Below are 57671 nucleotides of genomic sequence, written 5' to 3'. Positions count from 1 at the left end.
CTGCCCGACCAGGGACGACGCGCCGATGCCGTAGATGTCGATGCGGCGGGCGGCGGCGAGCGCCGTGACGGCCGCGCCGAGCTGGGCGGTGTCGAGTCCGGCGGCGGTGTCGGCGAGGGTCTGCTGCTCGTCGTACGCCAGTTTCGCCACCACGTCCGCGATCGGGTCGTCGACCGCGATGTCCGCCGTGACGGACGGGGCGCGGCCCGACTGCTGCTGGGCGGCGAGGCCGGCCAGGGCCAGGCGCAGATCGCGGTAGCCGGGGTAGCCGAGGAGGCGGGCGGTGCGGACCACCGTCGCCTCGCTGGTGCCCGTGAGCTCGGCGAGGCCGGTGACCGTGAGGGCCGCGCAGCCGGCCGGATCGCCGGCGACGGCTTCGGCGACCCGCTGCATCGAGCGGGTCATCGACGGCGCGAGCGTACGTACCTTGGCCGCGAGGGCGGCCGGGGCCGGCGAGGCGCTGCCCGCGCCCGCGAAAATTTCCTTCACATCGCTGGTCACATGTGAAAGATATTTTCGAGGCGGTCGGCGGTCAAGAGTGCGTCAGCCCGGTTTCCACCGGTCTTGACCTCCGGGGGACGTGGGAGCTTGGTGGTATCCGCGAGGGCCCCGCACAATGGGCTCATGGACTCCTCGGACGCACCGCACCACGTCAGCCCGCTGGAGCAGGCCCTGCATGCGGCGCGTGCGCTGGTGCTGGCGGATCTCATCGCGCGTGAGGTGGCCGAGGCCGACGTCGTCTCGATGGTCGAGGAGTCGGTGGCCCAGCGTCGCTGGTGGGTCGAGCAGTGGCCGGAGGGCGTGCACTACGTGGCCGGGCTGGTCGCCCAGGATGTGCAGGACGCCCTCCTGGAACGGTACGGCCGGTGGCCGCTGTGCCCGGTCTGCGGCTCCGGAGACCCCCATGCCCTCGACGTCGAGCCCGAACTCGGGCCCGATCCGCACTGGGTGTGCGGCAAGATCGGCGTGAAGGTGGCGGCGGTCGGCTCGCTCGGGGCGTGCGGCGAGACGACCACGTCGTGACCCTCTACATCGACCCGCCCACCTGGCCCGGCCACGGCCGCATGTGGTCCCACCTGATCAGCGACGTCTCGTACGACGAACTGCACGCCTTCGCCGAGCGGCTGGGCGTCCCGGCCCGGGGTTTCGAACGCGACCACTACGACCTGCCGTCGCACTGGTACGCGGACGCGGTGGCGGCGGGAGCGGTGGAGGTCAGCAGCCGCGAGGTGGTGCGGCTGCTGACGGAGTCGGGGTTGCGCAGGCGTAAGGGGTCGTACGTGTCGAGGGGCTCGGGTTCGTGAGCCCGTCCGGGGTTCTGGGGCGTCCGATGCGTACGCGTCAGGCGCGCAGTTCGTACGTGTAGTTGGTCTCGCGCTCGCCGACCCTGGTGAAGCCCGCGCGTGAAACCACCGCCTGCGACGCGGGTCTGCGGCGCAGGCCTTGGTTCAGTCCGTCAGCAGGCCCAGCTCCGTCGCCAGGTTCCGGCGGGCCCGGTCCTCCCAGTGCTCCCTGCCGTACGGAGTGCGGAACAGGGTCGGCAGGTCGAGGAGGTGGCGCAGGACCGCGGCGCGGCCCTGGCGGAAAGCGTCGTCGGGTACGAAGCCGTACTCCTCGCGGACGGCGGCGGCGTAGGCGGCGTATGTCTCGGGGGGTGAGGCGAGGATCGCCAGGTCCGCGTCGCACAGGACCGCACCGTTGGCGTCGTCCTCCTGCGGGTCGTGGGTGACCGTGAGAAGGACCAGGCGGGCGACCTCGGCCGTGCGGGACTCCTCGATGCCGAGCTCCTGCAGCGCCCGCTCGGCGAGGCGGGCGCTGCGCTCCTCGTTCGTCGAGCGGTCGGGGAGGTAGACCGCGTCGTGGAACCAGGCGGCCAGGCGGACCAGGGCGGGGTCGTCGGCGTACTGCTCCAGTACGTCGATGCGGTCGAGGACAGCTCGCAGGTGGTCGACGGTGTGGTAGCGGCGGTGGGGTTCCGACCAGCGGGCGAGGAGGTCGTCGGCGTACGGGTGCGCGGAGGGCTGGTCCCCGGCAGTATCGCGGGCGGCGTCCCTGTCCATGTCGCGGTCCATGTCGCGGACGGTCGCGACCGTTGAGGACCAGCGGGTGGGCAGGTCTGCGAGGGCGGGCTGGGATGGTGTGGCGGCCATGCCCGCCATTGTCTACGGGAGCGGGGCTTCGGTGCTCGGGGCAGAGTGTTGCGGCCCTCCGGCCCGAGTTTGTCGCCGTTCCGCGCTTGCGCCCCCGCGTGATCGTCTGTCGAGCGAGGCCGTCAGGGCGTAGGCTGGATATTGGACTAGACCTGTTGGGCGTGCAGGTCTGAGGGGCCGGTAGGCCCGTTTGCCCTGTAGCCACCCGACGATTGGGGTCCCATGAGCAAGCGTGCAGTTCTGGAGGTGATCGCCCTCACCCCCGAGGACGCGGTCGCCGCGCAGGCCGGAGGCGCGGACCGGCTGGAGCTGGTCACCGACATGGCCTCCGACGGGCTGACGCCGTCACACGACACCTTCGCCCGGATCCGCGCCGCCGTCGACATCCCGCTGCGCGTGATGCTGCGGCTCTCGGACGGGTTCGCGGCGGGGGACGCCGCCGCGCGCGACAGGCTCGTACGGGAAGCGCGTGTGCTGCGGTCGGAAGGGGCCGGCGAGTTCGTGCTCGGGTTCCTGACCGCGGCCGGGGAGCCGGACATGGGTGCGATCGAGGCCGTGGCCGGCGCGGTCGACGGGTGCCGGTGGACGTTCCACCGGGCCGTCGACCACGCCGCCGACCGCGACGCGCTGCGCAAGCAGCTCGCGGATCTGCCGGGGCTCGACACCTATCTGACCGCCGGGTCGGCGGCCGGTGTCGACGACGGGCTGGACGTCCTCGTCGCCGAGGCGGCCCGGCAGGGCGAGCCGGGCTACACCCAGCAGATCCTGATCGGCGGCGGCCTTCGCCTCGACCATGTGCCGCGGCTGCGGGCCGCGGGCATCGACGGCTTCCACATCGGTGGCGCGGCCCGCCCGGGCGGCTGGGCGGCACCGGTCTCGGCGGATGCCGTGGCGCAGTGGCGCGCGGCACTGGACACCGCCTGAGCGGCCTCCGGCGATCAGGCGCCTGAGGCGCCACGCCACCGCGATCAGGGTCCGAGAGGCCTCTCTCCCCGAGGCGTGTCCCGCATCTGCGGTTGGAGGGCTGGGGCGCGTCCCGCCTCTGTCGTCAGAGGGCCGGCCAGGGCTTGCCGGACTCCGCTGGCAAGCCCTGGAGGCACATCCCGCCTCCCGCGCCACAGCTCCGAGGCGTCTCCCGCCTCCCGCGCCACAGCTCCGAGGCGTCTCCCGCCTCCGCGATCAGCCCTTGAAGCGGCGCCACAACAGCAGTACCCCTCCCACAGCCGCGGTCAGCAGCGCTGCCGCCGCGGCCAGGTACACAGGCACGCTCCCCGAACCTGTGTCCGCGAGCTGCGGAGGACACGTCGGTTTGGGAGTCGGTTCGCGGGGTGGCGCGGTGCCCGGTGGTGTGGCGCCAGGCCGGGTGGTGCTCGGCGTGGCCCCGGGCTGACTGGCGCTCGGTGTGGCCCCGGGCTGACTGGCGCTCGGTGTGGGACCGGGCTGGGTCGCGCTCGGCGTGGGCCCGGGCTGGGTGACCCCAGGGGTGCTGGGCGTCGTCGTGCTCACTCCCGGCTCGGTCGCGGTCGGCGTCGGGCAGGTGGGCGACGGCTCGGGCGTCGGCTCGACCGTACCCGTGACGCACTCCAGGTCCGCGTCGAAGGGGAACTCGTGGATCTCGCCGGCGTTCCCGCCGACGGGCGGACCGGCGGTGAACCGGTTCGCGATCACGTCCCCTTCGATGTTGGACGGGATCAGGTCCGACAGATGCGCACGAGGTGCGTAGATGGTGCCCTCGATCGAGTCCCCGGTGGTGAGGGTGACCGCCGTGGCGTCCGGGTAGTTCCACAGGATGTACGGGGCGTCGCTGCCGGTGACCCCGGCCATGGTGGGGGTGTCCCACGCGAACGAGCCGCCCCCGGCCGTGGTGTCCACGACGATGACCAGCGGCCCCGAGGTCGTCGGGCGGTTCAAGAACGTCAGCGTCGAGATGTTGTTCAGCATCGCCCCGGTCAGACGGAGCACGTTCGTGCGGTCGGTGGCCAGCGAGATCCTGATGTTCGAGCCGGGCGGTACGGTGCTCTAGTCCGCCAGCGGATCGCCGTTCGCATCCAGCAGCTGCACCGTGCTGTTGCACCTCGCCAGGGTCGAGGAGCGCTCGCGGTAGCGGGCGAAGAGGGATGCGAAGTCCAGCAGGCCGGAGACGGGACCGACCGATGCCGCCGGCTGGCGCGTGCTCAGTTCGATGCGCGGCACCGAGTCGTATGCCGCCCCGGTGGCGACGACCCGTGTGTTGACCGAAGCGCCGTTGCTGTCCTCCGTCAGGACGTCGCTTCCCGACAGGTCACCGATCTTGACGTAGCCGTTGTTGAGGACCCTCAGCACGCCCGCAGGATTTCCGTCGGGGTAATCGACCGCTCCCTCGATGAGGAGTGCCGTGGGCTCGGCGTCACCGGGAGCGGTGAACGAGCCCGTGGTGTGCAGCGAGACGTTGTAGTTGGCGCCGTAGCTCAGGTCTCCGCCGACGGCGACGTTGCCCTCCGTCTCGGTGCTGCCCAGCACCATGTCGCCTTCGGAGATCACGCCGAAGCCGTGGTTGCCGTCCACCGGGTTGCCGATGGAGAGGGTCGTCTGCATGATCGTTCCTGCTGCGGCGACTCCGGGGGGCAGTACCGCTGCGCCGGTGAGCGCCAGGACGGCCGCACAGGCGCCGCCCACCGCACTGGCGAAACGCCTTCTGATCTTCTTCATGCGGCCGAGGGTCCTCGTTCCGCCGTCGGCAGCAACGGAACACGCCCGGTGACGCCATGAGGATGACCCCGGGGCTCGTAGCCTCGCGCGCCAGTACGAATGGACGCGCAAGGCCGGGCCCATTTCGATCGGATGTCATCGAAAGCGGTCGGGGGCGGTCAGAAGTGCGGCTCGGCGAGCTGCTTGGGCAGCGGTGCCGCGTGCACCACGGTCAGGCCCGAGACCGCTCGGGTCAGCGCGACGTAGAGACGGCGCAGGCCGGTGCGTTCGTCCGGTTCGGCGTCGACGATGGCGGACGGCTCGTCGAGCACCACGTAGTCGTACTCGAGGCCCTTCGCCAGCGATGCCGGCACCAGGGTGAGGCGGGTGTCCGGGGTTGTCTCCTCGCCGGGGGAGAGATACGGCATCCCGGCCGCCGTCAGCGCCTCGGCCAGCGCGGGGATGCGGGCGTCGGCCGCGATCAGGCCGATCGAGCCCTCGTGGCGCAGCGACTCCGTGCAGGCCTCCAGGGCCGCCGCGTCCAGGCCGGCGGCCTCGCCCAGCCGGCGTACCGTCAGTGAGCCCGGCGTCTCACGCATCGACTCCACCGCCGTGAGCTCCGGAGCGATCGCGGGCAGCAGCCGGGACGCGTACGCGATGACCTCGCGGGGCACACGGAAGCCCGCGGTCAGCTCCTCGACGATCGCGCCCGGATGGCCCAGGTGGCGCAGCGCCACGTCCCAACTCGGGGTCGCCCATGGCGTCGTGCCCTGCGCCAGATCGCCGAGCACGGTCGCCGAGCCCGTCGTGCAGCGGCGGCCCACCGCCCGGTACTGCATGGGGGAGAGGTCCTGCGCCTCGTCGAGTACGACATGCCCGAGGGAGTGCGTGCGCTGGACGAGGTCGGTCACCTCGTCGATCAGGACGGCGTCCGCGGCCGACCACTTCGCCGACTTCACGCTCCGCGGGGCCCTTTTACCGGATCCGGGCTGCGCCCAGATGATCGCCTTCTGCTCTTCCTCGTCGAGGATCCCTTCCGCGTGTGCGGCGAGGAAGTCGGCGTCGGAGAGAAGGCGCAGCACGAGTTTCGCCGGGTCGACGGCCGGCCAGATCGCCTTGACCGCCGCCTTCACCGCGGCGTTGCGCGCCACCGCGTCCTGAACCCGGTCGTCCGGTGCCTCGCCCGACTGCTCCATCCGCACCAGGACGGCGTGCGCGATGCGCTGCGGGAGGGCCTCGCGGGCGGCGCCGTAGCGGATGTCGCGGTCCAGCAACTCCTGGACGAGCTCATCGAGTTCGTACGCCGGGATGCGCCAGCGGCGCGAGCCGCGGACGACGACGACCGGCTCGGTGGGCATGGTGACGTGTGAGCGGACGGCCCGGCGCAGGACCTCCGCCATCCTCGCGTCGCCCTTGACCAGCGCGGCGGCCGGGTCGTCCGTGCCCCGCACCTCCACGTGCGCGACCAGGTCGTCGACCGTCGCCTGCTTGACCTCCAGCTCGCCCAGGGCGGGCAGGACCTGCTCGATGTAGTGCAGGAAGGACGCGTTCGGGCCGATGACGAGGGTGCCCGTGCGGGCGAGCCGCTCGCGGTGCGCGTAGAGCAGATACGCGACCCGGTGCAGGCCGACGGCGGTTTTCCCGGTGCCCGGGCCGCCCTGTACGCAGACGGTGCCGGACAGCCCCGACCGTACGATCTCGTCCTGCTCCGGCTGGATCGTGGCGACGATGTCGCGCATGGGGCCGACGCGCGGGCGCTCGATCTCCTGCTGGAGGAGTTTGCTCGTGCGGGCCGCCTCTGCCGGGTCGGAGAGGTGTTCGTCCTCGTACGCGGTGAGGTCGCCGCCCGTGTACCCGAAGCGGCGGCGCAGCGCGACGTCCATGGGGTCCTTCTTGGACGCCCGGTAGAACGGCTGGGACACCGGGGCGCGCCAGTCGATGACCATCGGGTCGCCCTCGGCGTCGTGGACGTGCCGCCGCCCGATGTAGAAGCGCTCTCCGTCAGCCCCTTCGGCCTGATCGGCGCCCGGTGCGTGCATGTAGTCCAGCCGGCCGAAGAACAGCGGGGTGTGGGCGAGGTCCGCGAGGGACTTGATGCGCTCGTCGATCTGGTGCTCGAGGACTGCCGCGTTCACCCAGTTCGCGGTGACGTCGCTGATGTCGAGGGACTCGACGTCCTCGCGCATGGCCCGCAACGCGGCGCGGGAGGAGGCGAGATGGGAGCGCTCACGGGCGAGCGGGCTGTCTGACGGGCCGTCGGAGGGCCGTTCGGAGGGCCGTTCGGAGGGCCGTTCGGTGGGACCGTCGGTGGGTCGCTCTGACGGGCCTTCGGACGGCGCGGCGGACGGCGCGGACGAGCTGGACACGGGGTTGCCTCCGGAAAGGTGCTGCGTGACAAGGTCCTGCATGCGTAGGGCGTACGACTCGAGGCGCGTCGCTCGTGGTGCCGTACGGGCCGCGGCGTGCGCATGCTGTCGTGCGGGATGCCGACCGGTTTCCGTCCGGCCGACCGCGCTCCTCGCAGGGGAGGCGGGCAAGGTCGGCGATTCTAGGACAGGAGGCCGGGGCGGGGCCAACCAATTTCCGCGGGCGGGTCGTCGCGTGCGCGACGCCGCGCGAAGCCGGGGCCCGCGGCCTGTCCGCGCCGTACCGGAGACTGCGACGCTCGCAGGACCTTAGGGGGACGGCTCCGCCGCGGGTCGTACGCGGTGCCGCCGCAGGTTACATCCGTGGGCCGATGCCCCTGCAGGGCCGGTTTTCCATCATGGAGACATGACCACTGCAGCCTTCTCTCCGGCCTCCCTCCACTCCGGCCCGCCGGGCGCCACCGCCGCCACCGGAAGCCACCACAGCCACCGCATCGGCGACGTGCTGCGCGCCGTCAGGGTCTTTCTGAGCGCCGCGTTCAGGGTGATCGTCCTCGGCGAGTACGCGGAGGAGGCGGGCGTCCGCCGCCGCTGAGCCGACCGCCGGCCTCCATCCACTCGGCACGTCCGCCCCTCTGTGCCGCAAGCGCCCCCGTGAGCGTGACGGCAGGCGCCGCACCCCCTGACGACGGCGTCGATCCACTAGGGTCGCGCCCGTGAAGTACCGGACTGTGATCCTCCGATCGCATAGTGCAGCGGGTCTGCTGCTCGCGCTGTCCCTCGCCGCCCTCCTCGTGCTCTGTGCCGTCCAGCGCATCCCCATGGCCGACGCCCTGGTGTACCGGGCCGAGGGCTCCGCCGTGGTCACCGGCCGCGATCTCTACGGCTTCACGGTCACCGAATGGCGTCTGCCCGCGACCTATCCGCCGTTCGCCGCGATCCTGTTCGTACCCACCACCTGGCTCCCCCTGGGAATCCTCAAGGCCGTCTTCGTCGCCGGGAACGCCGCGCTGCTCACGCTGCTCGTGTGGCTCTCGTGCCGGTTCGCCGGGCTGCGCGCGACGTTCCCCGCCGTCTGCGCCGCGTCGGCGGCCGCGCTCTGGCTCGAACCCGTCTTCCAGACGCTGCTCTTCGGGCAGATCAACCTCGCCCTGGCCTGTCTGGTCCTCTGGGACCTGACCAGGGCGCCCGGTGCCGTCGGCAAGGGCTTCGCGCTCGGCATCGCCGCCGGAGTCAAGCTCACGCCCGCGGCGTTCATCCTCTATCTGCTGGTCACACGGCGGGTGCGCGAGGGCCTCACCGGACTGGCCGCCTTCGCCGGCACCGTACTGCTGGGCGCGCTCGCCCTCCCGGCCGCCAGCGTCGAGTTCTGGACCCGCCGGATGTTCGAGACCGGCCGGGTCGGCAAGGCGTGGATCGTCGACAACCAGTCGCTTCAGGGGCTCGTCGCGCGAACCCTCGGCGACCCGTCGCCGGGGCTCGCCTGGGCGGTGCCCGCGGCCGCCGTGGCGGTGGCCGGCCTGTGGCTGGCCCGCCGGGTCCCCGACGACCGGTGGGGCATCCTCGTCACCGCCGTCACCGCGCTCCTCGTCTCGCCCATCAGCTGGTCGCACCACTGGGTGTGGTGCGTCCCGCTGATCGGGGTGCTGGTCGCGGAGGGCCGACTTCGCCTGGCCGCGGGGGTGGCGGTCCTGTTCACCGCGCGCACGATGTGGCTGGTGCCGCACCAGGGCGACCTGGACCTGCGACTGCCCTGGTGGCAGCAGCCGTTGGCGTCGCCGTATCCGCTGGTGGGGCTGGTGCTGCTGTCCCTGGTACCGGAACTGCGCGGTACGGTCTCGGCCTGGCTCCCGGACCAGCGGGCCGTCCGATCAGTCCTCGGCCAGCAGAATGTCCGTGTCGTCAAAGATCCGCAGGACGACGAGGAGCAGACGGCCACGCGAGATCATGTACTCCGCGACAATCTGTGACGTCAGTCGGATCTCGCGGTCTTGCTCACCCGGCCCTATGGGCCGGGACAGCTCCGTGCGCCTGACGCGACCGTCAGGCGCCCCCCGCCAGCAACTCGTCCGCGTCCACGATGCGGTACGCGTACCCCTGCTCCGCCAGGAACCGCTGGCGGTGTGCCGCGAAGTCCTGGTCGATCGTGTCGCGGGCGACCACCGAGTAGAAGATCGCCGGATGGCCGTCGGCCTTCGGGCGCAGCACGCGGCCGAGGCGCTGGGCCTCCTCCTGGCGCGAGCCGAACGTGCCCGATACCTGGATGGCGACCGTCGCCTCCGGAAGGTCGATGGAGAAGTTCGCGACCTTCGACACGACCAGGACGGAGATCTCGCCCTGCCGGAACGCGTCGAACAGCTTCTCGCGCTGCGCGTTCGACGTCTCGCCCTTGATGACCGGCGCGTCCAGGTGCTCGCCCAGCTCGTCGAGCTGGTCGATGTACTGGCCGATGACGAGGGTCTGCTGACCCTTGTGCTTGCGCACCAGCGCCTCGGTGACGTGGCGCTTGGTGTCCGTCGTCGCGCAGTAGCGGTACTTCTCCTCGGTCTCCGCCGTGGCGTACGCGAGCCGCTCCGAGTCGGTGAGGTTGACACGGACCTCGACGCAGTCCGCGGGCGCGATGTAGCCCTGCGCCTCGATCTCCTTCCACGGCGCGTCGAAACGCTTCGGCCCGATCAGCGAGAACACGTCCGACTCGCGGCCGTCCTCGCGTACGAGCGTCGCGGTCAGACCCAGGCGGCGGCGCGCCTGCAGATCGGCCGTGAACTTGAAGACCGGCGCGGGCAGCAGGTGCACCTCGTCGTAGACGATGAGGCCCCAGTCGCGGGAGTCGAACAGCTCGAGGTGCGGGTAGATGCCCTTCCGCTTCGTCGTCAGGACCTGGTACGTGGCGATGGTGACCGGGCGGATCTCCTTGCGCGTACCGCTGTACTCGCCGATCTCCTCCTCGGTCAGCGACGTCCGCTTCACCAGCTCGTGCTTCCACTGGCGGGCCGAGACCGTGTTCGTGACGAGGATCAGCGTCGTCGCCTTCGCCTGCGCCATCGACCCCGCGCCGACCAGCGTCTTCCCGGCCCCGCAGGGCAGGACGACGACACCGGATCCGCCGTGCCAGAAGCTCTCCACGGCCTGCTTCTGGTACGGGCGCAGCGCCCAGCCGTTCTCGGCCAGCTCGATCGGGTGGGCCTCGCCGTCGACGTATCCGGCGAGGTCCTCGGCGGGCCAGCCCAGCTTCAGCAGCGTCTGCTTGACCTGGCCGCGCTCGGACGGGTGCACGGCCACCGTGTCGGGGTCGATACGGGCGCCCACCAGCGGCTTGATCCGCTTCGAGCGCAGAATCTCCTCGAGTACGGGACGGTCGGTGGTCGTCAGGACCAGGCCGTGCGCGGGGTCCTTGGAGAGCGTGAGGCGGCCGTACCGGTCCATCGTCTCGGCGATGTCGACGAGCAGCGCGTGCGGCACGGGATAGCGGCTGTACTGCACGAGGGCGTCCACGACCTGCTCGGCGTCGTGGCCCGCGGCGCGCGCGTTCCACAGGCCGAGCGGCGTCACACGGTAGGTGTGGATGTGCTCGGGGGCCCGCTCCAGCTCCGCGAAGGGCGCGATGGCACGACGGCAGGCGTCGGCCTGGTCGTGGTCCACTTCGAGGAGCAGGGTCTTGTCCGACTGGACGATGAGGGGTCCGTTCACTCGCGTCCGTCCCTTTCTGCACGGTCTGTGCGGTGTGCACAGCCAAACGTCCAGTGTGCCCCACCACGGAAATCGGTGGGGCGGTCATGTGGTGCCGGTCACATTCTCGGGCGCCCGGTGATGGTCAGATCTGGCCCTCGGCCAGCTCCGCGACGCCCGTGATGCGGTGCAGCGGATATGTGCGGACCTCGTCCGCCGTGTGGTCGTAGGCCGTGACGAAGCCGCCCTCCACACGGACCGGCGCGATCACGCGCTGGCTGGCGGCGCCCTCGGCGTTGACGTACCCGATCCACACCGCCTGGCCCGTGAGCACGGCGGCCTGCATCGTGGCGAGGGTTTCGGCCGGCGTGGTGCGCGGCAGCTCGCCGGTGTGCTCCGGCGACGTCCTGCGGGGGGCCGTCGACGCACGGTCCCCGGCGCGGATGGCGCGCACCGCGGCGCCCAGCAGCGTGGTGTCGGGCACCGGCGGGCCCTCCGGCACGGGCTCGGGTGCGGTGCGCGGCGGGGTGCGGTGAGCGTGCGCCCTCGTGATCAGCACGTCACCCTCCGGGCCCTCCGCCGCGGGCGCGAACCCCATGCCGCGCAGCCCGTCGAGCAGCGCCGCCGGGTCGGCCTGCGCCGCCAGCACTGTCGGCGCGAGCCGGCGCAGCCGCAGCGCCGCCGACCGCTTGTCGGCGAGGATCTCGTTCAGCACCGCGTCGTCGTCACACCGGACGTACGCGGATGCCGCGCCGATGCGCAGATGCCCGTGCTTGCGGGCCACGTCGTCGATCAGATACGCGAGCGGCTGCGGGACGGGGGTCCGCGAGTGCGCGGCCAGGAACGCGTGCAGATCGGACGCCGACCGGCCGGCGTCCAGGGCCCGGCGCACGGACCCCGGCGTGAACCGGTACACGGTCGCCCCGCCCTTCGACTCCACATCGGCGAGCACGTCGAGCATGTCGGCGAGCGGCCGCTGCAACGGCCCCGGAGCGACGGCCGTGAGGTCGGCCTGAAGGAGGACGTGGTCGAGGGGTTCGGGGAGGAGGGGGGCGAGGAGGCGCGCGGCGCGGGCGGCGTTGACGGCGGCTTCGGCGGGGGTGGGGGGCGTGGCGGGGGCGACCGTGGCGGCCGCCGCGGGGCCCGTCGCCGGTGCCCCGGCAGGCGCCTCCGCCGGTCCACGGCGGACGCCCGGGCCGACTGGACCGGTGTCGCCGACGGTCGGCGTCTCGTCGGCGATGTGCGCCTTGCGGGCGGGCAGCTTCGCACCGGCGCCGGCGCCCGGCCGGTCGCCCGCATCCGGGCCGGCGGCTGTTTCCCGCTCGGCCGCAGTGTCGGGCCCGGTGCCTGCCGACGGGGCGGCGCGCCGTGTGCCGGCATCGGACGGCGTGCGTCCCCCGGACTCGTCCGCCTCGGCGTCTCCCGCGGTGGTGACGCGGTCCTCGGCGACGGGAGTTACGGCGTCCCGCCCGGTGGTCCCCGCCACGGTGGCGCCCGCCACGCGGTCGCCGGACGTCCCGGCCGGGGCGTGCCGCCCGCGGGCCGGGGACTCCGCGCCGCCACCCATGCCCGGCCCGGTCTCCGTTGCGGCGGGGGCCGGCGCGGCACCCAGCAGTGCCCGGCCGTGCGACGACAGGGCGCCCCGGCCCGTGACCCCCAGGAGCTCCGCCTCCGTCAGCGTCCATCGGGCGAGGCGGGTACGGAGATCGTCCTGAGCGGTCGACGGCTGGGCGGCGCCCGCGCGAAGGGGGCGTTCCCAGCGGAGGCGGGCGAGCAGGGACTCGGCGGTCGGGGCCGAGCCCTCGGGGAGCGTGGCGAGGAGCGTGAGGACGCGGTGGCGTACCTCGGGCGCGGCCGAGCGGTCCAGGCCCGGGCCCAGCGCCGACAGGGTGCGGTCCTTGGCGTCACGCCCGCCGACCAGGCCCGCCGTGCGGGTGGCAGTCAGCCAGGCGGAGGCCAGTCGGGCCCAGCGCTCGGCGACAGGCAGCTCCAGCCATTCGTCGTACGCGGGCGTCGCCGCGTACCGCTCGTCGGCCTCCCCGTCCGACGCCAGCAACCCCGCCGCGTAAGCGAGTTCGACCCAGAAGGCGGCGAGGGGTTCCGAGACGTCGAGTGCCACGGCCGTCCGCTTCAGGTCACGGACGCTGAGGCCGCCCGCGCGCAGTACTGCCGGGCCGCCCTCGTCCCAGTCCTTCAGCAGCTCGTCGACGGTCGCGAGCGCTGTGTACGCCTGGCCCGCGGCCGTCGCGTCCACAACCTGTGGACGGTGCTCGGTCGCCGGCTCCAGCGCGGGCGGCACCGGCTCCGGCTGCCGGTGTGCGCGGCCGCCGCGCAGATGCAGCGTGGCCTCGCGCGGCAGCACCACGGTGCCCGGAGCCGTCGGCAGCAGCAGACCGCGGTCAAGGAGCCAGCGCAGATGTGGCGCCGGATCGGCGGTCACCTGCCCGTACGGAGGGCCCCATACGAGCCGCGACAGCACCGCCACCGACTCCGCCGGCGCGTCGTCCAGGAGGGCCGACATACGGCTGCGGTCCGTGAAGAGCTCCGTCAGCGCGGCGACCGCCGACACCGCGTCATGCGTCGTCGGCAGCCCGGCCGCCGCCACGATCTCCTGGATCCGGCCGGGCGACATGCCCGCCGTGGTCTCGGCGACCGTCGGGCCGAGCCCCGTCGGTGACGGGTGCTGCGGTGATGGCGTGAGCAGTTCGCGGGCGGTGCGGACAAGGCGCAGACGGTCGTCCGGGCCCCAGACCAGGGCTTGTTCGCGCAGCGTTGCGAGGGCTCGGGGGAGGGCGTGCTCGATCGTGGCCACGGCTGGGTCCGCTGTGCCTACGGTTCGGTCATGGGCTGGGGTGGCTTCTGGGGCCGCCTCGGTGCGGTCGCCGGTGAGCAGGGAGAGCAGCCTCTCGTACGGCGCCGGGTCCGAGGCCACGGCCAGGGCCTCCGCCGTCTGCAGGGCGAACCGGTCGAGGCGTTCCAGGGCGCGGACGACCGAGGCGCGGGTGCCGGCGCGGGTCGCCAGCTGGGTGAGGTCGCCGGGGACGGGGCTGAGCAGGTCGGGACGGGCGCGCAGGAGGGCGGCCAGCGACTCGTCGTCGCGGGCGCGGAGCGCTTCCGCGAGGGAGCGCGGGGGTGCCGCCGCTTCCGGAGCCGGCCGCGCCGGCGTCGCGGCGGGCTCCTGGGTCTGCTCGGTGCTCATCCGGTCAACGGTACCGGGTGCCTCCGGCGGGGGGCGGGTTCTGGTGTACGGGGTTGGGGTTGTGCGTGGGGGTGCTGTGCGTTGTGGGCGCCTTCCGTTGCACGGGGCTGGGCTTATACGCGATGTGCTGTGCGTCGTGGGCTGTGCCCACCCTCCCCCACTGCCTTAAGGGCGTGGGAGGTGCCCCCAGCCCAGCGGAACGACTGCCCACAGCTACGTGGCGGCGCGGCCGGGGTCGTGGTGGCGGGGTGGGGTGTCGTGGGCGGGGTAACGTCGTCGGTGCGGGCAGTTCAAGGTGCTTGTCCCGGAGGGGACTTCGTGGGGATTGAGAGCGATCAGCTCGTCTTCGACTATCTGAGCCGGGTCGGCGACCTGGCCCAGCAGCGGCAGTTGCCGTCCGCCACGCGGATGCGGCTGGTCTCGGAGCTGCGGAGGGAGATCGAGCGGTGCAGGTCGAACGCGACGGTCGACAGTCCGGCAGCGGTCCGCCGCATCCTGGCCCGGCTCGGTACCCCCGACGAGGTGGTCGCCGCGGCGGGTGGCACCGGCCGCGGCCATGTGTCGCGGACGGAGCAGGCGCGGAGACCGGGGCAGACGGAGCAGGCCGGGCGGGCGGAGGACGCGGAGCCAGCGGAGCCGGGGGCCGCGCCGAGCGCGCGGCCCGCCCGTTCCGCCGTGCCGCAGCAGCGTGGGGGCGAGGCCGCGCCGCCGGAGCGGCCGAAGGGGCTGCGTCGCATGGTGCCGCGGCCGCGTCGCGAGCAGGAGCCGCCGCGCCCCCGGACCGCCGCGTCGCCGCCGCATCTCGCGGGCGAGGACGAGCTGGGCCCCAGCGGTTCCGAACCGGATTGGATGGGGGTCCCCCCGGTCGAGCGAATTCGAGACTGGGGGAGGGTGGACGACAGCCCGTTCGGCGTTGCGGACACCGTGCCGGGCTTCGTCGGCGGCATCGAGATCCCCGAGATACTGCAGCCGCCGGAGGAGAACGACCCGGAGGAGATCGACCAGGGGGAGGACGGCCAGTACGAGGGCACGGACAAGGGAGCCGCGGCAGCTCCGTCCGATGACCTGGTTGCCGAGGCCGACCCCGCCGCCCCTGAACGCCGCCGCCTGCCCCGACTCCGTACGACCGGACTCGGCAGTCCCTTGCTGCTGCTCGCCGCCGCACTCCTCGTCATCGGCGCCGTCCTCGACGAGTGGCTCGCCCTCGCCTTCGGCTGGGTCCTCGCCTACGCCTCAAGCCGGCTCAGCACCGCCGAGACGAAGTGGGCGGTGCTGGGTATGCCCGGGTTGGTGGCCGCAGGCGCGGTCGTCTGGCTGTGGGGCCGGAACGAGGGACGCTGGGGCGAGCCGATCCCGCAGGGACACATGAGCGATGCGCTGACGGAGACCTGGCCCTGGGTGGTACGAGGCGCGGCCGTCGCCTCCGCCCTCTTCCTGGTGTGGCGGGCCCGCCGGCACCGTCAGTGACGAGCGCACCGGCACCGGTGGTGAGCAGCGTGGCGGGAACGGCTGTGAGCAGCGTGGAGGGAACGGCCGTAGGTACGGCGGGGGAAGGCCGCGCTCGTGGTGTGGGCACAATGGCCTGCATGACCTCGCGCCCTCTGACGGTCGGCTTCGACCTCGACATGACCCTGATCGACTCCCGGCCGGGCATCCGCGCGGCGTACCTGGCGCTTTCGGCGCGTACGGACACGTATATCGACGCCGATCTCGCCATCACCCGGCTCGGCCCGCCGCTCGAGGTGGAGCTGGCGCACTGGTTCCCGGAGGACCACATTCCGGAGATGGCCGATCTCTACCGTGAGATGTATCCGACACACGCGATCACCGGGACGCTGGCGATGCCCGGCGCACGGGAGGCGGTGCACGCCGTGCAGGCGGCGGGCGGCCGCGCCATCGTCGTCACCGCGAAGTACGAGCCCAACGCGAAGCTGCACCTGACGCATCTGCGCATCGACGCCGACGAGCTCATCGGGGACCTGTGGGCCGAGCGGAAGGCGCACGCGCTGCGCGAGCACGGCGCGAGCGTCTACGTCGGCGACCACACCGGTGACGTACTGGGCGCCCGCACCGCGGCTGCGCTGTCCGTCGCGGTCCCGACCGGTCCCTGCGACGCGGAGGAACTGCGCGCGGCGGGCGCCGACGTGGTGCTCCGTGACCTGACGGAGTTCCCGGCCTGGCTGGCGGACCACTACCGCAGCACCAGCGCCTGATCCCTGCGACCGCACCGCCGGTCCGGTCCACGGGCGCACCCCGACCGCACAGCGAGCCGGCGGGCGCATGGGCCCGGCCCCTGTGGACGCACGGGCACCTTGGGGCCTGGCGCGCCGACCGGCCTGGCGCGCCGACCGGCCTGGCGCGCCGAGGGCCTACCGCGCCAAGGGCCTACCGCGCCGACACCGACCTGGCCTGGCGGCGCTGTGCCGCGATGGAGCGCAGCACCCCCGCGCCCGCGATCGCGAAGCCCACGCCCATGAGCATGCTCAGGCCGAACATGTACGTCGGAAACGGCTTGGTGCCGAGAAACAGCGGTGCCACTGTGATCAGGGTGGCCACGGCCCCGGCGAAGAAGACGATCGCGCCGGCACGGACCAGCCGGTCACCGGCCCCGGCGGAATTCGGTTGGGTTTTGTCACGCACCGCACCAGGGTAGTTCCCAGCGCATAGGAACAGTCCGGCGACGTCTTGTCACGGACCCCCGGACCGTTAGCCTTGGTGCCGGCGGGTCTCCACGACCCGCTGTACTGCTATCCAGAGCCGTTTTCCCCTGCCGCCTTCATCCGAAGAAGGCGGCGCAGACGAGTACGAGGACGAGGACTTCAGGTGCCTACCGGCAAGGTCAAGTGGTTCAACAGCGAGAAGGGCTTCGGCTTCCTCTCCCGCGACGACGGCGGTGACGTCTTCGTTCACTCCTCCGTACTGCCCGCAGGCATCGACTCACTCAAGCCGGGCCAGCGCGTGGAGTTCGGTGTCGTCGCAGGTCAGCGTGGCGACCAGGCCCTGTCGGTGACGCTGCTCGAGCCGACCCCCTCGGTGGCCGCCGCGCAGCGCCGCAAGCCGGACGAACTGGCGTCGATCGTCCAGGACCTGACCACACTGCTCGAGAACATCACGCCGATGCTGGAGAAGGGCCGCTACCCCGACAAGGCCTCCGGCAAGAAGATCGCGGGCCTCCTGCGGGCGGTCGCCGACCAGCTGGACGTATAGCTCGGGGTAGAGGCAGACACCCGGCGTTCCCGTACCGGCGAATCGAACGAATGGGATTACGGGAACGCGAGCGCATCCGGGCCGAGGGGCGGTACGAGCCCCTCGGCCGCTGCGCGTGTGAGGAGCCCGCGCACGGCGGCGTAGCCGTCCTCGCCGAGATCGGCGGGCTCCTTCTTTCTGCCGCGCTCGCACTGCTTCGCAGGCTTCGGGCGGCTGCGCCGGACTCCGTCCGTCGGACCTGTGTCAGGGGAACGACAGGGCGTCAGGGCCGAGGGGCGGTACGAGCCCTTCGGCCGCTGCGCGTGTGAGGAGCCCGCGCACTGCGGCATAGCCGTCCTCGCCGAGATCTGCGGTGAACTCGTTGACGTACAGCCCGATGTGCTGGTCCGCGACGGCCGGGTCCATCTCCTGGGCGTGCTCCAGGACGTACGGACGCGAGGCCTCCGGGTCGTCCCACGCCATACGGACCGACGTGCGCGCCGACTCGGCGAGCAGCCGCAGCGTCCTGGTGCCGAGCGAGCGCTTGGCGATGATGGCGCCCAGCGGGATCGGCAGGCCGGTCGTGAGCTCCCAGTGCTCGCCCATGTCGGCGAGGGAGTGCAGACCGTAGTTCTGGTAGGTGAAACGGGCCTCGTGGATCACAAGACCCGCGTCGACTTTGCCGTCGCGCACCGCGGGCATGATCTCGTGGAACGGCATCACCACGACGTCCCCGACCCCGCCCGGCACGGTGTCCGCGGCCCACAGCCGGAACAGCAGATACGCCGTGGACCTCTCGCTCGGCACGGCGACCGTCTTCCCGCGCAGGTCCGTCCCCGGCTCACGGGTGAGGACGAGGGGCCCGCAGCCGCGGCCGAGCGCGCCGCCGCAGGGCAGCAGAGCGTACTCCTCGAGCACCCAGGGCAGCACGGCGTACGACACCTTCAGCACGTCGAACTCGCCGCGCTCCGCCATGCCGTTGGTGATGTCGATGTCGGCGAAGGTGACGTCGAGGGCCGGAGCGCCAGGGACACGGCCGTGCGCCCAGGCGTCGAAGACGAAGGTGTCGTTGGGGCAGGGGGAGTACGCGATCTTCAGAGGCGCTTCAGAGGAAGCGGCGGGCGACTCCGGCCGTCCGCGCCCCGGCTCCGTCGCCGTCGCCTCGCCGGGACCCGTAACCGTCCCTGTCTCCGTCTGCGGCTGCTCAGTCATGCTTCTTCCAACTCTCCACTACATGCACGGTCTTCCCGAACGCCTCGGTGAGCGTGGCGAGCGCCTCCGGGATGCGCCAGGCGGCGCGGTCGCGCGGACCGACGGGGTTGGAGACCGTGCGGATCTCCAGCACCGGACAGCCGTGTGCGGCCGCTGCCTCGGCGACACCGAACCCCTCCATGGCCTCCGCGACGGCGCCCGGGTGGCGGGCACGCAGCTCGGCGGCGCGCGCGGCCGAGCCGGTCACCGTGGAGACGGTCAGGACGGTGCCCGTCACACCACCGGTGGCCGCGGCCACATCTCGTACGAGTGATCGGGGCGGATAGTGGGTGACGGTGCCGAAACCGAGCCCGGTCACGGACACGAAGCCGTCGGCGGTCTCCGCGCCGAGGTCCGCGACGGTGATCTCGTCGGCGACGACGACCGAGCCGACGGGGGCGTCGGGCGGGAACCCGCCGCCGATACCTGCGGAAACGACGAGGTCATAGGGCTGCCCGGCGAGCGCGGCAGCGGTGAGGGCCGCCCCGGTGGCGGCGGCCGCGGCGGCAGGGCCCACGCCGGCGGCGAGCAGGTCGTATCGGCTCCCGGCGTCGGCGACAGGGACAGCAGTCGCGGGCGCCGAGGCGGGAGTGGCGGCGGGTGCGTCGACGAGAGGGGCGACGGCTGCCTCGGCCGGCGGGGCCGGGTGCTCGACCCTGTGCAGGGTCGTCCCGGGGAGCGGCACCTCCCGCGGCGGGGAGGCGAAGGCCCGCGCCACCGCGTCCCGTTCGACGGGGACCGCGGTGGCCACGAGAACCCGCACGGAGGCCGTGGTCAGGCGTCCTTCTTGAGCTTGAACGACCACAGGCCCGTGGCCTTCGAGCTGTCGCCCTCGAGGATGCTTACCGTCGTGGTGGTGCCGCTGGCCCCGTACTGCTGGTTGAAGAACACGCTGCCCGGGATGGTGCGGTACGTCTTCTTGCTGGCGTCGGTCAGTGCCTGGCCGTTCATGAGAATCGTCCAGCCCTTGTCCGCGATCTCCGGGTCCACACCGAAGCGCACGGTCTCGTCGGGGTCGACCTTGATGGTCTCGATGTCCTTGTCCTTCAGGCACTCCTGCAGCTGCGAGGCCTTCAGCGCCTCACCGCCCTCGTAGCAGGAGGCTTCCGAGTGCACCGAGTCGCCGCCGACCGTGATGGTGGCGATCGGCGTCGGCTTGTCGCATGCCGACAGGACGAGAAGTCCGGCGGAGACGGCGCCGATGGCAGCGACGGCGCGACGGCGGTTCGCCGGGCGGTGTTCACTTGCGGCACTGCCGCGGGGCAGGGAGGTCATGGCCGAAGGCTATCCGGGCGCTGTGTGGCCATGCCATGTGGGGGGCGGCGCGCCGCGGGGTCGTGCCACTCGGGGGTGTGGCGGGCCGGAAGACTCCAGCCGTCCGGGCGCGTGCGGGGCCGGACGACTCCGGCCGCCAGGGCGCGTGCGGGCGGCCTCCAGGGCCGGTCCGGGTCGTCTCGGTCAGGCCACCCGGGCCCGTGCCGTGCTGCCGTGCCGGGCCGCCGCCAGCAGGCCGCGTACCGTCGACAGCCAGCCGACGGCGAGGATGCCGGCACCGACGGACAGGCCCAGTACGCCGTTGAGCGGAAGGGCGATGCCGATCGCGCCGCCCACCACCCAGGACATCTGGAGCAGCGTCTCGGAGCGCGCGAACGCCGACGTACGCACCTGCTCAGGCACGTCCCGCTGGATCAGCGCGTCCAGGGACAACTTGGCCAGCGCCTGCGCGAACCCGGCGAACGCGCCGAGGCAGGCGACGAGGAACGCTCCGAAGAACACGGCCGTCATGATCGCCACGCCCAGCACGAGCGCGACGACCGTCACGATGATCACCTCCGGCGCCCGGGCCTTCAGCCACGCCCCGACGGCCGTGCCCAGCGCGTTGCCCGTGCCCGCCGCCACGCCCACGATGCCCAGCGACACCGCGGCGCTCTGCCCGGCCATCGGATCCTCACGCAGCAGGAACGCGAGGAAGAAGATGAGGAAGCCGGACAGGCAGCGCAGTGTCGCGTTGGCGGCGAGCGCGTGCGTCACGGCCGGGCCGACGGTACGCAGCCCCGGGCGCCGGCCCGTCGTCTTCAGGTGCGGACCGTGCAGATGCTCCTCGTCCGCGGCCAGCAGCGCCTTGTCCTCGCCCTTCGCCGAGTCGACCTTGGGCGGCAGCGAGAACGACAGGAACATCCCCGCGACGAAGATCACGAACGCGCCGTACAGCGGCCAGCGCGGGCCGATCAGCTGGAGCCCCGCACCGATCGGCGCGGCCACGCCGGTGGCGAGCAGCCCGCCGAGCGTGACGCGCGAGTTCGCCTTGACGAGGGAGAAGCCGGGCGGGAGGAGCCGGGGGACGACGGCGCTGCGCACCACGCCGTACGCCTTGGAGGCGACGAGGACGCCGAGGGCCGCCGGGTACAGCTCCAGGCTTCCCGTCACGACCGCGCCCGAGAGCGTGAGCGCCAGCAGTGCCCGCGCCAGCATGGCGCCGGCCATCGCGGCGCGGCGGCCGTGCGGGACGCGGTCGAGGAGGGGGCCGATGACGGGGGCGAGGAGTGTGAAGGGCGCCATGGTGATGGCGAGGTAGAGCGCGACGCGGCCACGGGCCTCGTCGGTCGGTACGGAGAAGAAGACCGTCGAGGCGAGGGCGACGGTGATCATCACGTCGCCCGCTCCGTTCACACCGTGCAGCTCGATGAGTTTGCCGAGGCCCGATTCGCCCGCTCCATGCGCGTGTGTCGCCTTTCTGATGCCGCGCGCAGTTCCCGTGAACGGCAGATGCAGGGCACGCCCGACCGTGCGGGCGACCCTGCCGACCGGATTCGCCTCGCTCCCCGAGGCGGACGATTTTGCGGCTGCCACCCCGTCATAGTGCCCCGAGGAGCGGGCGGGTAGTGCGGTTACCGCGCGTATGGGTATGGCGCGCAGGGCGGGCCTGCCTTTGCCCGGGTCCCGTTGCGGGCAGCCGTAGCGCAGGCGGCGGAGCCGCAGGGTCCGTACGTCGGTGTGGGCCCAGGGGCCCGGAGAGGGTAGCGTGCGTAGCGCGCAATACAACGGCAGTCCACGGCCGCGCACCCCTCGGTCATCCCGCAGAATGGGTGACGTAGGTGCGCCCGAGGACCACCGGGCGCGGACGTCGACGCGGTCCCCTGGTCCGCTCCGTCCGCATACCGGTGCATCCGCTGCCGTACGGCGCACTCGTGAGACGGCGTAGGAGAGAAGCGATACCTGTGAGCGCAGCGACAACGCGAAGCCGCACCCCTGACCGCCTGTGCGCTGAGGCGGTCGAGCTCGCCCGCGCCGCGGCAGAGGAGACAGCCGCGCCCGGCGTCGTCGGCGAGCATGCCGGGATCGTCGTCGAGGGCGACCGCGTCGTCACACACCTCTTCGAGTGCAAGGAGCCCGGGTACCGGGGCTGGCGCTGGGCCGTCACCGTGGCGCGGGCCTCGCGCGCCAAGATCGTGACGCTGGAAGAGACGGTGCTGCTGCCCGGTCCCGACGCGCTGCTGGCCCCGGAGTGGGTGCCGTGGAGCGAGCGGCTGAGGCCCGGGGATCTGGGGCCGGGCGATCTGCTGCCGACCGAGGCGGAGGATCTGCGGCTCGAGCCCGGGTACAGCGGCGAGGACGCGCCGCCGCCGAACTCCGCCGTGTCGGAGGAGATGGCCGACCTCGTCGAGGCCGAGGACGCCGAGGTCACGGCCGGGGCGCCGGCGAACCTGCCGGTCGCGCCGTCACGCGGCTCGATCGCGGCGGTCGCCGAGGAGCTCGGCATGCGGCGGGCGCGGGTGCTCTCGCGGTACGGGCTGCACACGGCGGCCGACCGCTGGGAGGAGTCGTACGGACCGAAGACGCAGATGGCGCAGGCCGCGCCGGCGTCGTGTGTGTCCTGTGGGTTCCTGGTGCCGCTCGCCGGGTCGTTGCGGCAGGCGTTCGGGGTGTGTTCGAACGAGTTCTCGCCGGCCGATGGCCGGGTGGTGTCCCTTGCGTACGGGTGTGGGGCGCACTCCGAGGCCGCGGTCATGCCGAAGCCGCCGCAGCCGGCTCCGCCGGTGCTGGATGAGACGCGGGTGGATGAGATGCCGTTGCGGCCCGTGGCGGATTCCGGGTCCGTCGAGACGGAGGGGCCGGCCGAGGAGTTCGGCCACAGTTAGCCTCCGGCGGCCGCAGTTTCGGGGTGCCCCCGTTTTTTGGGTGCCCCAGCCAGGGCTGGACCACAGTTCCACGGCGCCCGCCGTCGTGGGTTGTGCCCACCCGTTCCGCCCCAGGCGGAACGCATGCCCACAACGGTCAGTGGCGCGGCTGCCACCTGTCCCGTCGCAACGGCGGAACCGGCCACCGGCGGATCGCCGCGTACGTGCCGAAGGGGACGTGGCGGGATGTGCGCCCGCTGGGGGTACCTCCCAGGCCCTTAAGGCACTGGGGGAGGCTGGCGCAAGCGTACGGTTCCCTCCGACGACAACGGTTCGGCGCCAGACCTGGGGGCACCTCCCAGGCCCTTAAGGCACTGGGGGAGTACATCCCGGCGCGGCCCCGACCCGGCCACCGGCAGGTGGCGCACCAACCGACCACCGGCTGAAAGCCGCCCATGCCACCCAGCCCACACCGGCAGGTGGCGCACCAGAGCGGACCCGCAGACGCGCACGCGCCGATCCAGCCACCGCCCGGTGGCGAACCACCCACCGGCCGGAGGCCCGCGGTGGCGAACCGCCCACCCGGCCGGACGCCGCCGCGCGGTACCTTCGGGCGGCGGCGAACGCGTAACCGCGCCGACGCCGGGAACAGCAATGCCGGAGGCAAGGAGTGACCACCGTGAGCAAGTTCGTGCGGCCGGCCCCGGAGGGGGCGGATCCGTTCGGGACGGCGCGTCTGCGGCGCGGGGTACTCGACGCATGGGCGGCGAGCCCGGCCCGGTTCCGCGAGGACGCCAACGCCGAGGAGGACCTCGCGCTCGGCGGCTACCGCGACCGCCTCGTCGTGGAGCTGGCGCAGAACGCCGCCGACGCGGCGGCACGCGCGGGCGTGCCCGGGCGGCTCCGCCTCATCCTCCGCGACGGCGTCCTCGCCGCCGCCAACACCGGCGCCCCCCTCGACGCGGCAGGCGCCGAGTCGCTGTCCACGCTGCGCGCCTCCGCGAAGCGGGAGGGGCACGGCGAGGGCAGGACCGCGGCCGTCGGCCGCTTCGGCGTCGGCTTCGCCGCCGTGCTCGCCGTGACCGACGAGCCCGCGGTGGTCGGCCGCCACGGCGGCGTACGGTGGTCGCTCGCCGAGGCCCGGGAGCTGGCCGCTGAGACCGCGCGCCACAGCCCCGGGCTGGGCGACGAGCTGCGCCGCCGCGAGGGCCACGTGCCGCTCCTCCGCCTGCCGCTGCCCGCCGAGGGCACCGCCCCGGAGGGATACGACACCGTCGTCATCCTGCCGCTGCGCGACGCGGCAGCCGGAGACCTCGTCGAACGGCTGCTCGAGGGCATCGACGACGCCCTCCTGCTGAGCCTCCCGGGGCTCGAGGAGGTCGTCGTCGAGACGCAGGGCGCGGTGGACGGCGTCCGGACGCTGCGGCGGCGCCCGCACCCCGGGGCCGCATCCGACATCGTCATCGACGACAGCCGCGACGGTACGAGCCGGTGGCGCACCGTCAGCCGCCACGGCTCCCTCGACCACGAACTGCTCGCCGACCGCCCGGTCGAGGAGCGGCTTCGCCCCTACTGGTCCGTGACCTGGGCCGTCCCCGTGGACGACGAGGGCGCCCCGCGACGCCCCCGTACCGCCCCGGTCGTGCACGCACCGACGGCCAGCGACGAACCCCTCGGCGTACCGGCGCTGCTCATCGCGTCGCTGCCGCTGGACACGATGCGCCGGCACGCCGCGCCGGGCCCGCTGACCGACTTCCTCGTGCAGCGCGCGGCGGACGCGTACGCCGAACTGCTCGCTTCCTGGCGCCCCTTGAGCACCAGCCTGATCGATCTTGTGCCGGGTCCGCTCGGCAAGGGCGTCCTGGACGGGGCGCTGCGCCAGGCCATCCTCGACCGGCTGCCGCGTACGGCGTTCCTGCCGCCCGCGGTGGAGCGCGAGGGGGCAGAGGCCGCTCCGGCCTGGCCCCTGGAGGGAGCCGAGGCGGCGCCGGCCTGGGCCCGAGGCTCCGAGGCCGCACCGGCCTGGGCCCCGGAGGGCGAGGCCATGATGCCGGGCGGTACGGCGGCCGCCGGCCCCGTGGCGTTGCGGCCGCGCGAGGCCGAGGTCGTCGAGGGCGCGGGCGCCGACACGGTGCGGGTGCTGGCCGAGGTGCTGCCGAGCCTGCTGCCCGCCGGGCTCGAACGCCGTGTGGAGCTGCGCACGCTGGGCGTCGCCCGCGTTCCGCTGACCGAGGCGATCGACCGGCTCGCCGGTCTGGAACGGGAGCCCGCCTGGTGGCGGCGGCTGTACGACAGCCTGGCCGGCGTCGACCCGGACCGGCTCTCAGGTCTGCCGGTGCCCCTCGCCGACGGCCGTACGACGATCGGGCCCCGGCAGGTGCTGCTGCCGGTGCCGCCGTCCGGCAGGGGCACGGAAACGGGCGAGCCCGCGGAAGAGCCTGCCGCCCCGGCCTCCCTCGCCCGTCTCGGCCTCAAGGTCGCGCACCCCGACGCCGCGCACCCCCTCCTCGAGAAGCTCGGTGCCCTGCCCGCCACACCGCGTGCCGTCCTGACGACACCCCAGGTGCGGGCCGCCGTCGCGGGCTCACTGGAGGACGACTCCTGGGACGAGGACGCGCTGGACGCGGAGGAGCTCGCGGACCTCGTCCTCGCGCTCGTCCGGGATGCCGGTCTCGACCCGGGCGACGAGCCCTGGCTCGGGGCGCTCGCGCTGCCCGACGACGAAGGGGAGCTCGCCCCGGCTGGCGAGCTCGTGCTGCCCGGCAGCCGTTTCGCGGGGGTCGTGCGCGAGGGCGAACTGGCCGAGGTGGACGCCGAACTGGCCGAGCGCTGGGGCGAACAGCCGCTCGCCGCCTGCGGGGTCCTCGCGAACTTCGCGCTGGTCCGCGCCACGGACGTGGTCCTCGACCCGGACGAAGTGGAGCCGCGCAGCGGCGACTTCCCCGAGCCCGACGACGCGGGGCTGCTCGACGCCGTCGACGTCTGGTGCGAGGACATCCTCGACCGGCTGCCCGACACTCCCGTACCGCCGGTCGCCACCGAGATCATCGCCGTACGCGATCTCGACCTCGTCGACGACGACCGCTGGCCGCAGGCGCTCGCGCTGCTGTCGCAGCCGCCGCTGCGGGACGCCCTCACGCAGCCGGTGCGCATCCTGCTGCCGGACGGCACCACGGAAACGGTCCGCCCGTACACGGCCTGGTGGCTGCGCGGCCACCCGGTGCTCGACGGCCGCCGCCCGGCCGGTCTGCGGGCCGCGGGCGGGGACCCGCTGCTGGCCGGGCTGTACGACTCGGCGGACGCGACGGGCTTCGACGACGAGCAGGTACTGCGGGCGCTCGGCGTCCGAACCTCCGTCGCCGTGCTCCTCTCCGAACCCGGCGGCGCGGCCGAGCTCCTCGACCGCCTCGCCGACCCGGAGCGCGACGTCACGTCGGCCCAACTCCACGCGATCTACGGCCTGTTGGCGGACCTCGACCCGGAGCAGGTGACGCTCCCGGACGACCTGCGGGCCGTCGTGGACGGCCGCGTCACGGTCGTCGACGCGGCGGACGCGGTGGTGGCGGACGCCCCCGACCTGCTGCCGCTCACCGCCGGGCTGCCCCTGCTCCCCGTACGCCCGTCGCGCGCCGCCGACCTGGCCGAACTGTTCCAGGTACGGCGCCTCAGCGAGACGGTGACCGCGGAGGTGGCGGGCGAGGGAGTGGTGCATCCGGTCCCGGAGTCGGTCCGGGTGCTGCTGGGACCGTCGACCCCGGCGACGTACACCGAGTACGAGGAACTCGTCGTGGCCGGCACGGAACTGGACTGGCGGCAGGCGCCCGACGGCACGGTCCACGCGGCGACGCTGGAGGGCGTCGCGGCGGGTCTGGCCTGGGCGGCGGGCCAGTGGCCGCGCCGCTTCGAGGTCGCGGCCCTCCTCGAGGACCCGTCGCGCACGGAGGAACTGGCCCGGGACCGCTGGTTCGACTGAGGGCGGACGCACCAGCCCGTCCGGCGTTTGAGGACGAGGCCGTTCAGGCCGATAGGGGGTCCGGGGGCGGAGCCCCCGGGGGACGGGACGGGTAGGGGCGGCGGGGGCGAAACCCCACCCCGGCGGGGGCCGGCCGTGTCCCCGGCGGGGCCGGACCGTGGCGAGCGAAGCGATGCCCGGCCGGGCCCCGCCGACCACTCCTACGCCGGGAACCGCCGCCCTACCCACCGCCACAAAAACTCCAGCACGACCCCCGCCACCCCCGCGATCGCCACCGCGCCCCACGGCATCGTCGTCCCCACCAGCTTCAACGCAAAGAAGTGCTGCAGCCAGGGCACGACGAGGACCAGCAGGAACCCGGTGCACATCGCGGCGACGAGGCCGATCCGCCACCACGTGTAGGGGCGCGCGATGATCGCCAGGACCCACATGGCGATCAGGAAGAGCGTGAGAGTCGCCGCGCTCGTCTCGGCGTCCAGCTCGTCGGGCCCGGTGTAGTGGTGCCGTGCCAGCAGGTACGTCGCGAAGGTGGCGGTGGCCGCGAGGATCCCGCCCGGGATCGCGTACCGCATGACGCGTCGTACGAAGTGGGGCTGGGCGCGTTCCTTGTTGGGGGCCAGGGCGAGGAAGAACGCCGGGACGCCGATGGTCAGCGTCGACAGCAGGGTCAGGTGGCGCGGCAGGAACGGGTATTCGACCTGGGCGCAGACCACCATGATGGCGAGGAGCACCGAGTAGACGGTCTTCACGAGGAAGAGCGTCGCGACGCGCGTGATGTTGCCGATGACCCGGCGGCCCTCCGCGACGACCGAGGGCAGCGTCGCGAAGCTGTTGTTCAGCAGCACGATCTGGGCGACGGCCCGGCTGGCCTCGGAGCCGGAGCCCATGGCGACACCGATGTCGGCGTCCTTCAGTGCGAGGACGTCGTTGACGCCGTCGCCGGTCATCGCGACCGTGTGCCCGCGCGATTGCAGCGCGCCGACCATGTCCCGTTTCTGCTGAGGGGTCACCCGGCCGAAGACCGTGTGGTCGTCGAGGACCTGGGCCATCTCCGGTCGCGCCTGCGGGAGCGCCCGCGCGTCGAGGGTGTTCTCGGCGCCGGGCACGCCCAGTTTCGCGGCGACCGCGCCGACCGACACGGCGTTGTCACCGGAGATCACCTTGGCGCGCACGTCCTGGTCCGCGAAGTAGCGCAGGGTGTCGGCGGCATCCGGCCGCAGCCGCTGTTCCAGTACGACGAGCGCGGTGGGGCGCGCGCCGTGCGTGAGCTCGGGGTCGTCCAGCTCCCTGACCGCGCGGGTCAGGAGCAGCACGCGCAGCCCCTGTTCGTTGAGCTGCTCGGTCTCGGCCAGTGTCGGGTGCCCGGCGGGCAGCAGGACGTCCGGGGCTCCGAGAAGCCATGAGCTGGACTCGCCGTTGCCCTCGCTGAAGCTTGCTCCGCTGTACTTGCGGGCCGAAGAGAAGGGCAGCGACTCCGTGCAGCGCCACTCGTCGCTGTCCGGATACGCGTCGATGATGGCCTGCAGGCTGGCGTTCGGCCGCGGGTCGGACTCGCCGAGGGCGCCGAGGACCTTGCGTATGTACGTGCCGTCCGCGCCGTCCAGCGCGCGTACCTCGGTGACGTCCATGCCGCCCTCGGTCAGCGTGCCCGTCTTGTCCAGGCAGACGGTGTCGACGCGGGCGAGCCCCTCGATCGCCGGAAGCTCCTGCACGAGGCACTGTTTTCGGCCAAGCCGGATCACACCGATCGCGAAGGCGACCGAGGTCAGCAGCACCAGTCCCTCGGGCACCATCGGCACGATGCCGCCGACGGTGCGCGCGAGCGCGTCCTTGAAGCCGGAGTCGTGGGTCTCGTCGGCGAGCTGGCTGATGATCAGGCCGAGCGCGGTCGGGATCATCATCCACGTCACGTACTTGAGGATCGTGGAGATACCGGTCCGCAGCTCGGAGTGGACGAGCGTGAAGCGGGACGCCTCTTCCGCGAGCTGCGCGGCGTACGCCTCGCGGCCCACCTTGACCGCGGTGAACGCGCCGCCGCCCGCCACCACGAAGCTGCCCGACATCACCTGGTCGCCGGGGTTCTTGACGACGGGGTCGGCCTCGCCGGTGAGCAGCGACTCGTCGATCTCCAGCCCGTCGGCCTCCGCGACGGCACCGTCCACGACGATCTTGTCACCGGGCCCGATCTCGATCAGGTCCCCGAGGACGATCTCGGAGGTGCTGATCTCGGCGGTGACGCCGTCCCGCCGCACCGTCGGCCGCGCTTCGCCGATCAACGCGAGCGAGTCCAGCGTCTTCTTGGCGCGCAGCTCCTGGATGATGCCGATGCCGGTGTTGGCGAGGATCACATAGCCGAACAGGCTGTCCTGGAACGGCGCGACGAACAGCATGATCAGCCACAGCACACCGATGATCGCGTTGAAGCGGGTGAAGACGTTGGCCCGGATGATGTCGACCGTCGAGCGGCTGCTGCGCACCGGAACGTCGTTGACCTCGCCGCGCGCCACCCGCCGGGCGACCTCCGCGGCGGTCAGCCCGGGCGAGGGTTTCCCGCGGGGTATCGGCACGGGGTGCACAGGATCGAGTTCAGCACCCGCATCGATGTGCGTCATGAAAACGACGGTAAGGGCGGACCCGCGGCTTCACCCCCCGAACACCTGGCCGCCTTTGCTGCGGGCGGCCAGAGGCGAGAAAGGGCGCCCTACTCGGCGGCGTCGCCGGCCTTCAGCGCCGCGTCCCGCTTCATCGCCGCATCCCGCTTCCGCACGTACCAGATGCCGATCAGCCCCAGCCCCCCGCCGGCCAGGCACGTCCACAGCCACCACGTGTGCCCGTGATCGTCGAACCACCCGTAGAACGGCAGCTGCACCAGGAACAGCAGGAACCACAGGACCGTGCCGCCGGTGATGGTGGCGACCACGGGCCCCTCAAGGGGCTCGGGCGCCTCGTGCTTGGGGGTCCATTTCGCCATGCGCACAGCTTACGAGGGCCCCGGGGGCGGGTCGGACGCCCCCGCACCGAGGCCCCCGCAGGAGGGCGGGGCCCTTGTGCCGCAAGGGGTCTACGCGCGGAGATGGCGATATGTGGCTCATATGTTCATACTGAAACGGTCCGAGTCTGGCTACTTCTAGTCGTATGAAGCTCCAACAGTGACTGCTGAGTGACCGCAGAGGCGCAAAGAAAAATCTGTTGTTGACCGTCGACGGCCGGACCCGATCAATTCCGTGAATCACCCGCACCCCTGAGGTTCCCGCATGCCCACCTCGGCCACCGCCAAGGCCGCCACTCCGGAGCAGCCGCAGCAGCAGCCTCCGCACAGTGCGCTCGACCGTTACTTCAAGATCTCCGAGCGAGGTTCGAGCATTCCGCGGGAGATCCGCGGCGGGTTCGCCACCTTCTTCGCGATGGCCTACATCATCGTGCTGAACCCGATCATCCTGGGCAGCGCGAAGGACATGTACGGCAATCAGCTGGACAACGCCCAGCTGGTCACGGCGACCGCGGTGACCGCCGCGTTCACGACCCTCCTGATGGGCGTCATCGGCAACGTGCCGATCGCGCTGGCCGCCGGACTCGGCGTCAACACCGTCGTGGCCCTCCAGCTCGCGCCGCGCATGAGCTGGCCGGACGCGATGGGCATGGTGGTCCTCGCCGGCTTCGTCGTGATGCTGCTCGTGGCCACGGGCCTGCGGGAGCGCGTGATGAACGCCGTGCCGTTCGGCCTGCGCAAGGCCATCGCGATCGGTATCGGCCTGTTCATCCTGCTGATCGGCCTCGTGGACGCCGGTTTCGTCACGCGCATGCCGGACGCCGCCCACACCACCGTGCCGCTGCAGCTCGGCGGCGACGGGCACCTGGGCGGCTGGCCGGTTCTCGTCTTCATCGTCGGCGTGCTGCTCACGTTCGCGCTGATCGTGCGCAAGGTGCCGGGCGCGATCCTGATCTCGATCGTCGTGATGACGGTGGCCGCCGCGGTGATCCACGCCGTCGCGAACGTGCCCTCCTGGGGTCTGACCACTCCGGCGTGGCCCGGCAACCCGATCGCGACGCCGGACTTCGGCCTCATCGGCCAGGTCAGCCTCTTCGGCGGCTTCGAGAAGGTCGGCATCCTGACGGGCCTGCTGTTCGTCTTCACCGTGCTGCTGTCGTGCTTCTTCGACGCGATGGGCACGATCATGGGCATCGGTGACGAGGCCAAGCTGACCGACGCCAACGGCAACATGCCGGGCATCAACAAGGTCCTGTTCGTGGACGGCATCGCCGTCGCCGCGGGCGGCGCCAGCTCCTCCTCGGCCACCACCTGCTTCGTCGAGTCCACGGCGGGCGTCGGCGAAGGCGCACGGACCGGCTTCGCGAACGTCGTCACCGGCGCGCTATTCGCCGTCTCGCTCTTCCTGACCCCGCTTGCCACCATGGTGCCGTCCCAGGCGGCCACCCCCGCGCTGGTCGCGGTGGGCTTCATGATCATGGCCGGCTCCATCCGGGAGATCGACTGGAGCGATCACACGATCGCGATCGCGGCCTTCGTGACGATGCTGATGATGCCGTTCACGTACTCGATCACGAACGGCATCGGCATGGGCTTCATCACCTTCACGGTTCTCCGCCTGGCCGCGGGCCGCGGCCGTGAGGTGCCCGCCGCGATGTACGTGGTGTCGGCGGTGTTCGCCTTCTACTACCTGATGCCCGCGCTGGGCCTTACGTGACGCAGGCGTAGGAAGTCATTCGGCGGGGCTGCGGGGCCGCCGCGACGCCGGGGTTCCGTAGAACCCCTCGGCGGCCCCGTAGAACCTCTCCGTCTCCTCGACCGCGGACTGGAACCGCTCGTCGAAGTCACTGCGAATGAGCGTCTGGACGACATAGTCCTGGACGCTCATTCCTCTTTTCGCGGCATGCCGGCGGAGCCGCTCGAGCAGCTCACGGTCCAAGCGCAGGCTGAGCACGTCGGTCCCCATGGGGACGAGGGTTGCCCGACCTGACCGGCCCACGCGTCACTTTCGGGAATTGGATCACTCATTTGGGTGATGTCCCGCATATGGAGTTTCCGCCGGGCGGGCCATGTGCGGCACCGGCACCCGTGGGCGCGGCCGGGGGTCGCTCTGCTCCGGTGAGCACGGTCACGCGCGTCGCTGCCCCGATCCGCGAGAATTTAGGGAGAGTAATGAGTTATCCTAAAGACATGCCGGACCTCACGCATGGCGACGACGCTGCCGCCGTGAACGCACTGCGCTCCTCCGTGATGCGGTTGTCGCGCAGAATCAAGCACCAGCGGGTCGACGAGTCGCTGAGCCCCACCGAGATGTCGGTGCTCGGCACCCTGGCCCGCTGCGGCTCCGCCACGCCGGGCGAGCTCGCCCGCAAGGAGCACGTACAGCCGCCGTCGATGACTCGCATCGTCGCCCTGCTGGAGGCCAAGGGACTGGTCCGTCTGGAGCCGCATCCCGAGGACCGCCGCCAGAAGGTCGTGACGCAGACCGAGCAGGCCGAGGCCATGCTCGAGGAGAGCCGCCGCCGGCGGAACGCGTGGCTGGCGGAGCTGGTGGCGGGCCTCGACGAGGACGAGTGGGCGAAGCTGCGCGTCGCCGCCCCGGTCCTGGAGAAGCTGGCCCATCTCTGACGCACCGCGACGGGGGGCCGGGCGGCTTCCGGCAGTACAGACCGGCTTCCGGCATCACACACCGCGCCAGCACACGAGCCGCGCGTACGAAGTGACCGCGACCGCCACGCGTACGAAGTGACCGCGACCGCCAAAGGAGGCGAAACCTTGAGTACGGGAACCGGAGCAGATTCCGCACCCGGACCAACCACCCACGACTCCCAGCCCGCCACCACCAAGACCAATATGTTCAGCTCGCTGAAGATCCGGAACTACCGGCTCTTCTTCACCGGGCAGGTCATCTCCAACACCGGCACCTGGATGCAGCGCATCGCCCAGGACTGGCTGGTGCTCAGCCTCACCGGCTCGGCCGCCGCCGTCGGTATCACCACGGCGCTGCAGTTCCTTCCGATGCTGCTCTTCGGCCTCTACGGCGGCGTCCTCGTCGACCGCCTGCCCAAGCGGCCGGTCCTGCTGTTCACGCAGAGCGCGATGGGCCTGACGGGCCTCGCTCTCGCGGCCCTCACCCTGAGCGGGCACGTCCAGGTCTGGCACGTGTATCTCACGGCATTCGTCCTCGGCCTCGTCACGGTCGTCGACAATCCGGCCCGTCAGTCGTTCGTGTCCGAGATGGTCGGGCCCGGCCAGCTGCAGAACGCGGTCAGCCTCAACTCGGCGAACTTCCAGTCCGCCCGCCTCATCGGGCCGGCCGTCGCGGGCGTCCTCATCACCGGTGTCGGTACCGGCTGGGCGTTCCTGCTCAACGGCGTGTCCTTCGTCGCTCCCATCGCCGGTCTTCTCCTGATGCGCGCCCGTGAACTGCATCAGGTCGAGCGTGCGCCGCGCGGCAAGGGTCAGTTGCGGGAGGGCCTGCGCTATGTCGCCGGCCGGCCGGAGCTGATCTGGCCGATCGTCCTCGTCGGGTTCATCGGCACGTTCGGCTTCAACTTCCCGGTGTGGCTGTCGGCCTTCGCCGACGACGTGTTCCAGGGCGGGGCGGGCGCGTACAGCATGTTCAACATCCTGGTGGCCGCCGGTTCGCTGGCGGGCGCTCTGCTCGCCGCCCGGCGCGGTACGTCGCGGCTGCGGCTGCTGGTCGTCGCGGCGCTGCTCTTCGGTGTCCTGGAGGTGGCGGCCGCCGTGGCGCCGTCCCTGTGGATCTTCTCGGCACTGCTCGTCCTCATCGGCATGGTCGGCCTGACGGTCAACGTCACGGCCAACTCGTCCGTGCAGATGGCCACCGATCCCGCGATGCGCGGCCGGGTGATGAGCCTGTTCATGATGGTCTTCATGGGTGGTACGCCGCTGGGTGCGCCGGTTGTCGGCTGGGTCACGGACACGTACGGGGCGAGGGTCGGCTTCGCCGCCGGCGGCCTCGTCTCGGCCGCGGCCGCCGTCGCCGTCGGCCTGATCCTGGCGCGGGTGGGCGGGCTGCGCCTCTCGGTGGGCTGGCACCGGGGCCATCCGCATGTGCGGTTCGTACCGCGGGAGCGGCTGGCCACGGCGGCGTGAGATGCCGGGCGAGCGCCGAGGGGTGCGGCCCTCGGGGGCCCGCCTGGGCCCCGCCCGGCTGTGCCGCCTGCCGGACCGGGCCTGCCGGGTGAAGTACGGGGTGGGGCCCGGTGTGCTGTCGCCTGCGCCGGACGTGCGGTGGCGCAGGCGTGGGACAGACTCTGACCATGAGACTCTTCGCCGCCGTGCTGCCCCCGGACCACGCGTGCCGTGAACTCGCCTCTGCCGTCGACAGGGTGAGGAGCCTGCCCGGCGCCGACGCGCTGCGCTGGACCCCCCGTCCCGGCTGGCACTTCACGCTGGCGTTCTACGGCGAGGTGGCGGAGGAGACGGTCCCCGAGCTGTCTGAGCGGCTGGCCAGGGCCGCTCGTCGCACCGACTCCTTCCCGCTGGCCCTGCGCGGCGGCGGCCACTTCGGGGACCGGGCGCTGTGGGCCGGAGCCGAGGGCGACGTGGGCACCATGCGGCTGCTGGCCGAACGGACGGAGGCGGCGGGCCGCAAGGCAGGCATCGAGATGGGCGAGCACCGCCGCTACCATCCGCACCTGTCCATCGCCCGCACCCGCCGACCGCACGACCTGCGGCCGTACGTGGCCGAGCTGCGCCACTTCGCGGGCAGCGAGTGGACCGTGGACGAGCTGCGTCTGGTGCGGAGCCGGCTGCCCGTTTCAGGGGTGCGGGGTGAGCAGCCGCGCTACGAGACGGTCGCCCGCTGGCCACTCGGAGGGGCCGGTTAACCTCGAGTACGTGGACCCTAAGACCAGGAACCGGATCATGGCCGGTGTGCTCGTGTTGATGTTCGTCGTGGTGGCGCTGTCGGCGGCGGTGGGGAAGTAGACCGGCCGCGGCAAGGCACGCCGCCCCTGGCCTCCCGGCCAGGGGCGACTGTTGTGCTACGAGGCGAACGCTTCCGGCGACGGTCCCGGCCCCGGGCTGTGTTGTCCCGGGGGAGTTACCAGGCGAACGCCTCCGGCGACGGCCCCGGCCTCGGGCTGTGCTGTCCCGGGGGCAACCCCCGGACCCCGGCCGAGCGGGGGTCCGGCCGGATGTGACGGTTACCAGGCGAACGCCTCCGGCGACGGCCCAGGCCCCGGGAAGATCTCGTCCAGGGACGTGAGCACCTCGTCCGACAGTTCCAGTTCGACGGCGCGTAGTGCCGAGGCAAGCTGGGCCGCCGTGCGCGGGCCGACGATCGGGCCGGTCACGCCGGGGCGGGTGAGCAGCCAGGCGAGTGCCGCCTCGCCGGGCTCGAGGCCGTGCTTGTCGAGCAGGTCCTCGTACGCCTGGACCTTCTCGCGTACGGCGGAGTTGGCGAGGGCGTCGGCGGAGCGACCGGACGCACGCCGACCGCCTTCCGTCTCCTTCTTGATGACGCCGCCGAGCAGCCCGCCGTGCAGCGGGGACCAGGGGATGACACCGAGGCCGTAGTCCTGCGCGGCCGGGATGACCTCCATCTCGGCGCGGCGCTCGGCGAGGTTGTACAGGCACTGCTCGCTGACGAGCCCGAAGCTGCCGCGCCGGGCCGCGGTCTCGTTGGCCTGGGCGATCTTGTACCCGGGGAAGTTGGAGGACCCCGCGTAGAGGATCTTGCCCTGCTGGACCAGTACGTCGATGGCCTGCCAGATCTCCTCGAAGGGGGTCTGACGGTCGATGTGGTGGAACTGGTAGACGTCGATGTAGTCCGTCTGGAGCCGCTTCAGGCTGGCGTCGACGGCCCGCCGGATGTTGAGGGCGGAGAGCTTGTCGTGGTTGGGCCACACGTGGTCGCCGTCGGGCGCCATGTTCCCGTACACCTTGGTGGCGAGGACGACCTTGTCGCGCCGCTCACCGCCCTGGGCGAACCAGTTGCCGATGATCGACTCCGTACGGCCCTTGTTCTCGCCCCAGCCGTACACGTTGGCGGTGTCGAAGAAGTTGATACCTGCGTCCAGCGCCGCGTCCATGATGGCGTGGCTGTCGGCCTCATCGGTCTGGGGCCCGAAATTCATCGTCCCGAGAACGAGCCGGCTGACCTTGAGACCCGTGCGTCCGAGCTGCGTGTACTTCATGAGGCTTTAGCCAACGCCGTGGAGTGCGCTCTAGGCAAGGGGAGTTTGCAGCCAGGGCGGGGCGCGTGGTCAGTCGCGGGGGAACTCGTCGGTCTTGAGGCTGAGGCCGAGGGGGGTGGTGGTCATGTCGACGTCCACGCCGTAGCTGATGGACGTGTCGCTCATGTACTCGCCGTCCTTGGGCTGGGTGAACAGGCGGCATTTCCCGACGTACGGGTCGACGATCAGATAGACGGCAACCTCCGCCAGCGCGTACGCGGTCTTCTTGGGGCCGTAGTCGTTGGGAGCCGTGCCCTCGGAGATGACCTCCGCGATGAACTCGACGTCCTGGTAGCGCCAGCGACCCTCGTCGTCCTTCTTCGCGGAGTCGCTGAGCTTGGCAACGTCCGGACAGAAGCCGTTCTCGTGACCCGGGAAGTCGATCCGGACGTCAGAGAACACTCTGACTTCCCTCCCGAACCTGTCTTCGAGGGCCCGTACGATCCGGCGGATGATTTCCCAATGGGTGTCGCGCTGCGGCGTCATGTGGACGTTGCCCCCGACGATCTCAACCCTGAATCCTTCGGGGACGGGCATACGCTCAAGGCGCTCGAACCACTCGTCCAGACGCTTGGTGTTGGCGTCGGCCATCTCGATCCTGTCTTCCAGGACGGTCATCGTGGCGCTCCTCCCCGGCCGCCTCTCGGACAAGTGCAGCCGCGCAGTACAACGATACGCACGGTGACCGGGCCACGCCGGGCCCTGGAGGGCGTGCCCTACGCCCCGATCTCGTAGGGGGAACCCAAGTCCCACGCCTGATACATCGCGTCCGCCAACGCCCCCGCCAGCTTGTGCTCCCCGCTCGCGTTCGGGTGCGTCCCGTCGTACGTGTCGAAGTGGATGTCGTACGACTCGGGGACCGAGGCCAGGAGGAGGGGGGAGGACGGCTCGTCCAGGTCGGCGACGGCCTTCGCCAGGAGTTCGTTGAAGCGGGCGACCTCCGTCGCGAACTCCGCGTCCGATTCTGCGCGTACGTTCGGGATCACCGGCAGCACGACCATGCGTACCCGCGGGTTGGCCAGCCTCGCCTCGGTGACGAAGCGGCGCATGTTCTCCGCCGTCTGCTCGGCGTCCGTGTAGAAGCCGAGGTCTATCAGGCCCAGGGAGACCAGCAGCACGTCCGCCCGTTCGCGCTTCACCGTCTCGCGGATCAGCGGAGCCATGTGCAGCCAGCCCTCGCCCCAGCCGGCGAGGTGGCGGCGGGCGTGCGGCGGGAAGTCAGGGTCCGCGTACTCGTACGAGAGGGGCGCGTCCGCGGCCTTGTCGTGCAGCGTCTCGCGCGGCCCGACGATCGCGAACGGGCCGCCGTACGCCCTGCACAGGTGCTGCCACATCCGGTACCGCCAGGTGTGTTCGCCGGCGCTTCCGATCGTCATGGAGTCCCCGACGGGCATGAACCTGAGCATCCGCTCATCATCGTCGATCAACGCCGGGCCGGTGGCGGCCGGGGGTGTGAGGCTGGACACGCCCGGTGAAGGGCCGGGCGGGGTGGCAGGCTTGAGGGCATGCGATCCCTGCCGCCCCTCGCCGGAGCCGTCCTCCTCGTCGCACTGTCGACGCCTGCCGCCTTCGCCGACGGCGGCGCCGAGGGGTTCACGATCAAGGATCCGCGGATCACCGAGTCCAGCGGCCTCGCCGCCTCGCACCTCCACCCCGGTGTCTACTGGACGCACAACGACAGCGACGACGGCGCGTATCTCTACGCGGTCGACTCGAAGACCGGGCGGACCGTCGCGACCGTCACCATGACGGGCGTCGGCCGGGCGCGTGACATGGAGGCCATCTCGATAGGGCCCGACAACAACCTCTACGTCGGCGACATAGGCGACAACCTCGGCGGCACCTGGCCGTACGTCTGGATCTACAAGCTTCCCGAGCCCAGGGAACTGCGCGATCAGACGGTCCGCGCCACGCAGTACGTCGTGAAGTACGAGGACGGGCCGCGAGACGCAGAGGCGCTGATGGTCCATCCCAAGACCGGCCGGGTGTACATCGCCGACAAGAAGGAGGACGGCGGCTCCCTCTACGAAGGCCCGGCCCGGCTCTCCGCCTCTGGCACGAACGTCTTCAAGCGCGTGGCCGGCACGGATCTCTGGGTGACCGACGGCGCGTTCTCGCCCGACGGCAAGCACCTTGCGCTGCGCGGCTACTTCGGCGGGGTGCTCTACGCGTGGCGCGACGGGAAGCCGGAGCGGGAGGGGCGGCTGAGCGTGCCGCTGCAGGGGCAGGGCGAGTCCATGACCTATACGGCGGACGGCTCCGCCCTGATGTACGGCAGCGAGGGCGCGCAGAGCCCGGTCGAGCCCGTCGAGGTGAAGGAAGAGGGCGGCGCGGCGTCCAAGACGCCGTCCACAGGTGGTGGATCGGACAGCGCGGCCACGGACAGCGGGCCCGGTTTCGACGCCGACTTCAGGACCGGCGCCATCGCTCTCGCCGCCACCCTGGCCGTCGTCTTCGGCCTGAAGCGGCTGCTGCGGCGGGGCTGAGACGTCCCGGACGCTGTCGAGCGGGTGCTTGCAGGTCCCGGTAGTGAACCTGAGCCTGCGACTGAAGAGGGCGCCCGACGTTTCGCCGGGCGCCCTTCAGTGTCGTACCGCAGTGATCAGAGCTTCTCGATCACGTAGTCGATGCACTTCGTCAGCGCCTCGATGTCCGACGGCTCGATCGCCGGGAACATCGCGACGCGCAGCTGGTTACGGCCCAGCTTGCGGTACGGCTCCGTGTCCACGATGCCGTTGGCGCGGAGCACCTTGGCGACCGCGGCGGCGTCGACGTCGTCCGAGAAGTCGATCGTGCCGATGACCTGCGAGCGCTTCGCCGGGTCGGCGACGAACGGGTTGGCGTACTTGACGTCCTCGGCCCAGCCGTAGAGCGTCCGCGCGGAGGTCGCGGTGCGCCGCACCGCCCAGTCCAGGCCGCCCTGGCCGTTGATCCACTCCAGCTGCTCGTTGAGCAGGAACAGCGTGGCGAGGGCCGGGGTGTTGTACGTCTGGTTCTTGCGGGAGTTGTCGATCGCCGTGGGGAGGCTGAAGAACTCCGGGACGTGGCGGCCCGACGCGTGGATGCGCTCGGCACGCTCGATCGCGGCGGGGGAGAAGACGGCGATCCACAGGCCGCCGTCGGCGGCGAAGGACTTCTGCGGCGCGAAGTAGTAGACGTCGGTCTCGGCGATGTCGACCGGCAGACCGCCCGCGCCGGAGGTGGCGTCCACGAGGACGAGCGAGCCCGCGTCGGCGCCCTCGACCCGCTTGAGGGGCATGGCCACACCGGTCGAGGTCTCGTTGTGCGTGAACGCGTAGACGTCGACGCCCGCCTCGGCGGCGGCCTCGGGGTGCGTACCCGGGTCGGTGGAGATGACGGTCGGCTCGGCGAGCCACGGGGCCAGTTTCGCGGCCTTGGCGAACTTGGAGCTGAACTCGCCGAAGCTGAGGTGCTGCGACTTGTTCTCGATCAGGCCGTGGGTCGCGATGTCCCAGAACGCGGTCGAGCCGCCGTTGCCGAGGATCACCTCGTAGCCCTCGGGGAGCTGGAAGAGGTCGCGTACGCCCTCGCGGACCTTGCCGACCAGGTTCTTGACCGGGGCCTGGCGGTGAGAGGTGCCCATGAGGGACGTGCCGGTGGCGGCCAGGGCGTCCAGCGCCTCCGTGCGCACCTTGGAGGGGCCCGCGCCGAAACGTCCGTCGGCGGGCTTGATGTCAGCGGGAATCTGGATCTCAGCCACGTGGGGAGCCTAGTCGCTCGGTGAAACCTGGCGGAAACGTGTCCGTCGGATGAGACGGGCGAGCCGGATCATGAGAACGGGGCAGCCGGATCATGAGGAGTGCGGGCGGGGGCATCCTGGGGGCATGGCTGATCTCGAAGGGGTACCGGGCGAGCTGCGGGTTGACGGGGGCGATGACCGGCGTGTCGGCCGGAGGACTGAGCCTGGCGGTGACCCGGGCGCTGATCTGCGCGCTCAGCTGCGGAGCCGGCTTCGGGCGGCCGTCGGCGGGGACGTCGACTTCGGGGTGACCGCGAGGGCGCTGACCACCATGGACGCGTCCAACTACCGGCGTGTGCCGCTCGGTGTGGTGGCCCCGCGGGACGCCGACGACGTGGCCGCGGTGCTCGCCGTGTGCCGCGAGCACGGTGTGCCGCTCGTGGCGCGCGGCGGCGGCACGTCCATCGCCGGCCAGGCGACCGGCGCCGGTGTCGTCCTGGACTTCACTCGGCACATGAACAAGATCGTTTCCCTGGAACCGGAGGAGCGTACGGCGGTCGTCCAGCCGGGCGTCGTCCTGGACCGGCTCCAGGAGGCCGCGGCCCCGCACGGCCTGCGGTTCGGGCCCGACCCGTCCACGCACAGCCGCTGCACCCTCGGCGGGATGATCGGCAACAACTCGTGCGGGTCGCACTCGGTGGCGTGGGGGACGACCGCGGACAACGTCGGCGAGTTGTCGGTGATCAGTGGCCGGGGCGAGCGCCTGCGGCTGGGCCGCGGATGGGCCGGTGCCCCTGACGGCCTGCGCGCTCTCGTGGACGGCGAGTTGGCGCTGCTGCGCACCGGCTTTCCCGAGCTGCCGCGCCGTATCTCCGGCTACGCACTGGACGCGCTGCTGCCCGAGAAGGGCGCGGACGTCGCGCGTGCGTTCTGCGGCAGCGAAGGCACGCTCGGCGTGCTCACGGAGGCGGTCGTCCGGCTCGTCGAGGCGCCACGCGCGCGTGCGCTCGGCGTTCTCGGGTACGCAGACGAGGGCGCCGCCGCGGACGCGGCCGCAGGACTGCTGCCGTTCGGGCCGCTGACCGTGGAGGGCATGGCCGCCGACCTCGTGCCCCCAGGCACTGCCGCGCTGCCCAAGGGCGGTGCCTGGCTGTTCGTCGAGACGGGCGGCGGCTCGGAGGCGGAGGCACGCGCGCGTGCCGAGGCGATCGTGCGCGCCGCCGACGTCGTGGACGCCGTCGTCGTCACCGACCCGGCCGGGCAGCGCACCCTGTGGCGGATCCGCGAGGACGCGAGCGGTACGGCGACGCGGATGCCGGACGGCACGGAGGCCTGGCCGGGCTGGGAGGACTGTGCGGTGCCGCCGGCCCGGCTGGGCGGTTACCTGCGGGACTTCCGGGGGCTGCTGGCCCAGCACGGCCTGCTCGGCACGCCGTACGGGCACTTCGGCGACGGCTGCATCCACGTCCGCATCGACTTCGACCTGCTGACGCCCGAGGGCATCGGCCGCTTCCGCCGCTTCTCGGAGGAGCTCGCGGACGTGGTCGTCGCCCACGGCGGCTCGCTCTCGGGCGAGCACGGCGACGGCCAGGCACGCGCCGAGCTGCTGCCGAAGATGTACGGCACGGAGATGGTGCGGCTCTTCGAACGGGTGAAGGGCGCCTGGGACCCGGACGACCTGCTCAACCCGGGGATGCTGGTACGCCCGGCCCGGCTCGACGAGAACCTGCGGTTCGCCGTCCTGCCGCGGAAACCGGTCGACGTGGCCTTCGGCTACCCCCACGACGGCGGGGACTTCTCGGCGGCGGTCCGCCGGTGCGTGGGCGTCGCGAAGTGCCGTACGGGGACGGCGGCGGGGCCTGCGGTGATGTGCCCGTCCTTCCGGGCCACAGGCGAGGAGGAGCATTCCACGCGCGGGCGCGCGCGCCTGCTGCACGAAATGCTGGCGGGCGAGGTGGTGACGGACGGCTGGCGGTCCACGGAGGTCCGCGACGCGCTCGACCTGTGCCTGTCGTGCAAAGGCTGCCGGTCGGACTGCCCGGTCGGCGTCGACATGGCCACGTACAAGGCGGAGTTCCTGCACCACCACTACGCGGGGCGGCGGCGACCGGCCGCGCACTACGCGATGGGGTGGCTGCCGCGCTGGCTCCGGCTCGCCGCGCCCTTCGCGGGCGCCGTGAACTTCGCGACCGCCGTGAACGCGGCGCTGCGGCTGCGCCCGCTGGCCACGCTCGCCAAGCGGCTCGGCGGCATCGCACCGGAGCGGGAGCTTCCGCGGCTGCCGCGCGAGACGTTCCGGCGGTGGTTCGACCGCCGCGCACGACGGCTCGGCGGAGGCCGCACGGACATCCTCTCGTCGAACCAGGCCGCCGTGCTGTGGCCGGACACCTTCACCGATCATCTGTCGCCCGAGGTGGGCAAGGCGGCAGTGAAGGTCCTGGAGGACGCCGGACGCCGGGTCGTCCTGCCGCCGTCGGGCGTGTGCTGTGGCCTGACGTACGTCTCGACCGGCCAGCTCGACCGCGCCCGCGCCGTCATGCGCCGCACCCTCGACCGGATGGAGCCGGTCATGGGCGGCCCCTTGGTCGTACTGGAGCCCAGCTGCGCGGCCGCACTCAGGACCGACCTGCCGGAACTCCTCCACGACGACCCACGCGCGCGTGAACTCGCCGACTCGGTCCGCACGCTCGCCCAGTACCTGGAGGAGCAGGCTCCCGACTGGCAGCCGCCGCGCCTCGACCGACCCGTCGCCGGCCAGACCCACTGCCACCAGCACGCGGTCCTCGGCGACGCGGCCGAACGCCGCCTGCGCGAGAAGGCGGGCCTGACCGGCGACCTCAGCGGCGGCTGCTGCGGCCTCGCAGGCAACTTCGGCTTCGAGAAGGGCCATTACGAGGTCTCGACCGCCTGCGCCGAGGAGCAGCTGCTTCCGTCGGTACGGGCGGCGTCGGACGACACGGTGCTGCTGGCCGACGGCTTCTCCTGCCGCACCCAGCTGGAGCAGCTCGCGGGGCGGCGGGGGAGGCATGTGGCGGAGGTGCTGGCCGAAGCGCTCGGGGACTCCGGCGACCGGGCCGACCGGCCGCCGACGTAAGCTGCAAAAGGGTTTCACAGTGCTGGACGGGTGCACTATTTTGAATACGCGAGTCCAGGTGAATGGACTTGTGGCTTGGATTGGACCTCGGGAAGGCTGAGAGCCGTGTCGGACGTGTCGGAAGCAGGCGTCGCACAAGGTGCGCAGGGCACTCCTGGTGGCGTCGGCGATACGGCGCCCGCCGTGGCGGCGGCAGCGCCAGGTGCCGTGCCGGCTGCGCAGGCCGCAGCCGACGTGCCGGGCGCACCCGGAAGGCGCCGCAGTTTCCGCTTCGGTCTCGGCTCCCTCGGTCCCGTCGGCCTCGTCCTCGCCGGCGGTGTCTCCGTGCAGTTCGGCGGCGCGCTCGCGGTGAGTCTGATGCCGAGGGCGGGGGCTCTCGGTGTCGTGACGCTGCGGCTCATCGTCGCCGCGGTCGTGCTGCTCGCCGTCTGCCGTCCGCGGCTGCGCGGTCACTCGCGCGCCGACTGGGGCACCGTCCTCGCCTTCGGTGTCGCCATGGGCGCCATGAACGGGCTCTTCTACCAGGCCGTCGCCCGTATCCCGCTGGGACCGGCCGTCACCCTCGAGGTCCTGGGCCCGCTCGCGCTCTCCGTGCTCGCGTCCCGCCGGGCGGTGAACGTGATCTGGGCAGGCCTCGCCCTCGCCGGCGTCTTCCTGCTCGGCGGCGGAGGCTTCGAGAGCCTCGACCCCCTGGGTGTCGCCTTCGCGCTGGGCGCCGGCGCCATGTGGGCGGCGTACATCGTGTTCAGCGCCCGTACGGGACGCCGCTTCCCGCAGGCCGACGGCCTGGCGCTGGCCATGGCCGTGGCGGCCCTGCTCTTCCTGCCGTTGGGCATCGCGGAGTCGGGGACGAAGCTCATCGACCCGGTCACGCTGGGCCTCGGCGCGGGCGTCGCGATGCTCTCGTCCGTCCTGCCGTACACCCTCGAACTGATCGCCCTGCGACGCCTGCCCGCGTCCACCTTCGCCGTCCTCATGAGCCTGGAACCGGCCCTCGCGGCGTTTGCCGGCTTCCTGGTCCTGCACCAGGCCCTGTCTGCCACCCAGGCGCTGGCGATCGCGCTGGTCATCGGTGCGAGCATGGGGGCGGTGCGGACGCAGGTGGGGCGGGGGAAGGCGAAGGGGCTGGACGACGCGGCCCAGGGCGGCACCGCCCTCTGACGCGACGCGTTTCCTTACGTCTGGCCGTCCTCGTCGGCCTGGTCCTCCCGGGAGTCCACCGGCTGCCGCTCCGTAACGAACGGCCCGAAATCAATGCAAGCACGCTTGCTTGTTTTTCTGGCGGCTGCCATGCTCCGGGGGCACACCGCCGTGCCGGTCCCGAGGGGAGCGCACCGTGTCCGAACCCGCTGTCGTACTGGACGACTTGCGTGCCGAAGGTGATGAACTCGACGAGATCGTCGGTGGACTGAGCCGTCAGAAGTGGGCCTGGATGACCTCCGCGCCCCGCTGGACCATCGCCCACCAGATCGCTCATCTCGAGTGGACCGACCGCATGGCGCTGCTGTCCGTCACCGACCCGGACGGCTTCGCCGCAGAGGCCGCGAAGGCTCTGGCCGCGCCGGAGACCTTCGTCGACCAGGCGGCCGAGGCGGGCGCGGCACTGCCGCACACCGACTTGCTCGCCCGCTGGCGCACCGGGCGTGACCTGCTGCAGAAGGCGCTGCGGGCGGCTCCGACCGGGACCCGGTTTCCCTGGTACGGGCCGCCGATGAGCGCGGCCTCCATGGCGACCGGCCGTCTGATGGAGACCTGGGCGCATGGTCAGGACATCGTGGACGCCCTCGGCACGACCCGTCGGGCCACCGCGCGGCTGCGTCACGTGGCGCGTATCGGCGTACGCGCGCGTGACTTCTCCTTCGCGGTGCGGGGACTGGCCGCCCCGGGCGAGGAGTTCCGCGTCGAGCTCACCCCGCCCGACGGGTCGGGTTCGGGTGAGGTGTGGACGTACGGGCCCGAGGACGCCGCGCAGAGGGTCACCGGGCCCGCGCTCGACTTCTGCCTCCTGGTCACCCAGCGCGCCCACCGCGCCGACCTCGCCGTACGGGCCGAGGGGCCCGACGCCGACCGGTGGCTGGACATCGCGCAGGCCTTCGCGGGCCCGCCGGGGGCCGGGCGTGCGCCGAAGGGGGGCGGCCGATGACGGGCCCGCTGCGCATCGCGCAGGCCTTCGCCGGTCCGCCCGGCGCCGGACGCACGCCGAAGGGCGCCGCCCGATGACCGGCCCGCTGCGCATCGGCAACGCCTCCGGGTTCTACGGCGATCGCTTCGACGCGATGCGCGAGATGCTGACGGGCGGCCCGCTCGACGTCCTGACCGGCGACTATCTCGCCGAGCTGACCATGCTCATCCTGGGGCGGGACCGCCTCAAGAACCCGGACGGCGGCTACGCGCGCACCTTTCTGCGGCAGTTGGAGGAGTGCCTCGGGCTCGCGTATGAGCGAGGCGTGCGGATCGTGGCCAACGCGGGCGGGCTGAACCCGGCCGGACTCGCCGACGCCGTACGCGCGTTGGCCGACCGGCTCGGCATCCCCGTCCGCGTCGCCCACGTCGAGGGTGACGAGCTCAGCGGCTGTTTCCCGGGGGTGCTCGCCGCGCACGCCTACCTCGGCGGCGGCGGAATCGGCGTCTGCCTGCGGGAGGGCGCGGACGTCGTCGTCACCGGCCGGGTCACGGACGCGGCGCTGGTCAGCGGGCCCGCCGCGGCCCACTTCGGCTGGGGGCCAGGGGCGTACGACGAGCTGGCGGGTGCCGTCGTCGCCGGGCATGTCCTGGAGTGCGGCACCCAGGCCACGGGCGGCAATTACGCGTTCTTCGCCGAGCACGACGGGCGTCGCCTGCGGCATCCGGGGTTTCCGGTCGCCGAGATCCACGAGGACGGCTCGTCCGTCATCACCAAGCACGACGGGACGGGCGGTGTCGTGGACATCGGCACGGTCACGGCGCAGCTCCTGTACGAGACGTCCGGTGCGCGGTACGCGGGGCCGGACGTCACCGCCCGCCTCGACTCCGTACGCCTCACGCAGGACGGACCCGACCGCGTGGGCATCAGCGGCGTGCGCGGCGAGGCCCCGCCCCCGACCCTCAAGGTCGGGCTGAACCGGCTCGGCGGGTTCCGCAACGAGGTCGTCTTCGTCCTCACGGGGCTCGATGTCGAGGCGAAGGCGGCGCTTGTGCGCGAGCAGATGGAGGCCGCGCTCGATGCCGCCAAGTCCCGTCCGAGCGAGGTGCGATGGGAGCTGGCCCGCACCGACCGGCCGGACGCGGACACCGAGGAGACCGCGAGTGCGCTGCTCCGGCTCGTCGTCCGCGACGCCGACGAGCAGTCCGTGGGACGGCGCCTCAGCGGGGCCGCCGTCGAGCTGGGGCTCGGCAGCTACCCGGGGTTCCATCTGACGGCGCCGCCGGGCAGGGGCGCGCCGTACGGGGTGTTCGATGCGGCCTACGTCGAGCAGGGCGCCGTGGACCATGTGGCGGTGCTCCACGACGGACGGCGGATCCCGGTGCCTCCGCCCGCCGCCACCCGCGTACTGGAAGCCGCGGACGAGCCACCGCTGACCGAGCCGCTGCCGCCAGGCCGGACCTGTCGCGCGCCGCTCGGCCTGGTCGCCGGGGCCCGCAGCGGCGACAAGGGCGGCGACGCGAACATCGGCGTGTGGGCGCGCACCGACGACGCCTGGCGCTGGCTCGCGCACACCCTGACCGCCGACCGCCTGCGGGAGCTTCTCCCGGAGTGCTCCGGCCTCCCCGTCGTACGCCATGTGCTGCCGAACCTGCGGGCGTTGAACTTCGTCGTCGAGGGCCTGCTCGGCGAGGGCGTCGCCGCGCAGGCCCGCTTCGATCCGCAGGCCAAGGCGCTGGGGGAGTGGCTGCGGTCGCGGCACTTGGAGATACCGGAGGTACTGCTGTGACGGAGGCCTGGCGCCATGTCTTTTCCTCGCCGGAGGTGACCCCGTGACCGTCCTCGCGTCCGCGCTGGACACCACCGCCCCTGACCACGCCGCCCACCGCGAAGCCATGCTCGGCAAGCTCGCCGAGCTCGACGCCGAGCACGCCAGGGCGCTCGCGGGCGGCGGCGAGAAGTACGTCGCCCGGCATCGCGCGCGCGGGAAGCTGCTCGCCCGCGAGCGCATCGAGCTGCTGCTCGATCCGGACACCCCGTTCCTGGAGCTGTCGCCGCTTGCGGCCTGGGGCAGCGACTACGCGGTGGGGGCCTCACTCGTCACCGGGATCGGCGTCGTAGAGGGCGTCGAATGCCTGATCACGGCCAATGACCCGACCGTACGCGGCGGGGCCAGCAATCCGTGGTCGCTGAAGAAGGCGCTGCGCGCCAACGAGATCGCCTACGCCAACCGGCTGCCCTGCATCAGTCTCGTCGAGTCGGGCGGCGCCGATCTGCCGTCGCAGAAGGAGATCTTCATCCCCGGCGGGGCGATCTTCCGCGACCTGACGCGGCTGTCGGCGGCCGGCATCCCGACCGTCGCCGTGGTCTTCGGGAACTCCACGGCCGGAGGCGCGTACATCCCCGGTATGTCGGACCACGTGATCATGGTCAAGGAGCGCGCGAAGGTCTTCCTCGGCGGGCCACCGCTCGTGAAGATGGCCACCGGCGAGGAGAGCGACGACGAGTCGCTCGGCGGAGCCGAGATGCACGCGCGCGTGTCCGGTCTCGCCGACTACTTCGCGCTCGACGAGCAGGACGCCCTGCGCCAGGCCCGCCGCGTCGTGGCCCGCCTCAACCACCGCAAGGCGCACCCCGATCCGGGCCCGGCCGAACCGCCCAAGTACGACGAGGACGAGCTCCTGGGCATCGTGCCGGGCGATCTGAAGATCCCCTTCGATCCGCGCGAGGTCATCGCCCGGATCGTCGACGCCTCCGACTTCGACGAGTTCAAGCCGCTGTACGGGACGAGCCTGTGCACCGGGTGGGCGACCCTGCACGGCTATCCGATCGGGATCCTCGCCAACGCGCAGGGCGTGCTGTTCAGCGAGGAGTCGCAGAAGGCGGCCCAGTTCATCCAGCTCGCCAACCAGCGCGACATCCCCCTCCTCTTCCTGCACAACACCACCGGCTACATGGTCGGCAAGGAGTACGAGCAGGGCGGCATCATCAAGCACGGCGCGATGATGATCAACGCGGTGTCCAACTCGCGCGTACCGCACCTCAGCGTGCTGATGGGCGCCTCGTACGGCGCCGGCCACTACGGCATGTGCGGGCGGGCCTACGACCCGCGGTTCCTCTTCGCCTGGCCCAGCGCCAAGTCCGCCGTCATGGGCCCGCAGCAGCTCGCGGGGGTGCTCTCCATCGTCGCCCGCCAGTCGGCCGCCGCGAAGGGGCAGCCCTACGACGAGGACGCAGACGCCGCCCTGCGCGCCATGGTGGAGCAGCAGATCGAGTCCGAGTCCCTGCCGATGTTCCTGTCCGGGCGGCTGTACGACGACGGGGTCATCGACCCGCGCGACACCCGCACGGTGCTCGGCCTGTGCCTGTCCGCGATCCACACGGCGCCCGTCGAGGGTGCGCGCGGCGGCTTCGGCGTCTTCCGGATGTGACGGATATGAGGTCCTCTCCAGTGATCACTTCTGTGCTCGTGGCCAACCGCGGCGAGATCGCCTGCCGTGTCTTCCGTACGTGCCGTGACCTGGGTATCCGGACGGTCGCCGTGCACTCGGACGCCGACGAGAACGCCCTCCACGCGCGCGTGGCCGACACCTCCGTACGCCTGCCGGGAGCGGCGTCCGCCGAGACGTATCTGCGCGGCGACCTGATCGTGAAGGCGGCGCTGGCCGCGGGCGCCGACGCCGTGCACCCCGGCTACGGCTTCCTCTCCGAGAACGCCGACTTCGCGCGTGCCGTGCTCGACGCGGGTCTCGTCTGGATCGGACCGCCGCCCGAGGCGATCGAGGCGATGGCGTCGAAGACGCGCGCCAAGAAGCTCATCGGCATCGCGCCTCTGGAGGAGGTGACGGAGGACGACCTTCCGGTGCTGGTCAAGGCGGCCGCGGGCGGTGGCGGGCGCGGCATGCGGGTCGTACGGGAACTCTCCGAGCTGGACGGCGCCCTGGAGGCGGCACGGGCCGAGGCCCTGAGCGCCTTCGGGGACGGTGAGGTGTTCGTCGAGCCGTACATCCAGGGCGGGCGGCACGTCGAGGTCCAGATCATGGCCGACGCGCACGGCACGGTGTGGGCGCTCGGCACCCGGGACTGCTCCCTCCAGCGCCGCCACCAGAAGGTGATCGAGGAGGCACCCGCCCCGGGACTCTCGCGGGAACTCACCGATCACCTCCACCTGTTGGCGGTCCGTGCCGCGCATGCGACCGGCTACCGCGGCGCCGGAACCGTCGAGTTCCTGGTCGCTGACGGCCACGCGCACTTCCTGGAGATGAACACCCGCCTCCAGGTCGAACACCCCGTGACGGAAGCCGTGTTCGGTATCGATCTCGTCGCGCTGCAGATCCGGATCGCCGAGGGCGGGGCGCTGGACGCCGAGCCGCCACGCGCGCGTGGGCACGCGATCGAGGCCCGCCTGTACGCGGAGGACCCGGCCCGCGACTGGGCACCGCAGACCGGCACCCTGCACCGCCTCAGCGTGCCCGGCGTCCGCCTGGACACCGGCTACGAGGACGGCGACCCGATCGGCGTCCACTACGACCCGATGCTCGCCAAGGCCGTCGCCCACGCCCCCACGCGCGCGGAGGCCATCCGGAAGCTCGCGGGCGCCCTGGAACGGGCGGTCGTGCACGGCCCTGTCACCAACCGGGATCTGCTCGTCCGCTCCCTGCGGCACGAGGAGTTCACCACCGGCCGCAGGGACACCGGGTTCTACGGCCGTCATCTGCCGGAGCTGACAGGGCCGGACCCCGACCCGTACGCCCCGCTGGCCGCGGCCCTCGCCGACGCCCACGGCCGTTCCCGGTTCGGCGGCTGGCGGAATCTGCCGTCGCAGCCGCAGGTCAAGCGGTACGCCATGGCGGGCGAGGAGCACGAGGTCCGCTACCGGCACACCCGCGCGGGCCTGGCCGCCGACGGGGTGCGGGTCATGCAGGCAGACGCCCGGCTCGTCGTCCTCGAAGTGGCCGGCATACGCCGGAAGTTCGAGGTGACGCGATACGGCGACCAAGTGTACGTGAACGCCACCGCCCTCGCCGTCCTGCCCCGCTTCCCCGACCCGGCCGCGCAACACGTCCCCGGGTCCCTGCTCGCACCCATGCCCGGCACCGTCGTCCGCGTCGCCGACGGGCTGGCCGTGGGAGCCGCCGTACGGACCGGGGAGCCCCTGTTGTGGCTGGAGGCGATGAAGATGGAGCACAAGATCGCCGCTCCCACCTCCGGCACGCTCACCGCCCTGCACGCCGCCCCCGGCCGCCAGGTCGAGGTCGGCGCGCTGCTCGCCGTCGTCGAGCCGTCGCAGAAGCCGTCGTCGAGTCCGTCGTCGAGTCCGTCGTAGAGCCCGTCGCCGAGTCCGTCGTCGAAGCCGTCGCCGAATCCGTCGTCGAGGCCGTCGCCGATTCCGTCGCCGAATCCGCCGTACAGGAGGACCAGGACCAGTGAGCGCCACCTTGGAAACCGACGAGCACAAAGCCCTGCGCGCCGCCGTCGCCCAGCTCGGCAGGCGCTACGGGCGCGAGTACCTCACCAAGGCCGTCGCCGAGGGCCGCCACCCCGGGGAACTGTGGGCCGAGGCCGCCAAACTCGGCTACCTCGGTGTGAACCTCCCCGAGGAGTACGGCGGCGGAGGCGGCGGCATCACCGAACTCGCCATCGTCCTCGAGGAGCTGGGCGCCGCCGGATGCCCGCTGCTGATGATGGTCGTCTCGCCCGCGATCTGCGGCACCGTCATCGCCCGCTTCGGCACCGAGGAGCAGAAGCGCACCTGGCTGCCGGGCATCGCCGACGGCAGCCGCACCATGGCCTTCGGCATCACCGAACCGGACGCGGGCTCCAACTCGCACCGCATCACCACCACGGCCCGCAGGGACGGCACGGACTGGGTGCTGAGCGGCCGCAAGGTGTTCATCTCCGGCGTCGACATCGCAGACGCGACGCTCGTAGTCGCCCGCACCGAGACTGTGTCCGACAAAGAGGGCCGCACCGGCCGCCTCAAGCCCTGCCTCTTCGTCGTACCGCGTGACGCCGAGGGCTTCCAGCGGCACGGTATCGACATGGAACTCCAGGCCCCGGAGAAGCAGTTCGAGCTCGTCCTCGACGACGTCCGGCTGCCCGCGGACGCGCTCGTGGGCGACGAGGACGCGGGCCTGCTGCAACTGTTCGCGGGCCTCAACCCCGAGCGCATCATGACCGCCGCCTTCGCGATCGGCATGGGCCGTTACGCGCTTGCCCGTGCCGTCGGCTACGCAAAGGACCGCACCGTCTGGCAGGCCCCGATCGGCGCGCACCAGGCCATCGCCCACCCCCTCGCGCAGTCCCACATCGAACTCGAACTCGCCCGCCTGATGACGCAGAAGGCCGCCCACCTCTACGACACGGGCGACGACATCGGTGCGGGTGAGGCCGCCAACATGGCCAAGTACGCGGCCGCCGAGGCCTGCGTGAAGGCCGTCGACCAGGCCGTGCACACCCTGGGCGGCAACGGCCTCACCCGCGAGTACGGTCTCGCCTCGCTCATCACCGCGTCGCGCGTGGCCCGTATCGCCCCTGTGAGCCGCGAAATGATCCTCAATTTTGTGTCCCACCAGACACTCGGGCTGCCCAAGTCGTACTAGACGCGCCCCGCGGCGGTGATCGCGGGCCTCACGTTCAAGGAGCCGACATGGCGTCCCAAGGAGACGGCCTCGCGGGTGCCGACATGGTGCCCCAAGGAACCGGTCCGGTCACCCGGCACCACGAGGATGGCATCACCACCCTCACGCTGGACGCGCCCGCGCGGCGCAACGCGCTCTCGGCCGGGCTCGTCGCCGCCCTGGCCGTCGCGCTCGCGGAGTGCGGCAAGGACGAGGACGTACGCGCGGTCGTCCTCACCCACACCGGGAACACCTTCAGCGCGGGCGCCGACCTGCGCGAACCGCCCGACCCCGCCGCCCTGGTGGCGCTGCTGCGGCAGATCGTCGACCTGCCCAAGCCGGTGGTGGCCCGGGTGACCGGGCACGCGCGCGCAGGCGGCCTCGGCCTCATCGGCGCGTGCGACATCGCGGCCGCGGGCCCCGAAGCGACCTTCGCCTTCACGGAGGTACGCATCGGGGTCGCGCCCGCCGTCATCTCGCTTCCGCTGCTGCCCCGCCTCGACGCGCGCGCCGCCGCCCGCTACTACCTCACCGGTGAGCGCTTCGACGCGGCCGAGGCGGCCCGCGTCGGGCTGCTCACCATGGCGGCCCGGCACGATGTCGACGCGGCGCTCGCTCCCGTACTCGACGGGCTGCGGGGGGCCGCCCCCGGAGCCCTGGCGGAGACAAAGCGGCTGGTCACGGCTAAGGTGCTGGAAACCTTCGACCGGGAGGCGGCGGCCCTGACCGCTCTCTCCGCTCGGCTCTTCGCCTCCGCGGAGGCCCGCGAAGGGATGACGGCCTTCCTTGAACGACGGGATCCCGTATGGGTGTTGTGACTCCGGCCGGACGCGCGGCACCGGCCGACGGCACGGCCCCCGCCGACCTTACGGTCCCCTCCGGCGGCACCCCCAGCGCGACCAGCGCCGACCGCGTCCCCCGACAGGACCGGCTGCCGAAGCAGGACCGGTCTCCGAAACAGGACCGCAGCCGTGCCACCCGGCGGCGCCTCCTGGAAGCCGCCGTCGCCTGCCTCGCCGAGCACGGGTGGGCCGGCTCCACGGTGTCGGTCGTCGCCGAGCGCGCAGGCGTCTCGCGGGGCGCGGCCCAGCACCACTTCCCGACCCGCGAGGACCTGTTCACGGCAGCCGTCGCCTACGTCGCAGAGGAGCGCTCGACCGCGCTGCGGGCGCTGTTCCCGGGGGCCCCCACGGAAGGCCCGGCGGACCGCCGCGCCGTGGTGGCCGCTCTCGTCGACCTCTACACAGGACCGCTGTTCCGCGCCGCCCTCCACCTGTGGGTCGCGGCCTCCAACGAGGAGCAACTGCGCCCCCAGGTCACCGAGCTGGAGGCCCGGGTCGGCCGTGAGACCCACCGCATCGCGGTCGAACTCCTGTCCGCGGACGAGTCCCGTCCCGGCGTCCGCGAAACCGTCCAGGGCCTCCTCGACATGGCCCGCGGGCTGGGCCTGGCCAACCTGCTCACGGACGACGGGGCACGACGGGAGCGGGTGGTGACCCAGTGGGCAGCGCTGCTGGAGGAGGCGCTGGACTGAAGGCGGCCGGGTCCGCTGGAACGCGCCGCCGCGCCGCGGACGCCGATCAGCGCGAGATGCCCTCGTACCCCCCGATCTCCTGCGGGCTCCGCGGCCCCGGCCCCACGTACCGGGCCGACGGCCGCACCAGGCGACCCGTCCGCTTCTGCTCCAGGATGTGCGCCGACCAGCCCGCCGTGCGGGCGCAGGTGAACATCGACGTGAACATGTGCGCGGGAACCTCCGCGAAGTCCAGGACGATGGCCGCCCAGAACTCCACGTTCGTGGCCAGCACCCGGTCGGGGCGGCGGGCGTGCAGCTCCTCCAGGGCCGCCTTCTCCAGGGCCTCGGCGACCTCGAAGCGCGGGGCGCCCAGCTCACGCGCCGTGCGCCGCAGCACCCGCGCGCGCGGGTCCTCGGCCCGGTAGACGCGGTGCCCGAAGCCCATCAGCCGCTCGCCCCTGTCGAGGGCGTTCTTCACGTACGCCTCCGCGTCGCCCGTGCGCTCGATCTCCTCGATCATGTGGAGCACGCGGGAGGGCGCGCCGCCGTGCAGCGGCCCGGACATGGCGCCCACGGCGCCCGACAGCGCGGCCGCGACATCGGCACCGGTCGAGGCGATGACGCGGGCGGTGAACGTGGAGGCGTTCATGCCGTGCTCGGCGGCTGACGTCCAGTACGCGTCCACGGCCGCCACATGCTTGGGGTCCGGCTCGCCGCGCCAGCGGATCATGAACCGCTCGACGACGGAGTGCGCCTTGTCGATCTCGCGCTGGGGCACCATCGGCAGCCCCTGCCCGCGCGCCGACTGAGCGACGTAGGACAGGGCCATGACCGCGGCGCGCGCGAGGTCCTCACGGGCCTGCTCCGCGTCGATGTCGAGCAGCGGTTGCAGGCCCCAGACGGGGGCGAGCATCGCGAGCGCGGACTGGACGTCCACGCGGATGTCGCCGGAGTGCACCGGGATGGGGAACGGTTCGGCGGGCGGCAGACCGGGATCGAAGGCCCCGTCGACGAGCAGGCCCCACACGTTCCCGAACGAGACGTGGCCCACCAGATCCTCGATGTCGACGCCCCGGTAGCGAAGGGCGCCGCCCTCCTTATCCGGTTCGGCGATCTCCGTCTCGAACGCGATGACTCCCTCGAGTCCGGGTACGAAGTCGGACATCAGGCGGCTCCTCACTGTGTGCGACAGACGGTAGGGAGGACCGGAGTCGTTCAGAAGCGGGCTTCAGCGGGGTGCAGCGGGTGCAGCGGCTTCTGGCTTCAGCGGGCTTCGTTTCCGGTTTCCACGGTCGGTTCCGAAAATTCGCGGTCCGGATCGGTCACAGCGGTGATGCCCCGTGGGACAGGCGGTCACCCCCAACCGATTCGGCAGCAGGACCCTATCCCTTAGTGCCACCTTTGGGGAGTCCTCGCGGCACTCAGTGCCACATCACACACAGTGCCACTTCGGGCGGCTCGGCGCCTGTTCGACGGATGCCGGGCCCGGAATCAAAGGCCGGCGCCCAGGTGTGCATGGGCGCATGGTGGTGCGTCCGGGCACTCATCTATGGATCTGCAGGCCGTACACATCGCTTCGTACGGCAAGATGACCGCGTGAACGACCGTGCCCCCGCCGACCGCACCGCCCACGACCCCGACGTCTTCGAGGCCCCCGACCCCGCCGCGATGCGCGCGCACTACCGCGCCCAGGCGTTCGACGAGGCAGACCTCGCCGCACACCCCATGGACCAGTTCGCGCGCTGGTTCAAGGAGGCCGTGCACGCCGCCGAGCTCGGAGGCATCTACGAGCCCAACGCCATGGTCGTCTCCACGGCCGACGCCGCAGGACGGCCGAGCTCCCGCACGGTGCTCCTCAAGCAGTACGACGAGCGCGGCTTCGTCTTCTACACCAACTACGAGTCCCGCAAGGGCCGCGACCTGGCGGCCAACCCGCACATCGCGCTGCTCTTCCCCTGGCACCCCATGGCACGCCAGGTCTCCGTCACCGGCACGGTCACCCGTACCGGCCGCGGCGAGACCGCCGCGTACTTCCGCACCCGCCCCCACGGCTCCCAGCTCGGCGCCTGGGCCAGCGCCCAGTCCTCGGTGATCGCCTCCCGCGCCGAGCTCGACCATGCGTACGAGGAACTCCACACCCGTTACCCGGAGGGCGAGCGGGTCCCCGTCCCGCCCCACTGGGGCGGCTTCCGCGTCTTCCCGGAGACCATCGAGTTCTGGCAGGGACACGAGAACCGGCTGCACGACAGGCTGCGCTACGTCTACCGCGAGGACGGCACCTGGCGGATCGAACGGCTCAGCCCCTGAGGCGGCTACCGTGACTGCGTGCCGACGATTCCGGAGCGCCCGGGGTGCGGACGCGACGCGAGGAGGGGCGCCCTCACTCCGCGAGCACACGGTTCAGGAACGGTTCGACGGCAGCGCGCCACGCCTCCGGCTGGTCGTAGTGGACGAGGTGCCCGGCGTCCGCCACCTCGGCGTACTCACCCTTCGGCAGGACCCGCACCATCTCCTGGGCCTCGGCCCGGCCGAGCTCCCCGTCGAGGCCGCGCACGACGAGCGCGGGACACTGGACCTGCGCGAGCTCCTCCCAGTGCGCGTCATGGACCCAGGTCTCCCGGGACCTGAGCATCTGCTCGGGGTCGAAGACGGGCCGCCAGCCGTCGGGGGACTCGGCCATCACCTCGGCGTAGAACTCGCCGCGTGACGGATGGGGGCGCTCCACCCAGGGGTCGTCCTCGCCGAACCACTTGCGTACGTCGGCGAGGGTCGCGAAGGGGACGGGCCAGGCCTTGAACCAGTTCTCCCACTCACGCTGGGAGGCCGCGCCGAGCGCGGAGGCGCGCATGTCGCAGATGATCAGGCCGCGGACCAGGTCCGGGCGGCGGGCGGCGAGCTGCCAGGCGGTCAGGGCGCCCATGGCGTGGCCGATGAGGACGGCGGGGGCGAGACCGAGCTGGACGAGGGCGGCCTCGGCGTCCTCGACATAGACCTCACGGGTGTACGGACCCTCGGCCGGCTTGTCGCTGCGGCCGTGGCCGCGCTGGTCGAGGGCGACCGCGCGATACCGTTCCGCGAGCCAGCGGGCGCTGGACGCCCAGTGCGAGGCGCGGCCCATGAGGCCGTGCAGTAACAGCACGCCGGGAGCACGCTCGACCTCCCCGGTCTTGGGAGGATCGGCGAACTCCCAGGCAGCGAGGCGTACGCCGCCTGTTCCCGTCACGTCGATGCGCACCATGGTCTGGCACCCCCCTTGTGGTCTGCCGGGCCTTGTCGGGTCAGGCCCGAGCGGGCCGGTGGCCTCACTCGCTCCTGCGTCCCCTGCGTCCCGTGCATCCCGTAGGTCATCGCAGGCATCGCGCGATGCGTCACCGCGCGGCACCAACGTACGGACACGCTATCGAACCCCTATTCGAAAGCGCGCATTTTGTCGTCAACACCCCTCTTTCGGGTGACCGCTCCCCAGGATTGATCGGCGCGGCCGAGGGGAGATCTTCTGCGGGAGGCGGACCGCTCGGGGATACCGGTCCGAAGGGGAAGACCCTGAGAGCTCGGGGCTCCGGGTCGACACAGGGGGTGGACAGGCCCCGGCGCCGAACGGCGCCGGGGCCCTCCGTCTGTCTGCGGCACATCCATGCGCCCCCTCCCGACCGGGCTGCCCGACCCGGTCCGACTCGGCCCGACCCGGTCCGAAACGATCAGGACCAAAGTCATATGCCTCACGACAGCCTGGCACGCAAAACGTCCGGCCGCTGCCATTCCGCACACTGAATCTTGGATTCGGGTGGACGCCCGTGTCCCGGCGGGTGGATGTCCGCATCCGCCCGATTACCCGGCGACTTCCCGCCGATTACCCGGCGGTTCCCCGGCGCTGCGCGGCCTCAGCGCTTCGCGACGAACACGTGCGAAGCGACGCTCGTGTCGAGCTCCGCCGCCTCGCCGCTGCTGCCCACCAGCACCCCGCCGGCCGACTCCGTCACGCTCACCACGGAACCGGGCTGCACACCCGCGCGCCGCAGCGTGTACATCAACTGCGCGTCCGTCTGGATCGGCTCCCCGATACGGCGCACCACGACCGTCTTGCCGTCGCTGCCCGGGTCCAGATCGGCCAGGGACACCATGCCCTCGTCCAGGAACGGGTCCGCGTGGTCCTTCTCGCCGAGCTCCTCGAGGCCCGGGATCGGGTTGCCGTACGGCGACTCGGTCGGGTGCCGCAGGAGCTCCAGGACGCGGCGCTCGACCGCCTCGCTCATCACGTGCTCCCAGCGACAGGCCTCCGCGTGCACCTGCTCCCACTCCAGGCCGATCACATCGACCAGCAGGCACTCCGCGAGCCGGTGCTTGCGCATCACACGCGTGGCCAGCCGGCGGCCCTCCTCCGTGAGGTCCAGATGGCGGTCACTGGCGACCGACACCAATCCGTCGCGTTCCATTCGCGCCACCGTCTGGCTGACCGTCGGACCGCTCTGATCGAGCCGCTCGGCGATACGGGCGCGCATGGGGACCACACCTTCCTCTTCCAGCTCGAGGATGGTGCGGAGATACATCTCCGTAGTGTCGATCAGTCCGGACATACGTGCCCCTCGTTAGCTCTGCCAGTGGCTCGACGGCTCACCGGCTTGTGCGCTGGCCCTGACTCAATTCTGACGCATCCCACCGACAACCGTGCCGCGCCGGGAAAACCATGTCCGACGGACCGGACCGCGCGCCCGGACCGATGGCCGCTGCAGCGGCTCGGCGCCGCCTTGACACGTCACCGGCCGGGACAGCACCGTGAGGCCGACGCGACGGAGGCCATCATCGGCGAAGGGGCAGGCGGGATGGACGGGGGAGCAACGCGCATGA

The 57671-nt window shown here is 72.1% G+C and carries 46 protein-coding genes and 2 pseudogenes (2 of these 48 cut by a window edge); 26 read left to right on the top strand and 22 right to left on the bottom strand.

Features of this window, described 5'->3' with window-relative positions; translation table 11 throughout:
* Positions 1-501, bottom strand: the 5' portion of a protein-coding gene (locus H1D24_RS15725) for a MurR/RpiR family transcriptional regulator (RefSeq protein ID WP_181658175.1). Its footprint begins 429 nt before the window's first position; only the first 501 of its 930 coding nucleotides appear in the window; its start codon is at positions 499-501; the stop codon falls past the left edge of the window.
* Positions 502-624: 123 nt separating this feature from the next.
* On the opposite strand from H1D24_RS15725, the gene H1D24_RS15720 reads away from it, so the two are divergent.
* Together H1D24_RS15720 and H1D24_RS15715 are read left to right on the top strand one after the other, a co-directional pair.
* Positions 625-1023 carry a DUF8819 family protein gene (locus H1D24_RS15720; protein ID WP_181658174.1) on the top strand — a complete coding sequence of 133 codons (399 nt, stop codon included), beginning with the start codon at positions 625-627 and terminating at the stop codon, positions 1021-1023.
* The gene (locus tag H1D24_RS15715) at positions 1020-1304 is read left to right on the top strand and encodes a DUF4031 domain-containing protein (RefSeq protein WP_181658173.1); all 285 of its coding nucleotides are present in this window, start codon (positions 1020-1022) and stop codon (positions 1302-1304) included. The genes H1D24_RS15720 and H1D24_RS15715 overlap by 4 nt, the downstream gene beginning before the upstream one ends.
* A gap of 144 nt (positions 1305-1448) precedes the next feature.
* Here the strand turns inward: H1D24_RS15715 and H1D24_RS15710 are convergent, their stop codons facing one another.
* Positions 1449-2150, bottom strand: a complete 702-nt coding sequence (locus tag H1D24_RS15710) for an HD domain-containing protein (RefSeq protein ID WP_181658172.1) — start codon at positions 2148-2150, stop codon at positions 1449-1451.
* Positions 2151-2372: 222 nt separating this feature from the next.
* Here H1D24_RS15710 and H1D24_RS15705 point away from each other — a divergent pair, with 222 nt between their 5' ends.
* Positions 2373-3074, top strand: a complete 702-nt coding sequence (locus tag H1D24_RS15705) for a copper homeostasis protein CutC (RefSeq protein WP_181658171.1) — start codon at positions 2373-2375, stop codon at positions 3072-3074.
* A 255-nt stretch (positions 3075-3329) separates the two neighbouring features.
* Here H1D24_RS15705 and H1D24_RS42390 read toward each other — a convergent pair.
* Positions 3330-4724, bottom strand: a pseudogene (locus tag H1D24_RS42390) (collagen-binding domain-containing protein).
* 272 nt (positions 4725-4996) lie between these two features.
* Positions 4997-7225: a UvrD-helicase domain-containing protein gene (locus H1D24_RS15690; RefSeq protein WP_181658168.1), complete on the bottom strand. Its 2229-nt coding sequence runs from the start codon at positions 7223-7225 to the stop codon at positions 4997-4999.
* A 364-nt stretch (positions 7226-7589) separates the two neighbouring features.
* On the opposite strand from H1D24_RS15690, the gene H1D24_RS15685 reads away from it, so the two are divergent.
* Both H1D24_RS15685 and H1D24_RS15680 read left to right on the top strand, forming a co-directional pair.
* Entirely contained in the window at positions 7590-7778 is a 189-nt protein-coding gene (locus H1D24_RS15685; protein WP_181658167.1) for a hypothetical protein, read from the top strand.
* A gap of 169 nt (positions 7779-7947) precedes the next feature.
* Complete coding sequence (locus tag H1D24_RS15680; protein WP_258564112.1) at positions 7948-9153, top strand: glycosyltransferase 87 family protein; 1206 nt, start codon at positions 7948-7950, stop codon at positions 9151-9153.
* A gap of 73 nt (positions 9154-9226) precedes the next feature.
* Here the strand turns inward: H1D24_RS15680 and H1D24_RS15675 are convergent, their stop codons facing one another.
* Both H1D24_RS15675 and H1D24_RS42385 read right to left on the bottom strand, forming a co-directional pair.
* A complete protein-coding gene (locus H1D24_RS15675) occupies positions 9227-10873 on the bottom strand; it encodes a DNA repair helicase XPB (protein WP_181658166.1) in 1647 nt (548 codons plus the stop codon).
* Positions 10874-10997: 124 nt separating this feature from the next.
* The gene (locus H1D24_RS42385) at positions 10998-14051 is read right to left on the bottom strand and encodes a helicase-associated domain-containing protein (RefSeq protein ID WP_258564093.1); all 3054 of its coding nucleotides are present in this window, start codon (positions 14049-14051) and stop codon (positions 10998-11000) included.
* Positions 14052-14369: 318 nt separating this feature from the next.
* Between H1D24_RS42385 and H1D24_RS15660 the strand changes: the two genes are divergently transcribed.
* Both H1D24_RS15660 and H1D24_RS15655 read left to right on the top strand, forming a co-directional pair.
* On the top strand, positions 14370-15518 hold the full coding sequence (locus H1D24_RS15660; protein ID WP_181658165.1) for a hypothetical protein: 1149 nt from the start codon (positions 14370-14372) through the stop codon (positions 15516-15518).
* A gap of 110 nt (positions 15519-15628) precedes the next feature.
* The gene (locus tag H1D24_RS15655; RefSeq protein ID WP_181658164.1) at positions 15629-16264 is read left to right on the top strand and encodes an HAD family hydrolase; all 636 of its coding nucleotides are present in this window, start codon (positions 15629-15631) and stop codon (positions 16262-16264) included.
* Between the two features lie 172 nt (positions 16265-16436).
* On the opposite strand, the gene H1D24_RS15650 is transcribed toward H1D24_RS15655, so the two are convergent.
* Positions 16437-16691, bottom strand: coding sequence for a hypothetical protein (locus tag H1D24_RS15650; protein WP_181658163.1), 255 nt, complete (start codon positions 16689-16691; stop codon positions 16437-16439).
* A gap of 183 nt (positions 16692-16874) precedes the next feature.
* On the opposite strand from H1D24_RS15650, the gene H1D24_RS43565 reads away from it, so the two are divergent.
* Positions 16875-17258: a cold-shock protein gene (locus H1D24_RS43565; RefSeq protein ID WP_181658162.1), complete on the top strand. Its 384-nt coding sequence runs from the start codon at positions 16875-16877 to the stop codon at positions 17256-17258.
* A gap of 56 nt (positions 17259-17314) precedes the next feature.
* On the opposite strand, the pseudogene H1D24_RS15640 reads toward H1D24_RS43565, so the two are convergent.
* From H1D24_RS15640 to H1D24_RS15620, 5 genes and pseudogenes are all read right to left on the bottom strand, one after another.
* A pseudogene (locus H1D24_RS15640) lies at positions 17315-17422 on the bottom strand (1,4-dihydroxy-6-naphthoate synthase); the annotation flags it as partial.
* 79 nt (positions 17423-17501) lie between these two features.
* Positions 17502-18449 carry a 1,4-dihydroxy-6-naphtoate synthase gene (locus H1D24_RS15635; protein WP_258564092.1) on the bottom strand — a complete coding sequence of 316 codons (948 nt, stop codon included), beginning with the start codon at positions 18447-18449 and terminating at the stop codon, positions 17502-17504.
* Entirely contained in the window at positions 18442-19251 is an 810-nt protein-coding gene (locus H1D24_RS15630; RefSeq protein WP_309484327.1) for a futalosine hydrolase, read from the bottom strand. Before H1D24_RS15630 ends, H1D24_RS15635 begins: the two co-directional genes overlap by 8 nt.
* Before the next feature lie 11 nt (positions 19252-19262).
* Positions 19263-19763 carry a DUF2771 domain-containing protein gene (locus tag H1D24_RS15625; RefSeq protein WP_181658160.1) on the bottom strand — a complete coding sequence of 167 codons (501 nt, stop codon included), beginning with the start codon at positions 19761-19763 and terminating at the stop codon, positions 19263-19265.
* Positions 19764-19946: 183 nt separating this feature from the next.
* The gene (locus H1D24_RS15620; protein ID WP_181658159.1) at positions 19947-21338 is read right to left on the bottom strand and encodes an MFS transporter; all 1392 of its coding nucleotides are present in this window, start codon (positions 21336-21338) and stop codon (positions 19947-19949) included.
* A gap of 368 nt (positions 21339-21706) precedes the next feature.
* Between H1D24_RS15620 and H1D24_RS15615 the strand changes: the two genes are divergently transcribed.
* Positions 21707-22627: a DUF3027 domain-containing protein gene (locus H1D24_RS15615; RefSeq protein ID WP_181658158.1), complete on the top strand. Its 921-nt coding sequence runs from the start codon at positions 21707-21709 to the stop codon at positions 22625-22627.
* A gap of 658 nt (positions 22628-23285) precedes the next feature.
* Positions 23286-26579, top strand: coding sequence for a sacsin N-terminal ATP-binding-like domain-containing protein (locus tag H1D24_RS15610; RefSeq protein WP_181658157.1), 3294 nt, complete (start codon positions 23286-23288; stop codon positions 26577-26579).
* A 200-nt stretch (positions 26580-26779) separates the two neighbouring features.
* Here H1D24_RS15610 and H1D24_RS15605 read toward each other — a convergent pair whose 3' ends face one another.
* Positions 26780-29191, bottom strand: coding sequence for a cation-translocating P-type ATPase (locus H1D24_RS15605; RefSeq protein WP_181658156.1), 2412 nt, complete (start codon positions 29189-29191; stop codon positions 26780-26782).
* Between the two features lie 89 nt (positions 29192-29280).
* Entirely contained in the window at positions 29281-29550 is a 270-nt protein-coding gene (locus H1D24_RS15600) for a DUF2530 domain-containing protein (RefSeq protein WP_181658155.1), read from the bottom strand.
* A 283-nt stretch (positions 29551-29833) separates the two neighbouring features.
* Here H1D24_RS15600 and H1D24_RS15595 point away from each other — a divergent pair, with 283 nt between their 5' ends.
* Positions 29834-31285 carry an NCS2 family permease gene (locus H1D24_RS15595; RefSeq protein ID WP_181658154.1) on the top strand — a complete coding sequence of 484 codons (1452 nt, stop codon included), beginning with the start codon at positions 29834-29836 and terminating at the stop codon, positions 31283-31285.
* A 15-nt stretch (positions 31286-31300) separates the two neighbouring features.
* On the opposite strand, the gene H1D24_RS15590 is transcribed toward H1D24_RS15595, so the two are convergent.
* A complete protein-coding gene (locus H1D24_RS15590) occupies positions 31301-31534 on the bottom strand; it encodes a ribbon-helix-helix protein, CopG family (protein WP_181658153.1) in 234 nt (77 codons plus the stop codon).
* A gap of 224 nt (positions 31535-31758) precedes the next feature.
* Here H1D24_RS15590 and H1D24_RS15585 point away from each other — a divergent pair, with 224 nt between their 5' ends.
* The 3 genes from H1D24_RS15585 (at position 31759) to thpR (ending at position 34424) form a co-directional block, all read left to right on the top strand.
* Positions 31759-32196 (top strand): MarR family winged helix-turn-helix transcriptional regulator, encoded by a 438-nt coding sequence (locus tag H1D24_RS15585; protein ID WP_181658152.1) that lies wholly within the window; start codon positions 31759-31761, stop codon positions 32194-32196.
* Between the two features lie 147 nt (positions 32197-32343).
* Complete coding sequence (locus H1D24_RS15580; RefSeq protein WP_181658151.1) at positions 32344-33687, top strand: MFS transporter; 1344 nt, start codon at positions 32344-32346, stop codon at positions 33685-33687.
* Positions 33688-33854: 167 nt separating this feature from the next.
* Positions 33855-34424, top strand: coding sequence for an RNA 2',3'-cyclic phosphodiesterase (gene thpR / locus H1D24_RS15575; RefSeq protein WP_181658150.1), 570 nt, complete (start codon positions 33855-33857; stop codon positions 34422-34424).
* 318 nt (positions 34425-34742) lie between these two features.
* On the opposite strand, the gene H1D24_RS15570 is transcribed toward thpR, so the two are convergent.
* The 3 genes from H1D24_RS15570 to H1D24_RS15560 all read right to left on the bottom strand — a co-directional run bounded on the left by H1D24_RS15570 (position 34743) and on the right by H1D24_RS15560 (position 37180).
* On the bottom strand, positions 34743-35735 hold the full coding sequence (locus tag H1D24_RS15570; protein WP_181658149.1) for an aldo/keto reductase: 993 nt from the start codon (positions 35733-35735) through the stop codon (positions 34743-34745).
* 69 nt (positions 35736-35804) lie between these two features.
* The gene (locus tag H1D24_RS15565; RefSeq protein WP_181658148.1) at positions 35805-36392 is read right to left on the bottom strand and encodes a Uma2 family endonuclease; all 588 of its coding nucleotides are present in this window, start codon (positions 36390-36392) and stop codon (positions 35805-35807) included.
* Between the two features lie 98 nt (positions 36393-36490).
* Positions 36491-37180, bottom strand: a complete 690-nt coding sequence (locus H1D24_RS15560) for an SGNH/GDSL hydrolase family protein (RefSeq protein WP_181658147.1) — start codon at positions 37178-37180, stop codon at positions 36491-36493.
* 99 nt (positions 37181-37279) lie between these two features.
* On the opposite strand from H1D24_RS15560, the gene H1D24_RS15555 reads away from it, so the two are divergent.
* Positions 37280-38260 (top strand): WD40 repeat domain-containing protein, encoded by a 981-nt coding sequence (locus tag H1D24_RS15555; protein WP_181658146.1) that lies wholly within the window; start codon positions 37280-37282, stop codon positions 38258-38260.
* A gap of 116 nt (positions 38261-38376) precedes the next feature.
* On the opposite strand, the gene serC is transcribed toward H1D24_RS15555, so the two are convergent.
* Entirely contained in the window at positions 38377-39495 is a 1119-nt protein-coding gene (gene serC / locus H1D24_RS15550; RefSeq protein WP_181658145.1) for a phosphoserine transaminase, read from the bottom strand.
* A 310-nt stretch (positions 39496-39805) separates the two neighbouring features.
* Here serC and H1D24_RS15545 point away from each other — a divergent pair, with 310 nt between their 5' ends.
* The 9 genes from H1D24_RS15545 to H1D24_RS15505 all read left to right on the top strand — a co-directional run bounded on the left by H1D24_RS15545 (position 39806) and on the right by H1D24_RS15505 (position 52844).
* A complete protein-coding gene (locus H1D24_RS15545; protein WP_258564110.1) occupies positions 39806-42568 on the top strand; it encodes an FAD-binding and (Fe-S)-binding domain-containing protein in 2763 nt (920 codons plus the stop codon).
* Positions 42569-42751: 183 nt separating this feature from the next.
* Positions 42752-43729 carry an EamA family transporter gene (locus H1D24_RS15540; protein WP_181658307.1) on the top strand — a complete coding sequence of 326 codons (978 nt, stop codon included), beginning with the start codon at positions 42752-42754 and terminating at the stop codon, positions 43727-43729.
* A gap of 175 nt (positions 43730-43904) precedes the next feature.
* Positions 43905-44711, top strand: coding sequence for a TIGR03084 family metal-binding protein (locus H1D24_RS15535; RefSeq protein ID WP_181658143.1), 807 nt, complete (start codon positions 43905-43907; stop codon positions 44709-44711).
* A 73-nt stretch (positions 44712-44784) separates the two neighbouring features.
* Complete coding sequence (locus H1D24_RS15530) at positions 44785-46479, top strand: acyclic terpene utilization AtuA family protein (protein ID WP_181658142.1); 1695 nt, start codon at positions 44785-44787, stop codon at positions 46477-46479.
* A 43-nt stretch (positions 46480-46522) separates the two neighbouring features.
* Positions 46523-48121, top strand: a complete 1599-nt coding sequence (locus H1D24_RS15525; protein ID WP_181658141.1) for an acyl-CoA carboxylase subunit beta — start codon at positions 46523-46525, stop codon at positions 48119-48121.
* A 20-nt stretch (positions 48122-48141) separates the two neighbouring features.
* A complete protein-coding gene (locus H1D24_RS15520) occupies positions 48142-50016 on the top strand; it encodes an acetyl/propionyl/methylcrotonyl-CoA carboxylase subunit alpha (protein WP_309484326.1) in 1875 nt (624 codons plus the stop codon).
* 100 nt (positions 50017-50116) lie between these two features.
* Entirely contained in the window at positions 50117-51292 is a 1176-nt protein-coding gene (locus H1D24_RS15515) for an acyl-CoA dehydrogenase family protein (protein WP_181658140.1), read from the top strand.
* An 83-nt stretch (positions 51293-51375) separates the two neighbouring features.
* Positions 51376-52128, top strand: coding sequence for an enoyl-CoA hydratase family protein (locus H1D24_RS15510; protein WP_181658306.1), 753 nt, complete (start codon positions 51376-51378; stop codon positions 52126-52128).
* On the top strand, positions 52116-52844 hold the full coding sequence (locus tag H1D24_RS15505; protein ID WP_258564091.1) for a TetR/AcrR family transcriptional regulator: 729 nt from the start codon (positions 52116-52118) through the stop codon (positions 52842-52844). The genes H1D24_RS15510 and H1D24_RS15505 overlap by 13 nt, the downstream gene beginning before the upstream one ends.
* Positions 52845-52890: 46 nt before the next feature.
* Here H1D24_RS15505 and H1D24_RS15500 read toward each other — a convergent pair whose 3' ends face one another.
* Complete coding sequence (locus H1D24_RS15500) at positions 52891-53991, bottom strand: citrate synthase 2 (RefSeq protein WP_181658139.1); 1101 nt, start codon at positions 53989-53991, stop codon at positions 52891-52893.
* Between the two features lie 503 nt (positions 53992-54494).
* On the opposite strand from H1D24_RS15500, the gene pdxH reads away from it, so the two are divergent.
* Positions 54495-55133, top strand: coding sequence for a pyridoxamine 5'-phosphate oxidase (gene pdxH, locus H1D24_RS15495; RefSeq protein WP_258564108.1), 639 nt, complete (start codon positions 54495-54497; stop codon positions 55131-55133).
* A 73-nt stretch (positions 55134-55206) separates the two neighbouring features.
* Here pdxH and H1D24_RS15490 read toward each other — a convergent pair whose 3' ends face one another.
* Positions 55207-56064, bottom strand: a complete 858-nt coding sequence (locus H1D24_RS15490) for an alpha/beta fold hydrolase (RefSeq protein ID WP_181658137.1) — start codon at positions 56062-56064, stop codon at positions 55207-55209.
* Between the two features lie 643 nt (positions 56065-56707).
* The gene (locus H1D24_RS15485; protein WP_181658136.1) at positions 56708-57400 is read right to left on the bottom strand and encodes an iron-dependent transcriptional repressor DtxR; all 693 of its coding nucleotides are present in this window, start codon (positions 57398-57400) and stop codon (positions 56708-56710) included.
* Positions 57401-57667: 267 nt separating this feature from the next.
* Between H1D24_RS15485 and H1D24_RS15480 the strand changes: the two genes are divergently transcribed.
* Positions 57668-57671 carry the beginning of an SIS domain-containing protein gene (locus H1D24_RS15480; protein ID WP_181658135.1) on the top strand. It continues 842 nt past the right edge of the window, so 4 of the gene's 846 nt are visible here — the first part of the coding sequence; the start codon lies at positions 57668-57670; its stop codon lies beyond the right edge, outside the window.

This window comes from Streptomyces himalayensis subsp. himalayensis (assembly GCF_013778455.1).
Classification (GTDB): domain Bacteria; phylum Actinomycetota; class Actinomycetes; order Streptomycetales; family Streptomycetaceae; genus Streptomyces; species Streptomyces himalayensis.
This window is presented reverse-complemented; position numbering and strand designations above follow the sequence as displayed.

Coding starts and splice junctions, on each gene's coding strand:
- H1D24_RS15720 (WP_181658174.1), top strand. CDS start 625: ATGGACTCCTCGGACGCACCGCACCACGTCAGCCCGCTGGAGCAGGCC.
- H1D24_RS15710 (WP_181658172.1), bottom strand. CDS start 2,150: ATGGCCGCCACACCATCCCAGCCCGCCCTCGCAGACCTGCCCACCCGC.
- H1D24_RS15705 (WP_181658171.1), top strand. CDS start 2,373: ATGAGCAAGCGTGCAGTTCTGGAGGTGATCGCCCTCACCCCCGAGGAC.
- H1D24_RS15690 (WP_181658168.1), bottom strand. CDS start 7,225: ATGCAGGACCTTGTCACGCAGCACCTTTCCGGAGGCAACCCCGTGTCC.
- H1D24_RS15685 (WP_181658167.1), top strand. CDS start 7,590: ATGACCACTGCAGCCTTCTCTCCGGCCTCCCTCCACTCCGGCCCGCCG.
- H1D24_RS42385 (WP_258564093.1), bottom strand. CDS start 14,051: ATGAGCACCGAGCAGACCCAGGAGCCCGCCGCGACGCCGGCGCGGCCG.
- H1D24_RS15655 (WP_181658164.1), top strand. CDS start 15,629: ATGGCCTGCATGACCTCGCGCCCTCTGACGGTCGGCTTCGACCTCGAC.
- H1D24_RS15635 (WP_258564092.1), bottom strand. CDS start 18,449: ATGACTGAGCAGCCGCAGACGGAGACAGGGACGGTTACGGGTCCCGGC.
- H1D24_RS15625 (WP_181658160.1), bottom strand. CDS start 19,763: ATGACCTCCCTGCCCCGCGGCAGTGCCGCAAGTGAACACCGCCCGGCG.
- H1D24_RS15605 (WP_181658156.1), bottom strand. CDS start 29,191: ATGACGCACATCGATGCGGGTGCTGAACTCGATCCTGTGCACCCCGTG.
- H1D24_RS15600 (WP_181658155.1), bottom strand. CDS start 29,550: ATGGCGAAATGGACCCCCAAGCACGAGGCGCCCGAGCCCCTTGAGGGG.
- H1D24_RS15595 (WP_181658154.1), top strand. CDS start 29,834: ATGCCCACCTCGGCCACCGCCAAGGCCGCCACTCCGGAGCAGCCGCAG.
- H1D24_RS15590 (WP_181658153.1), bottom strand. CDS start 31,534: ATGGGGACCGACGTGCTCAGCCTGCGCTTGGACCGTGAGCTGCTCGAG.
- H1D24_RS15585 (WP_181658152.1), top strand. CDS start 31,759: ATGCCGGACCTCACGCATGGCGACGACGCTGCCGCCGTGAACGCACTG.
- thpR (WP_181658150.1), top strand. CDS start 33,855: ATGAGACTCTTCGCCGCCGTGCTGCCCCCGGACCACGCGTGCCGTGAA.
- H1D24_RS15570 (WP_181658149.1), bottom strand. CDS start 35,735: ATGAAGTACACGCAGCTCGGACGCACGGGTCTCAAGGTCAGCCGGCTC.
- H1D24_RS15565 (WP_181658148.1), bottom strand. CDS start 36,392: ATGACCGTCCTGGAAGACAGGATCGAGATGGCCGACGCCAACACCAAG.
- H1D24_RS15560 (WP_181658147.1), bottom strand. CDS start 37,180: ATGCTCAGGTTCATGCCCGTCGGGGACTCCATGACGATCGGAAGCGCC.
- H1D24_RS15555 (WP_181658146.1), top strand. CDS start 37,280: ATGCGATCCCTGCCGCCCCTCGCCGGAGCCGTCCTCCTCGTCGCACTG.
- H1D24_RS15545 (WP_258564110.1), top strand. CDS start 39,806: ATGGACGCGTCCAACTACCGGCGTGTGCCGCTCGGTGTGGTGGCCCCG.
- H1D24_RS15530 (WP_181658142.1), top strand. CDS start 44,785: ATGACCGGCCCGCTGCGCATCGGCAACGCCTCCGGGTTCTACGGCGAT.
- H1D24_RS15510 (WP_181658306.1), top strand. CDS start 51,376: ATGGTGCCCCAAGGAACCGGTCCGGTCACCCGGCACCACGAGGATGGC.
- H1D24_RS15505 (WP_258564091.1), top strand. CDS start 52,116: ATGGGTGTTGTGACTCCGGCCGGACGCGCGGCACCGGCCGACGGCACG.
- H1D24_RS15500 (WP_181658139.1), bottom strand. CDS start 53,991: ATGTCCGACTTCGTACCCGGACTCGAGGGAGTCATCGCGTTCGAGACG.
- pdxH (WP_258564108.1), top strand. CDS start 54,495: ATGCGCGCGCACTACCGCGCCCAGGCGTTCGACGAGGCAGACCTCGCC.
- H1D24_RS15490 (WP_181658137.1), bottom strand. CDS start 56,064: ATGGTGCGCATCGACGTGACGGGAACAGGCGGCGTACGCCTCGCTGCC.
- H1D24_RS15485 (WP_181658136.1), bottom strand. CDS start 57,400: ATGTCCGGACTGATCGACACTACGGAGATGTATCTCCGCACCATCCTC.